The organism is Tautonia sp. JC769 (assembly GCF_040717455.1).
Classification (GTDB): Bacteria; Planctomycetota; Planctomycetia; order Isosphaerales; family Isosphaeraceae; genus Tautonia.
On the sequence record NZ_JBFEFH010000010.1, the window covers coordinates 57,374 to 115,044 of the forward strand.

At 68.2% G+C, this 57,671-nt stretch carries 47 protein-coding genes (2 of these 47 running past the window's edge); 23 read left to right on the forward strand and 24 right to left on the reverse strand.

The annotated features are described in order from the left end of the window. A protein-coding gene (locus AB1L88_RS12170; RefSeq protein WP_367096931.1) for a beta-ketoacyl-[acyl-carrier-protein] synthase family protein crosses the window boundary here: on the reverse strand, positions 1 to 111 show its 5' end (the start). It extends 1,170 nt beyond the left edge of the window; 111 of the gene's 1,281 nt are visible here — the first part of the coding sequence; it begins with the start codon at positions 109 to 111; its stop codon lies beyond the left edge, outside the window. Between the two features lie 400 nt (positions 112 to 511). On the opposite strand from AB1L88_RS12170, the gene AB1L88_RS12175 reads away from it, so the two are divergent. The 4 genes from AB1L88_RS12175 (at position 512) to AB1L88_RS12190 (ending at position 3,778) form a co-directional block, all read left to right on the forward strand. Next, positions 512 to 1,708 carry a pyridoxal phosphate-dependent aminotransferase gene (locus AB1L88_RS12175; RefSeq protein WP_367096932.1) on the forward strand — a complete coding sequence of 399 codons (1,197 nt, stop codon included), beginning with the start codon at positions 512 to 514 and terminating at the stop codon, positions 1,706 to 1,708. Between the two features lie 319 nt (positions 1,709 to 2,027). After that, positions 2,028 to 2,510, forward strand: coding sequence for a hypothetical protein (locus tag AB1L88_RS12180; protein WP_367096933.1), 483 nt, complete (start codon positions 2,028 to 2,030; stop codon positions 2,508 to 2,510). A 92-nt stretch (positions 2,511 to 2,602) separates the two neighbouring features. Beyond that, entirely contained in the window at positions 2,603 to 3,019 is a 417-nt protein-coding gene (locus AB1L88_RS12185) for a hypothetical protein (RefSeq protein WP_367096934.1), read from the forward strand. Positions 3,020 to 3,637: 618 nt separating this feature from the next. After that, complete coding sequence (locus AB1L88_RS12190; protein WP_367096935.1) at positions 3,638 to 3,778, forward strand: hypothetical protein; 141 nt, start codon at positions 3,638 to 3,640, stop codon at positions 3,776 to 3,778. A 355-nt stretch (positions 3,779 to 4,133) separates the two neighbouring features. Here AB1L88_RS12190 and AB1L88_RS12195 read toward each other — a convergent pair whose 3' ends face one another. Continuing rightward, positions 4,134 to 4,838, reverse strand: coding sequence for an RraA family protein (locus AB1L88_RS12195; protein ID WP_367096936.1), 705 nt, complete (start codon positions 4,836 to 4,838; stop codon positions 4,134 to 4,136). A 280-nt stretch (positions 4,839 to 5,118) separates the two neighbouring features. Beyond that, positions 5,119 to 5,442, reverse strand: coding sequence for a hypothetical protein (locus AB1L88_RS12200; protein ID WP_367096937.1), 324 nt, complete (start codon positions 5,440 to 5,442; stop codon positions 5,119 to 5,121). A gap of 180 nt (positions 5,443 to 5,622) precedes the next feature. On the opposite strand from AB1L88_RS12200, the gene AB1L88_RS12205 reads away from it, so the two are divergent. Next, positions 5,623 to 5,826, forward strand: a complete 204-nt coding sequence (locus tag AB1L88_RS12205) for a hypothetical protein (RefSeq protein WP_367096938.1) — start codon at positions 5,623 to 5,625, stop codon at positions 5,824 to 5,826. A gap of 44 nt (positions 5,827 to 5,870) precedes the next feature. Here the strand turns inward: AB1L88_RS12205 and mutS are convergent, their stop codons facing one another. From mutS to AB1L88_RS12220, 3 genes are all read right to left on the reverse strand, one after another. Then, positions 5,871 to 8,534: a DNA mismatch repair protein MutS gene (gene mutS, locus AB1L88_RS12210; RefSeq protein WP_367096939.1), complete on the reverse strand. Its 2,664-nt coding sequence runs from the start codon at positions 8,532 to 8,534 to the stop codon at positions 5,871 to 5,873. Positions 8,535 to 8,633: 99 nt separating this feature from the next. Next, a complete protein-coding gene (locus tag AB1L88_RS12215; protein WP_367096940.1) occupies positions 8,634 to 9,143 on the reverse strand; it encodes a hypothetical protein in 510 nt (169 codons plus the stop codon). A 110-nt stretch (positions 9,144 to 9,253) separates the two neighbouring features. After that, entirely contained in the window at positions 9,254 to 9,613 is a 360-nt protein-coding gene (locus AB1L88_RS12220) for an STAS domain-containing protein (protein ID WP_367096941.1), read from the reverse strand. 312 nt (positions 9,614 to 9,925) lie between these two features. Between AB1L88_RS12220 and sppA the strand changes: the two genes are divergently transcribed. Beyond that, the gene (sppA, locus tag AB1L88_RS12225) at positions 9,926 to 11,746 is read left to right on the forward strand and encodes a signal peptide peptidase SppA (RefSeq protein ID WP_367096942.1); all 1,821 of its coding nucleotides are present in this window, start codon (positions 9,926 to 9,928) and stop codon (positions 11,744 to 11,746) included. Here sppA and AB1L88_RS12230 read toward each other — a convergent pair. The 3 genes from AB1L88_RS12230 to acs form a co-directional block, all read right to left on the reverse strand. After that, a complete protein-coding gene (locus tag AB1L88_RS12230; protein WP_367096943.1) occupies positions 11,743 to 13,260 on the reverse strand; it encodes a hypothetical protein in 1,518 nt (505 codons plus the stop codon). The two genes, sppA and AB1L88_RS12230, sit on opposite strands and share 4 nt — an antisense overlap. A 249-nt stretch (positions 13,261 to 13,509) precedes the next feature. Continuing rightward, entirely contained in the window at positions 13,510 to 15,819 is a 2,310-nt protein-coding gene (locus tag AB1L88_RS12235; RefSeq protein WP_367096944.1) for a sodium:solute symporter family protein, read from the reverse strand. Positions 15,820 to 16,205: 386 nt separating this feature from the next. Continuing rightward, on the reverse strand, positions 16,206 to 18,173 hold the full coding sequence (acs, locus tag AB1L88_RS12240; protein ID WP_367096945.1) for an acetate--CoA ligase: 1,968 nt from the start codon (positions 18,171 to 18,173) through the stop codon (positions 16,206 to 16,208). Positions 18,174 to 18,540: 367 nt separating this feature from the next. Between acs and AB1L88_RS12245 the strand changes: the two genes are divergently transcribed. The 4 genes from AB1L88_RS12245 to AB1L88_RS12260 all read left to right on the forward strand — a co-directional run bounded on the left by AB1L88_RS12245 (position 18,541) and on the right by AB1L88_RS12260 (position 21,583). Beyond that, positions 18,541 to 19,572: a DUF697 domain-containing protein gene (locus tag AB1L88_RS12245; RefSeq protein ID WP_367096946.1), complete on the forward strand. Its 1,032-nt coding sequence runs from the start codon at positions 18,541 to 18,543 to the stop codon at positions 19,570 to 19,572. A gap of 61 nt (positions 19,573 to 19,633) precedes the next feature. Beyond that, entirely contained in the window at positions 19,634 to 20,377 is a 744-nt protein-coding gene (locus tag AB1L88_RS12250) for a suppressor of fused domain protein (protein WP_367096947.1), read from the forward strand. 52 nt (positions 20,378 to 20,429) lie between these two features. Then, entirely contained in the window at positions 20,430 to 20,783 is a 354-nt protein-coding gene (locus AB1L88_RS12255) for a hypothetical protein (protein ID WP_367096948.1), read from the forward strand. Between the two features lie 404 nt (positions 20,784 to 21,187). After that, positions 21,188 to 21,583 (forward strand): response regulator, encoded by a 396-nt coding sequence (locus AB1L88_RS12260; protein WP_367096949.1) that lies wholly within the window; start codon positions 21,188 to 21,190, stop codon positions 21,581 to 21,583. 236 nt (positions 21,584 to 21,819) lie between these two features. Here AB1L88_RS12260 and AB1L88_RS12265 read toward each other — a convergent pair whose 3' ends face one another. From AB1L88_RS12265 to AB1L88_RS12305, 9 genes are all read right to left on the reverse strand, one after another. After that, positions 21,820 to 22,242, reverse strand: coding sequence for a hypothetical protein (locus AB1L88_RS12265; protein WP_367096950.1), 423 nt, complete (start codon positions 22,240 to 22,242; stop codon positions 21,820 to 21,822). After that, a complete protein-coding gene (locus AB1L88_RS12270; protein ID WP_367096951.1) occupies positions 22,239 to 23,525 on the reverse strand; it encodes an ATP-binding protein in 1,287 nt (428 codons plus the stop codon). The genes AB1L88_RS12265 and AB1L88_RS12270 overlap by 4 nt, the downstream gene beginning before the upstream one ends. A 387-nt stretch (positions 23,526 to 23,912) precedes the next feature. Continuing rightward, on the reverse strand, positions 23,913 to 24,254 hold the full coding sequence (locus tag AB1L88_RS12275) for a DUF5713 family protein (RefSeq protein WP_367096952.1): 342 nt from the start codon (positions 24,252 to 24,254) through the stop codon (positions 23,913 to 23,915). 902 nt (positions 24,255 to 25,156) lie between these two features. After that, positions 25,157 to 26,653 (reverse strand): sulfatase, encoded by a 1,497-nt coding sequence (locus AB1L88_RS12280; RefSeq protein WP_367096953.1) that lies wholly within the window; start codon positions 26,651 to 26,653, stop codon positions 25,157 to 25,159. Between the two features lie 184 nt (positions 26,654 to 26,837). After that, complete coding sequence (locus AB1L88_RS12285; RefSeq protein WP_367096954.1) at positions 26,838 to 29,423, reverse strand: alkaline phosphatase D family protein; 2,586 nt, start codon at positions 29,421 to 29,423, stop codon at positions 26,838 to 26,840. Between the two features lie 170 nt (positions 29,424 to 29,593). Beyond that, on the reverse strand, positions 29,594 to 30,436 hold the full coding sequence (locus tag AB1L88_RS12290) for a hypothetical protein (RefSeq protein WP_367096955.1): 843 nt from the start codon (positions 30,434 to 30,436) through the stop codon (positions 29,594 to 29,596). 9 nt (positions 30,437 to 30,445) lie between these two features. Next, entirely contained in the window at positions 30,446 to 31,429 is a 984-nt protein-coding gene (locus AB1L88_RS12295) for an FAD-dependent oxidoreductase (protein ID WP_367096956.1), read from the reverse strand. A gap of 18 nt (positions 31,430 to 31,447) precedes the next feature. Then, positions 31,448 to 32,698 carry an FAD-binding domain-containing protein gene (locus tag AB1L88_RS12300; RefSeq protein ID WP_367096957.1) on the reverse strand — a complete coding sequence of 417 codons (1,251 nt, stop codon included), beginning with the start codon at positions 32,696 to 32,698 and terminating at the stop codon, positions 31,448 to 31,450. 115 nt (positions 32,699 to 32,813) lie between these two features. After that, positions 32,814 to 33,155 carry a winged helix-turn-helix domain-containing protein gene (locus AB1L88_RS12305; protein WP_367096958.1) on the reverse strand — a complete coding sequence of 114 codons (342 nt, stop codon included), beginning with the start codon at positions 33,153 to 33,155 and terminating at the stop codon, positions 32,814 to 32,816. Positions 33,156 to 33,343: 188 nt separating this feature from the next. Here AB1L88_RS12305 and AB1L88_RS12310 point away from each other — a divergent pair, with 188 nt between their 5' ends. From AB1L88_RS12310 to AB1L88_RS12360, 11 genes are all read left to right on the forward strand, one after another. After that, entirely contained in the window at positions 33,344 to 34,837 is a 1,494-nt protein-coding gene (locus tag AB1L88_RS12310; RefSeq protein WP_367096959.1) for a proton-conducting transporter membrane subunit, read from the forward strand. A 37-nt stretch (positions 34,838 to 34,874) separates the two neighbouring features. After that, a complete protein-coding gene (locus tag AB1L88_RS12315) occupies positions 34,875 to 37,277 on the forward strand; it encodes a DUF2309 domain-containing protein (protein WP_367096960.1) in 2,403 nt (800 codons plus the stop codon). Positions 37,278 to 37,602: 325 nt separating this feature from the next. Further along, entirely contained in the window at positions 37,603 to 41,178 is a 3,576-nt protein-coding gene (gene nifJ / locus AB1L88_RS12320; protein WP_367096961.1) for a pyruvate:ferredoxin (flavodoxin) oxidoreductase, read from the forward strand. Beyond that, positions 41,175 to 42,188 carry a dihydroorotate dehydrogenase-like protein gene (locus AB1L88_RS12325; RefSeq protein WP_367096962.1) on the forward strand — a complete coding sequence of 338 codons (1,014 nt, stop codon included), beginning with the start codon at positions 41,175 to 41,177 and terminating at the stop codon, positions 42,186 to 42,188. The genes nifJ and AB1L88_RS12325 overlap by 4 nt, the downstream gene beginning before the upstream one ends. An 83-nt stretch (positions 42,189 to 42,271) precedes the next feature. Further along, positions 42,272 to 42,802: a bidirectional hydrogenase complex protein HoxE gene (gene hoxE, locus AB1L88_RS12330; RefSeq protein WP_367096963.1), complete on the forward strand. Its 531-nt coding sequence runs from the start codon at positions 42,272 to 42,274 to the stop codon at positions 42,800 to 42,802. Further along, positions 42,792 to 44,453, forward strand: coding sequence for an NADH-quinone oxidoreductase subunit NuoF (nuoF, locus tag AB1L88_RS12335; protein ID WP_367096964.1), 1,662 nt, complete (start codon positions 42,792 to 42,794; stop codon positions 44,451 to 44,453). Before hoxE ends, nuoF begins: the two co-directional genes overlap by 11 nt. A gap of 4 nt (positions 44,454 to 44,457) precedes the next feature. Next, positions 44,458 to 45,168: a bidirectional hydrogenase complex protein HoxU gene (hoxU, locus tag AB1L88_RS12340; RefSeq protein WP_367096965.1), complete on the forward strand. Its 711-nt coding sequence runs from the start codon at positions 44,458 to 44,460 to the stop codon at positions 45,166 to 45,168. Then, positions 45,156 to 45,764, forward strand: a complete 609-nt coding sequence (locus AB1L88_RS12345; RefSeq protein WP_367096966.1) for an oxidoreductase — start codon at positions 45,156 to 45,158, stop codon at positions 45,762 to 45,764. Before hoxU ends, AB1L88_RS12345 begins: the two co-directional genes overlap by 13 nt. Positions 45,765 to 45,782: 18 nt before the next feature. Beyond that, entirely contained in the window at positions 45,783 to 47,207 is a 1,425-nt protein-coding gene (locus AB1L88_RS12350) for a Ni/Fe hydrogenase subunit alpha (protein WP_367096967.1), read from the forward strand. Further along, positions 47,207 to 47,788 carry a hydrogenase maturation protease gene (locus tag AB1L88_RS12355; RefSeq protein ID WP_367096968.1) on the forward strand — a complete coding sequence of 194 codons (582 nt, stop codon included), beginning with the start codon at positions 47,207 to 47,209 and terminating at the stop codon, positions 47,786 to 47,788. Before AB1L88_RS12350 ends, AB1L88_RS12355 begins: the two co-directional genes overlap by 1 nt. A gap of 59 nt (positions 47,789 to 47,847) precedes the next feature. Continuing rightward, on the forward strand, positions 47,848 to 48,816 hold the full coding sequence (locus AB1L88_RS12360; RefSeq protein WP_367096969.1) for a hypothetical protein: 969 nt from the start codon (positions 47,848 to 47,850) through the stop codon (positions 48,814 to 48,816). On the opposite strand, the gene AB1L88_RS12365 is transcribed toward AB1L88_RS12360, so the two are convergent. The 3 genes from AB1L88_RS12365 to AB1L88_RS12375 form a co-directional block, all read right to left on the reverse strand. After that, entirely contained in the window at positions 48,800 to 49,378 is a 579-nt protein-coding gene (locus tag AB1L88_RS12365) for an HAD family hydrolase (protein ID WP_367096970.1), read from the reverse strand. The two genes, AB1L88_RS12360 and AB1L88_RS12365, sit on opposite strands and share 17 nt — an antisense overlap. Positions 49,379 to 49,447: 69 nt before the next feature. Continuing rightward, entirely contained in the window at positions 49,448 to 50,527 is a 1,080-nt protein-coding gene (locus tag AB1L88_RS12370) for a dihydrodipicolinate synthase family protein (RefSeq protein ID WP_367096971.1), read from the reverse strand. 124 nt (positions 50,528 to 50,651) lie between these two features. Then, positions 50,652 to 51,701, reverse strand: a complete 1,050-nt coding sequence (locus tag AB1L88_RS12375) for an NAD(P)-dependent oxidoreductase (protein ID WP_367096972.1) — start codon at positions 51,699 to 51,701, stop codon at positions 50,652 to 50,654. 460 nt (positions 51,702 to 52,161) lie between these two features. On the opposite strand from AB1L88_RS12375, the gene AB1L88_RS12380 reads away from it, so the two are divergent. Beyond that, a complete protein-coding gene (locus AB1L88_RS12380; RefSeq protein ID WP_367096973.1) occupies positions 52,162 to 52,998 on the forward strand; it encodes a thymidylate synthase in 837 nt (278 codons plus the stop codon). Beyond that, a complete protein-coding gene (locus AB1L88_RS12385) occupies positions 52,995 to 53,507 on the forward strand; it encodes a dihydrofolate reductase (RefSeq protein WP_367096974.1) in 513 nt (170 codons plus the stop codon). Before AB1L88_RS12380 ends, AB1L88_RS12385 begins: the two co-directional genes overlap by 4 nt. 28 nt (positions 53,508 to 53,535) lie before the next feature. On the opposite strand, the gene AB1L88_RS12390 is transcribed toward AB1L88_RS12385, so the two are convergent. From AB1L88_RS12390 to AB1L88_RS12400, 3 genes are all read right to left on the reverse strand, one after another. Beyond that, the gene (locus AB1L88_RS12390) at positions 53,536 to 55,161 is read right to left on the reverse strand and encodes a hypothetical protein (protein WP_367096975.1); all 1,626 of its coding nucleotides are present in this window, start codon (positions 55,159 to 55,161) and stop codon (positions 53,536 to 53,538) included. Between the two features lie 246 nt (positions 55,162 to 55,407). Further along, on the reverse strand, positions 55,408 to 56,016 hold the full coding sequence (locus AB1L88_RS12395; protein ID WP_367096976.1) for a metallophosphoesterase family protein: 609 nt from the start codon (positions 56,014 to 56,016) through the stop codon (positions 55,408 to 55,410). Positions 56,017 to 56,055: 39 nt separating this feature from the next. Next, positions 56,056 to 57,671 carry the 3' portion of an ATP-dependent helicase gene (locus AB1L88_RS12400; protein ID WP_367096977.1) on the reverse strand. 412 nt of this gene lie beyond the right edge of the window, so only the last 1,616 of its 2,028 coding nucleotides appear in the window; the start codon falls outside the window, past its right edge — the gene reads right to left on this strand; the stop codon is at positions 56,056 to 56,058.

Below are 57,671 nucleotides of genomic sequence, written 5' to 3' on the forward strand. Positions count from 1 at the left end.
CTCGATCGGGCCGACGCCGGAACGCCCCTCGGCGATCGCCTCGGTGAAGGAGACGCGTCCCAGGCCGTTCGGAGCCACAATCCCGATTCCCGTGATCACCACCCGGCGCATCGACACCTCTCCCTTGCCTCGCTCTCGGCTCTCGTCAAGTGGTGTGCGTCTCGTCGAGGCCCTCAACCAACGATCACCTCAAGGTCAATCGTCGAACGGGCGATGCTCTCTTCCCTACTCTTTGGCATCATACAATGCGAAGTCGGCGGGAGCAAGTTAGTTTGGCTAGCCTGGGAGGTTTTGTTCGAGTCTTCCAGTTGGCGGGATTATGCGATCCGAAACCGATTCTCGCGACCAGCGAACCGGTGAAGTGACCGCAAGGCCCGAGGTTGCTAGAATGGGGGACGCTTCGAGCGGACTCGGACGGACGCGGTGCTCCTGGACAGAAGTCGAGCGATCGAGGCGTTGAAATTCCTGCGTGTTCATGTCGAACTTCAAACGATTCGGGGGAGAGCGATCGATGTCCCTCCGCTTGGCGGAACGTTCCCGGTGGGTGGCCCCTTCGGCGACCATGGCGATGGCGGCCGAGGCGGCCCGGCTGAAGGCCACGGGGGTCGAGGTCTTCGACTTCTCGCTGGGAGAGCCCGATTTTCCGACGCCCGAGCACATCTGTCGGGCCGCCGAGCGGGCGATCCGAGACGGGAAGACCCACTACACGCCGGCCGCCGGGATCCCCGAGCTGCGGGCCGCGGTCGCCCGGCATTACGCGAGCACGGTCGGCCTGCCGGTCGAGCCGCAGCACGTCATCGTCTCCAACGGCGCGAAGCACTCCATCCACAACGCCCTGATGGCCCTGTGTGGCCCGGGGGACGAGGTCATCATCCCCAGCCCCTACTGGGTCAGCTACGCCGAGCTGGTCCGCCTGACCGGGGCCGAGCCGGTGATCCTGGAGACGACCGAGGAGGAGGGGTTCATCCTCTCCCCCGAGCGGTTCCTGCAGGCCGTGACGCCGCGGTCGAAGCTCTTGATGATTAATAGTCCGTCGAACCCGACCGGGGTGGTTTATCCCCGGTCGGCGCTCGAGGCCCTGGCCGACGCGGTGCTCAAGACCGAGGTCGGCGTCATCTCCGACGAGATCTACGAGGAGCTGCTCTACGGCGACGCCGAGGCCCATTGCTTCGCGGGCCTGCGGCCGGGCCTGGTCGACCGGACCATCACCATCTCGGGCGTGAGCAAGACCTACGCCATGACCGGCTGGCGGATTGGGTGGGCGGTCGCCCCGCCGGCGGTCTCGAAATTCATGGGGGCCCTGCAAAGCCAGGAGACGAGCAACCCCTGCTCGGTCAGCCAGTGGGCCGCCCTGGAGGCGATCACCGGGCCGAAGGAGGCCATCCGCGGGATGCTGGCCGAATTCAGCAAGCGCCGCGACTACGTGATCGAGCGGATCGAGGGGCTGGAGGACGTCTCGTGCATCCCCCCCCAGGGGGCCTTCTACGCCTTCATGAACGTCGAGCGGCACTTCGGCCGGACGCTCGGGGGCGAACTCGTCACCGACTCGACGAGCTTCTGCCAGGCGGCGTTGCGATCGGTCAACGTGGCGATGGTGATGGGCTCGGCCTTCGGCGCCGAGGGGTTCGCCCGCGTCTCGTTCGCCACCAGCATGGAGACCCTCGAACGCGGCTTCGACGCCCTCGGGCGGTTCCTGGGAGGCGCGTAACCGACCCGGACCGGCCCACCCTCCCCGTCCGGTTCTCCATCGCTCGAGGACGATCCGAGGGTCGCCCGACATCCGTCGCCCTCGGATCGTGCGCGACTTGCGGAGCCAGGCCCCCCTGGCCTGCCCTCCGTCCGGGTCAGGTGCGTGGGCCATCGGCCCGGGATTCGCTGGGACGTTTTTTGGAGACGATCCGGAGGATTACGGGCTCCCGACGGAGGGATTTTGGGGGGATCGAACTGGCGTCTTGCCGCGCCATTGTCGGTTCTTCTAGAATGATCACCATCAACTCCGCCTGGCGACCCGCGGGAGAGGGGCGGCCATGACCAGGTACCTCGTCGCAGGGATGTTGCTGCCGCTTTCGATGCTGATCGCCTACCTGATCCTCCGCCGGCCGATCCGGGAGATCTGCGAGGAGATCGGCTTCGAGAAGGCCCGTCAGCGCTTCCGCGAACAACGCGAACGCCTCGAAGCCCGGTTCCTCACCGCCCTGGGCCGGATCGACCCCGAGGAGCAGGAACACTGGGAGCTGGCCGACTGGCGCGACGAGATCGCCTGGGCCCGCGACCGCTCGACCCGGACCCTCAACGCCCTGGTCGCCGTCCGGTTCGACCCCCCACCCTTCACCGACCTGCCCGCCCCCTACGCCACCGCCCTGTTCGAGTACCGCGACGGCAACTGGTCCACCGACGGCCTCTGGTTCGACGACCTTCGGCCCGAGGAAGCCGTCGCCCTCCACCGCCAGCTCGAGCCCGTCATCGTCTCCCGCTACCGCCCGTCCCAGACCGGCGACGCGATGCTCTGAGGGGTCCGGATCGCCCCTTGACGGGCGTCGCGTGATCACGTAGTTCCCTCACTGTCATGCCCGGAATCGGCCATCACAGAGGGAGAACCCCCATGCGCCACGGAAACGTGCGGATCATCGCCGCCGCACTGCTGGCGATCGTCCCGCTCGCCCATGCGAAGGCAGCCGCCGGGGATGAAGCGGTGATCACGATTATCGGCAGCCCCACGCTCATCCCCGAGGGCAGCCGCTGCGTGATCGCGCTGAAACCCGTCGCGAACCGCCAGAACACCGTCGCAACGACCTTCGAAGGGACGGTCGTCGAGGCATCGGCCCGGCAGATCGTCCTGTCGGTGACCGAGACGAGGCGAGTCGCCTCCGAGAACTCCCCCGGCGCGAAGATCCCCTTCGTGAATCGGCTCTTCCGGAACATCGGCATTGCTGCGACCACACCTGGCGAGGAGCGGATCGTCTCGATCGCGGCCGAGACGATCCAGTCGGTCCAATGCCTCAGCCTTCGCGAAGAATGATCCCGCGGGGTGGCCCGGACAACGGCACGTTGTCCGGGTCGCGAAGCGACACGAGGTGTTCCGCCCAAGCGTGGCTTGAATGACAGGCGGGGCATCCGCTTCGACCTCTTGCGGCTTCGCCGCCCGGACAACGTGCCGTTGTCCGGGCCACCCCGCGTATCATGCTGATTACGTCAGTTCGTCGACCTACTCCAGGTCAGGCGGCGGAGTCCATCAATGAATTCTCAGCCACCTGCGACTGTCCGAAACCGCAAGAGGTCCCTTGCTGGGCTCCTTGCCTGCATCGCAGCCATGGCCTTGGCCGCCGACTGGTTTCGCATCAGAGCGGCACAGGACCCCCTCAGCGCCTTCGCGATGCTGATCGGCTTCATCCTGGCGTCTGCGATCGTGTGCATGCGAAGCCCGTCCCTCATGATGGCCTCAGTTCGCCTGGCCGTAGGTTCGGCGCTCCTCTTGGCGTGGGCGTGGGCCGCCTCGATTCCCCGACTCCCGGTCCCCGGTTGGCGGTATGGCACCTTCTGCCTATGGCTCGCGTATTGGTGGGGCGCGACGGTCGCGCTGCCGCTCCTGTTGGTACGCTTCCTCGATCGAATGTCTGCCCGAAGCTGGAGTGCCGGGTTGATCCGCACCTTGAGGCAAATCCCGGCCGGCTTCCTGATCCTCATCCTGACGATCCTTCTCTGGCTCTTAATCGGGTTCATCGTCGATCAGGTGGTCCCCGTCTTCTTTCCCAGCCCTCCGCCCCCCCCCATCACCTAACCTCGCGCGGGGTGGCCCGGACAACGGCACGTTGTCCGGGTCGCGAAGCGACACGAGGTGTTCCGCTCAAGCATGGCTTGAATGACTGGCGCGGCATCAGCTGTAACCTCTTGCGGCTTCGCCGCCCGGACAACGTGCCGTTGTTGCCGTTGTCCGGGCCACCCCGCGGGCTAGAGCCTCGAACGCTACGCCTTGCGATCCGAACCCCGCCCCCTCTCCCCGCGAACGGGGCGAGGGAGCCGGAATTCAACCCTTGCCTCCGCAATGCGCTCATCCCTCGAATTGGGGCCGGCCACTTCTTCCGAGGAGGAGGGGACCGAGGTCATCGCTCAATCGACTGCAAGGGATCTGGCTCTCACTCCCGGATCTTGTTCTTCATTTCCGCGCGGAGCTGGATGTAGCGCTCCAGGTCGAAATCGGCGCTGCGGCAGTGTTCGAGCAGGGGGCGTTCCAGGGCTTCGACCTGGGCGCAGGCGTCGGCGAGGCGGTCGGCGACCTCGGCGGGGATGATGCAGACGCCGTGCTTGTCGGCGTGGATCAGGTCGCCGGGCTTGATCTCGACGCCGGCGATCGTCACCGGCTTGCCGAAATCGACCAGCCGAACGTACGCGTGGCTCACGCACGGATTGAGGCCGAAGAGCTGGAAGCCGAGCCCCTCGACCTCGTCCAGGTCGCGCGGGCAGCCGTCGGTGATGTGGCCGACGCAGCCGAGCTTCTGGTGGATCGTCGCGTTCACCTCGCCGAACTGGGCGCCGAGGCCCGGCTCGTCGTCCAGGTCCTGGCCGATCGCCACCTTCGGCCCCGGCTGGCTCGCGACGTAGCGCAGGTAATCGGCGTTCAGATCCGGGCTCGGGTTCGGGTCGTGCGAGGCCCTCGTCTGCGAGGTGACGGCATAGCCGACCATCACCCCCAGGTTCGGCGTCAGGCTCCGAATCCGGTGCGGCAGGTAGCCGACGTGCCTCGGGCGGACATTGAAGACCTCGATGGCGTTGGAGATCGTCGGCGTGTTGTAGGCCCTGAGCCGCTCGATGGCCTCAGGGTTCAGGCAGGTGTAGGACATCGGTGGGGCGTACTCCCTCGGGGCAGGATTTCGGCCGGGATTCGGGTCGATTGCGGCAGTCTAGCACCCCGGCCCGTCCAGAGCCAGCCGCACGGCTTCGGCCAGGCCCGCCAGGGGGTTTGACCTGGCATCTCAACGCCGTGAGGCAGCCTCACACGCGGCGCGAGGGAAACCGCGGCCTCCGTCCCCCTCCCTTTCCTCTCTTTATTTTGAATTTCTCTTCTCCGCGTTTCTGCGCGCGGTCCCCTCCCCCCATCGACCCGCCCTACCGTCGGTCGAATCAGGCCCCCTGGGAATCGAGCACGGCGGGCGGCTCCCCCTCGCCCCGCGTCCAGGGCTTCGCCGGCCCCGATCGCCAGGCGAAGCCCCCGAGCGGGAGATCGGCCAGTTCGATCAGGCTCGGGTCGAACTGCGCCATCTCTCCCAGCGAGACGACCCGGGCGTCCTCCTCGAAGACGTGCTCGCCGTCGAGGAACTGCCAGGCCCCGTCATCGTCGTCGTGCGTGACGAGCAGGACGGGGGCCTCGCCGTCGAGGATGCGGTCGATCGTAAAGACGGCCGTCTCGGGAGGATCGGCGAAGGGCCATTGCGTGTCGGCTGTCATGTCCGAAATCACCGGGACGAGGGGTGGGGAACGTCGCGCAGGCTCGGGCGCGATCAGCCAGTCTGTCCGGAAGAACCGGGAGCCCAACGATTCTCCCGAACAGTTTCGACTGGCCAAGGCTGGACCACAAGGCTACGATTCAAGAGGAAGTTCATTCGCTCTTCACACGGAATGAGTCTCGTGAACGCCGAAGCCATCAGTCCCGAGGAGCAGATTCGCCGCGTCGCGCGGGTCCTGCTCTCGATGTCGAACCCGCCCGCGGCGGGCGAATCTCCGGCGACTCGCCCCGACCTGCGAGGCCTGATCGAGATGATCGAGCGGCACCTCGAAGGGGATTTGCCCCCCCTGCCCGCTCAACCCGCCGGCCCGTCGGCCCACGACTGACCGCAGGCCGACCGCTCGGCACGGCTCGGCTCCCCCCGAATCCGTCACGAGGACGATTCGGCCAGTTCCTTGAGCCGTCGAATCAACGCCACGGCGGCCGACGGATCGATCGCCGCGGGGTCCACCTCGCGCAGCTCGTCGATCATCGGGTCGGGCAGCGCCGCGAACAGGCTCTCCTGCATCCCCCGTCCGGTCTTGACCTTGCGCGGATCCGGGCCATCCATCGCGCCGGGAGCGACCTCACTCGCGGTTGCACCCCCCTGGCCGTCGATCTGCTCGGTCCCGTGGTGCCGCTCCAGGTACGCCAGGATCGTCCGGGCCCGATCGAGGACCGACCCCGGCACCCCCGCCAATCGGGCGACATGAATCCCGTAGCTCTGGTCGGCCCCCCCGGGGACGATCCGGTGGAGGAAGACGACCTCGCCGTCGCGCTCCCGGACCGCGACGTTGCAATTCCGCAACCTCGGCCGCGACTGCTCCAGGTCGACCAGCTCGTGATAGTGCGTGGCGAACAGGGTCCGGCACCCGACCGCGTCGTGCAGGTGCTCGGCGATCGCCCAGGCGAGCGAGACGCCGTCGAACGTGCTCGTCCCCCGGCCGATCTCGTCGAGGATCACCAGCGACTGCCCGGTCGCGTTGTTCAGGATATTCGCCGTCTCGGTCATCTCGACCATGAACGTGCTCTGCCCCCGGCTCAGCTCGTCGGTCGCGCCCACTCGGGCAAAAACCCGATCGACCACGCCGAGCCTCGCCGCCTTCGCCGGCACGAAGCTGCCCATCTGGGCGAGAATGCCGATCAGGGCGACCTGGCGGATATAGGTGCTCTTGCCCGCCATGTTCGGGCCGGTCAGGATCACAACCATGCCGTCTTCCGGGCCGAGAGTCGCATCATTCGGCACGAACGCCCCCTGCGGCATCATCGCGTCGAGCACCGGATGGCGGCCGTCGGCGATCGTCAGGACCGGCTCCGACACCATCTCGGGGCGGCAGTACCCCTGCCGGGCCGCCAGCTCGGCCAGGCCGCAGAGGACATCGACCGTCGCCAGCACGACCCCCGCCTGGACCAGCCGCGGGGCCTCGGCCGCGACCCGGTCGCGGAGGGTCAGGAACAGCTCGTATTCGAGGTCTCGCGCCCGCTCCTCGGCCCTGAGGACGGTATCCTCGTACTCCTTCAGCTCGGGGGTGATGTAGCGCTCGCCGTTCTTGATCGTCTGCTTGCGGACGTACTCGCTGGGAAGCGCCTTGCCGGCGGCCTGCGAATGGGTGATCTCGATGTAGTAGCCGAAGACCTTGTTGAAGCCGACCTTCAGGCCGTTGATCCCGGTCTTCTGCACCTGCTCGGCCTGGTAGCGGGCGATCCACGACTTGCCCCCCCGGGCGATCTCCCGCAGCTCGTCGAGGGTCGGGTGGTAGCCCTCCCGGATCAGGCCCCCTTCCTTCAATGCGATCGGCGGCTCATCGACGAGCGCCTGTTCGATCCCCGATCGGATCTCGGGGCAGAGTTCGAGCGATTGCTCCAGGTCGTTCAGCAACGGGGCGCCGCGTTCGGAGAGACGGGCCTTGATGCGCGGCAAGAGGCCGAGCGTCTTCGCCAGGCAGGCCAGGTCTCGCGGCGAGGCCCGGAAAGTCGCGGCCCGGGCGGCCAGGCGTTCCAGGTCGTGCGCGCGGTCGAGGGCCGCGCGCAGGTCGGCACGCAAGGCCGTATCGGCCAGCAATTCGGCCACGGCGGCGTGGCGTCGGGTGATGCCGTCGAGGTCGGTCAACGGGGAGGTCATCCACTCCGCCAGCAATCGCGCCCCCATCGGCGTGCAGGTGCGGTCGATCACGGCCAGCAGCGACCCTTCGCGCTTGGCGTCCCGGAGGGTCCGGGTCAGCTCCAGGCTGCGGCGGGTCGTCTCGTCGAGCAGGAGCGTGCTGCCCCGGCGGTACGGGACGATCCGCGTCAGGTGCCCCAGGCTCGATTTCTGCGTGTCCTTCAGGTACGAGAGCAAGGCCCCGGCCGCCGACACCTCGATCGCCTCGTCGTCCAGGCCGAAGCCCGAGAGCGTCGTGACGCCGAAGTGCTCGAACAGGCGGCCCTTGGCCTCGCCCGGCTGGAAGTCCCACGACGGGCGGCAGGTGATCGGCACGTGCGGGCCTTGCTGGCGGACCAGGCGGACCCAGGGCGCGTCCATCGCGGTTTCGGACACGAGAATCTCGGCCGGGTCGAGCCGGGCCATCTCGTCGAGCAATTCCCGGCGCTGGACCTCGCAGAGCAGGAAACGCCCCGTGGACAGTTCGACCCAGGCCAGGCCGAGCCTCCCCTTCACCTCGACCACGGCGGCCAGGTAGTTCGCCGCCTTCGGGTCGAGCAGGGCGTCGTCGGTCAACGTGCCGGGGGTGACGACCCGGACGACCTCGCGCCTGACCAGCCCCTTGGCGAGCTTCGCGTCTTCGACCTGCTCGCAGACGGCCGCGCGGTGCCCGGCGGCGACGATCTTCGCCAGGTACGACTCCAGGGCCGGGTGGGGGAACCCGGCCATCGGGATGGCGTCGGTCCCCTTGTCCCGGCTCGTCAATGCGAGGCCGAGCAAGGCCGAGGCGCGTTCGGCGTCCTCGCCGAACAGCTCGTAGAAGTCCCCCATCCGGAACAGGAGCAAGGCGTCGGGGTCGCGGGCCTTCAGCTCGCGATACTGCTGCATCATGGGGGTCGAGGCGGGGCCGCTCACAGCGATCCTCTCCGATCCGAAATCCGTTTCATCGAGCACAGGGTCCGCAGGTCGCCCCGATTCCCTTCGGGCCGGTCGCGCGACGGGCGAGGCGTCGCGTCACGAAGGCGGGGGCGGGATTAACGGCGGCACCGCCGGGGGCGGGGGCGGCGGCGGGGACGACCGGCCCGGGCCGCCCGCCGATCGGTCCGCGGCCATCGCCGCGCGGACCGCCTCGATCGCGGCGGCCTCGCTCGGATACGGATCCCAGGAGAACCGAGCGATCAGGCGAAACGACTCGGCGACCCACGGGACCGCTTCACAGGTTTCCACCTCGCCCTGACGCTCGTCCCGCACCTGCCGGCGAAAGAGGATCAACGCCAGCAGGGCGCTCGAGGACAGGTGCTCGATCCCGGCCAGGTTCACCACCACCCCGGGCCCGGGCGGGAGCCGGGCCGCGAGGCCCTGCAGGCCGTCCTTGAAGGCCGCGATCACCCCCGATTCCACCAGGAACCGGGCGCGACAGCGAACCACGACGACCCCGCCTCCAGCATCGTGCTCGGTGAGCAAGGGCCCATCGAGCGGGAGCGCGGAGTCTCCGGGAGACGGAGACGAGGACGGGGGGCTCATGGAGGCCCTCCGGCGGCCAGGGTCCGGATCGGATCGAAGCGCGAATCGGGTCAACTCGGCTCGGTTCAGATCAGCTCAGCTCAGGTCGGGTCAGCCCGGGTCGGGTCAGCTCAGAAGGAGTCGAGCGCCGACTGCTCGTCCTTGAAGATCGGGAACACCTGGTCGAGCCGGGTGATCTTGAAGACCTCCAGCAAATCGGGGTGGATGCAGCAGAGCTTCAGCGTCCCCTTGGCGGCACCGACCTTCTTCTTCAACTGGATGAGTTTGCCCAGCGCGGCGCTGGACAGGTACATCACGTTGTTGAAATTCAGCAGGAGCCGCGAATGCCCCTGGTCGTCGACGAGGCTGTAGAGCTGGTCGCCGACTTCCTGGATCACCTCGTCCTGGACGATCTTGTTGTCGGTGAAGCTGACCACGACCACGTCATCGATTGTCTCAAGCTGGAGTCGCTGGCGGGTACCTTGCGACATGGGGCGAACTCCTGGAGGCCAGTGGGCGGGTAGGGTCTTCTCTCGAAATTCGAGGGCCGGCAGTCCGGGCTGCCGGCGACACCGCGTCGGTCAGTGAGTGCAGGATGGGCCGATCGATCGGATCATCATCACCAGCAACCAGGCGGCCCCGATCTCAAGTGCCCGACTCCTTGAATTTCCAATCTACCCGAACGAAGAACCTTATTACCATAGCATGGGATCGAATCAAATTCCCGGCCGTGGTGCCCCCAATTTCCTCGGACCGCCCATCGCGCCTCGGCCCTTCCCTCGTCCCGGAGCCTTTTTGTGCTGATGAACCCCGCGCGATTCGCCTGGATCCTCGCCGTCTCCCTGCCGATCTCCCTCGCCCCCGCCCGGGCCGACGAGGACACCCAGGACGCCAAGACAGACGCCGCCCAGCCCGCCGAGGCCCCGAAGCCGGCCAGGGTCGTCGATTTCACCCTCAAGGGGTCGCTCGACGAGGCCCCCTCCCCCCTCGGCCTCGACGGCTCCCCCCTCGAAACGAACCTCTCGACCCTGCTCGACCGCATGGCCAAGGCCGCGGCCGACGACGAGGTGAAAGGGCTCATCCTCCGCTTCCGCGACCTCGGCGTCGGCCCCGGCAAGGCCAACGAGCTGCGCCGGGCGATCGCCGAATTCCGGGAGTCGGGCAAGCCGATCGTCGCCTTCCTCGAATCGGCCGGCAACGCCGATTACTGGGTCGCCTCGGCCGCCGACCGCGTCGTCATGCCCGAGAGCGGCTCCTTGATGATCTCCGGCCTCTCGGCCGAGGTCACCTTCTTCAAGGGGCTCTTCGACAAGCTCGGCGTCGAGCCGGATTACCTCCAGGTCGGCGAGTACAAGGGGGCCGCCGAGCCCTACACCCGGACCGAGATGAGCCCCGAGTTCCGCGAGGAGCTGACCGAGGTCCTCTCCGACGAGTTCGACCTGCTCATCCAGGCCATCGCCGACGGCCGCAAACTCGAACCCGACGCCGTCCGCGAACTCATCAACGACGGCCCCTACACCGCCGCCAAGGCCCGCGAGGTCGGCCTCATCGACGACCTCGCCTATCCCGACCAGGTCGAGGCGAACCTGGCCGAGGAACTCGGCGTCGAGGAGCTCGACCTGCTGACCAAGTACGGCCAGCCCGAGCCGGAGGATTATTCCGGCCTCAGCGGCTTCATGAAGCTCATGCAGGAGCTCTCGGGCGAGGGGAAGAAAAAGGCAAAGACCTCCGACCCGAAGATCGCCGTCATCTACGCCACCGGCGTCATCCAGTCGGGCAAATCCTCCCCCGGCTCGCTCCTGGGAGAGGCCGTGATGGGCTCCGACACCATCATCGAGCAGATCGAGAAGGCCGAGGAGGACGACTCGGTCAAGGCCATCGTCCTCCGCGTCGACTCCCCCGGCGGCAGCGCCCTGGCCAGCGACCTGATGTGGCGGGCGATCGTCGAGGCGAAGAAGCCGGTCGTCGCCAGCATGTCCGACACCGCCGCCTCGGGCGGCTACTACATCAGCATGGGCTGCGACGCGATCTTCGCCGAGCCGGGCACCCTGACCGGGTCGATCGGCGTCGTCGGCGGCAAGTTCGCCCTCGGCGGCCTTTTGGAGAAAGTCGGCGTCTCGACCGACACCGTCACCGTCGGCGAGAACGGCGGCCTCTTCTCCCCCTTCTCCCGCTTCAGCCCCGAGCAGGAGAAGGCCGTCCGGGCGATGATGGAGGACACCTATCGCCAGTTCGTCTCGAAGGCCGCCGACGGCCGCGACACCGAGTACGAGGCCCTCGACAAGCTCGCCGGCGGCCGCATCTACTCCGGTCGACGCGCCAAGGACCTCGGCCTCGTCGACGAGCTGGGCACCCTCGACGACGCCATCGCCCACGCCAAGCAACTGGCCGAGCTCGACCCCGATCAGAAGGTCGAACGCCTCGCCCTGCCCGAGCCGAAGTCGATCCTCGAGTCCCTCTCCGAGAGCCTCGACGGCCTGGGCATCCAGTCCCCCCGGATCGGCCTCGAATCCGCCCTCCCCGAGCCGATCCGCGGCATGGCCCTCCGCGCCGAGCAGTTCCGCCGCCTCGTCGAACGCGAGCCGGCCGTCCTGATCCTGCCGTTCGAGGTCCGCATCCGTTAACCGGGGAAGGCGTGAGCCGGCGGGATCGGAAAGGCCGGCGGGATCGGAGAGGCCGGCGAGAGGACCGGCCCGGCCGGCCGGGCCGGGGTCGCCGGGAGTTCCGGAATCCCCGCCCCCGGCCGATGGCTGGTGGCGGGGGGGACGGGGGTCCCCGGGATTCCGGGGAGGCTGACAGGCACCCCGCCGCCGGTGAATTCGTGCGGCACGTCGAGATACCGCCGGCCGTCCCAGAGCATCGAATAGCCGTCGCTGATCCGGTACGGGGTCCAACCCTCCAGGACCGGGATCGCCCGGCCCTCCGCATCCGCGATCGGCTCGCCGAGTCGGGTCAAGGTCGAGGCGCCATCGGCCGACTCGACATAAAAGGATTCTTCCGCCCGGAGTTTGCCCGGAACCGTCGGCACGAACGAGCGGGCCTGCCCGAAGCGGACGAGGCCTTCGGGCAAGTCCCCGTCGGCGCGACGGGCATCGCCGAGGTCCAGGGCCGACCATTGGATCCGCCGGAACAGGGTGGGGTCGGGCCAGTCGGGCGGGCCCGTCACCGACCCGGCGTTGACGACCGTCACGTCCCGGTCGTCCGGCCGGAAGGCGACCCGATCGGGGGCCGAATAGATGGCCCGGTGCTCCACGGGATCAAGGCCGATCAGACCGTCGACCCTGACCTTCGACCCGGCGGCCAGCAGGCTGTTGGAATCGCCGTAGCACCGGACCATCCTGCCCGCGAAGACGACGCAATCGGTCGCAAAGCCGCCGACCTCGACCGCCCCCGTGGCCACGATCAGGCAAGACCTGGGGTACGACACCACGATGTCGCCATCGGCGATCAGGATCGACTCCCTCGCCTCCTGCACCCGCAACACCGCCGGGCCTCCCGGAATCTCGGGGGCCACCGCGACCTGGAGGGCTCGGGAGAGGACGCCGGCCGAGTCTTCCGAGGCCGCGGCGTCCGCGGGCATCGGCGTCACCTCGTCGAACCGGACCGGGAGCCGCAGCCCGGCCTCGCCGGTCGCCTCGCGGAATCGATCGACCAGGTCTTCGACGGCCGTCATGAGCAGCGGGTCGGGCCGGCCGGTCGCGATCCAGCCGCTCGATGCGGCGGTCCGCCGCGCCCCTTCCATCAACTCGGCCAGCCCGACGACCTCGCGAGGGGCCCGGGGGGCCTCGGCCTCGACGATCGGCAACCCGACCACGGCCGGGGCCGTCACCGTCTCCGTCTCCGTCTCCATCTCCGTCTCCGCGATCGCGGACGCCTTGCCCCGCTCCAGGAGCATGACGAGCCAGGCCGGCGAGGACAGCAGCAGGCCGAGCAGCAGGCCAAGGCCGATCATCTGGGAGAGGGTCACCCCCTCGATCCACCCGATGCCCGGGCGATCCCCGGCCTGCTCCATGCGCGGTTTCGGCCCGCCGGCCGGGCCTTTTCCCGACTTCGCGTCGGTCTCTCGCCTGACCCGGACGTCCGCCGCGCCGAGATGAGGCGGGCCATCGAGGTCATGATCGAACAGGGGACTGTCCATGGGGCCATCCTCCCTGGGCCACCGCGTCGGCGCCGGCCCGAGTGGCCGGCGTCGCTCGCGACGCCCGCGTCCTGGTTCGTACCCCCCTGGCTCCCTCCCATGGTATCGCCGGTCCGGCGGGACAGACAGCGAGAAAAAAACCGAATCCTCGGGGCCACTCCTGACCGCACGATGCCCAAACGGAAGCGGCCTGGAGCCGAGGAACCACCGCGCGCCCGGGGGGCGATCGCCCCCCGGGCCGGACGAGGCTCAACCGGACATACCGGACGAGTCGGGATGGCCGGAACCCCGCGGCGACTTCGCCTCTGGGAGATCGTCGCGGGGGTCGGGGTCCGTCTCGCTGTAGTCACCGCGGCGTTCTCCTTCGTCCTCGTCGGGCTTCGCGCCAACCTGCTGCTCGGCAGCCTCGCTGCGGTCGGGGTCCTCGGGGGGCGGCGATTTCGGCTCGGCAGAGGCCTCGGAGAACCCGAGCCAGTACCAGACGGGCATCAGGCCGAACCCCAAGAGCAGGCAGAAGCCGAGCCAGGTCGGCCGGTGGGGCCACCAGGTCGGCGGCGGGCTGCCGCAGATCAACGAGCCGATCCCCACGAGCATCGAGAAGATCGACAGGGCCGCGGCGACCACCGCGCCGATCCCCCGGTACAGCCGGTGCCGATCGTCCCGCGCACTGCCGCCGTTCTCCTCGGCGATCGGCCCCCAGAAGCCCGGCGGCCGGGTGCGGCGGTAGAATTCGCCGAGGCTCTCCTTCGACTCAGGCCCGACATACAGCGCCACGCCGACCCCGACGCCCGAGGCCGCGACCGCCATGATGAGCATCCGCACGGCCTCGATCCAGACGTCCAGATCCGGGTCGTCCGTGCGGACCAAGAGCAGCAGCGGCGCGGTCAGGGCGAGCGAGGCGACCGTGGCGGCGATCTCCCCCCAGGCGTTGACCCGCCACCAGACCCACCGAAGCAGGAGCAACGGCCCGATCCCCGCCCCGAGCAGGAGGCTGGCCTGCCAGGCGTCGCGGATCGAAGGCATCTGGGTCATGATCACCAGCGCGATGAGCAGGATCGCCACGTTCGAGCCCCGGGCCACCCAGACCAGCTCCCTCGGCTCCGGGTCGCGCCGGAAGAGGCGACGGCTGAGGAACCGCTTGTACAAATCGTTCGTCCAGTACGACGACCCCCAGTTCAAGTGCGTGTCCACCGTCGAGGCCAAAGCGGCCAGCATCCCGGTGAGCATCAGGCCGAGCAGCCCGACGGGGAGCATCTGCTTGAACCCTTCCACATAGGCGAATTCGCGATCCTCCTTGATCCGTTCCCGGGCGTAATCCTCACCGTCCAACTGCCGGGCGGCGGCCTCCTTCGGCTCGGGGACGGGGCCGAGCTCGGGCTCGTCGCGACCGGCCTCGGCATCGTGCTGCGGATTCACGGCCTCGGCCCGATCATCGACCACCGCCTCGACGCCCCCGGGCTGAAGCGCCCCGGCCCCCCCCCCTTGCTCCAGGTCGGTCGGCAGGATCAGCATCAGGCCGAGGCCGATCGGCAGCCAGAGCAGGCTGCGCACGAAGATCTGGACCGTCGTCAAGGTCAGGGCGGCGACGCGGGCGTCCCTCGGCGACCGGCAGGCCATGGTCCGCTGGGCGAGGTAGCCGGTGCCGTCAGCATTGATCTGGAAGAACCACTGCGTCGCATACACGACCAGCAGGGCCATGCTCGCCTCGCGCGCCCTGGAGGGGGTGAACGCCAGGATCTCGCCGGCCGAGATCCCCCCCGGCCCCAGCCCCCCGCCGAACTTCTCCTGGATGCCCGACTGGAGCGCCCCCAGCCCGCCGACCTCGCGGATCACCATGAACGCGAACGCCGCCGTGGCCACCAGCGCCAGGCCGAGCTGTACGGCGTCGGTCGCCACCACGCTCCGCAGGCCCCCCGTGGCCGAGTAGCCGAGCGTCACCAGCAAAATCGCCAGTATCGACAGCAGATTATTCGCCGATCGGATGTAGAGCTCCGGATCCCCCGGGTGGAGCGTGCTCAAATCCAGTTGCAGCCACTCCATGAGCCACACGACCGGGTCGAACAGCAGCGCCGGCAGCCACTCATTCCAGGTCAGGAACGGCTCGGCGATCCGGGTCGAGGCCAGCAGGACCATCGCCAGCACGGTGCAGTTGAAAATCGTGCCGAAGTAGATCGCCTTGAACCCCCGCAACGCGGCGGCCGGTTTCTTCCCGTACCGCAGCTCGGTCAGCTCGGCGTCGGTGATCACCCCCGCCCGCTGCCAGCTCCCAGCCAAAATAAACCCGAGGACCAGGAACGCGACCCCGTAGATCCACAGCCTCCAGAGCGAGAAGATCCCCGAGACCGCGATCATCCCCGCCACCAGCAGCGGCGTGTCGGCCGCGAACTGCGTGGCCGCCATGCTCAACCCCGCCTTCCAGCCGGGCAGGGTCCGGCCGGCCAGGAAGTACTCCTCCACATTCTTCGACGCGACCGACTTCGACTGGATGCCGTTGCGTATCGCGTACACGATAAAAAGAATGATGATCGAATAATCGACCCAGTGTACCGTTCCCTGCATGATGATCGGCTCCGGCGTGGCTCGAAGGGCCACCGTACGGCGGCGCGCGCGACCTGGACTCCGATCGGCTCGGGCCGACGGGATCGCGGGCAAATCCAGGCACGTCTTCAACCCTTCCTCCACGCCAACCGCAGAGCGCCGGGAGACGAAACACCTGGCTTCTGATGACAGACCGCATCAGGCGTCGAGCTTACAGCACCCCCTTTTGAAGAAGCCCGCGCACGCAAGCTCGACCGATCCCTCGTTGAGCAAACATCATACCGCTTCTTCGGGTCATCATCACAGGAACGCAAACGAGCCACTCGCATGGTGATGCGAGTGGCTCGTCATGTCCACCGTTGCCCAGGGTCAACGGCTCAGGCCCGATGCCCGGCCGTTGCCGCCGCTCACTCGTCCGACTGCCGCAACTGCGCCATCACGGTGAAGTCTTCCAGCGTCGTCGTGTCGCCAGTCGACTCGACCCCGGCGGCGACGTCGCGGAGCAACCGCCGCATGATCTTGCCCGACCGGGTCTTGGGCAGGGCCTCGGCGAATCGGATCACGTCGGGCCGGGCCAGTGCGCCGATCTCCTTCACGACGTGAGAGGCCAACTCCTTCTTCAGCTCCTCGCTCGGCTCCTGGCCCGATTCGAGGGTCACGAAGGCGGCGACCGACTGCCCCTTCAGGTCGTCCGGCTTGCCGACGACGGCGGCCTCGGCCACCTTCGGGTGGCTGACCAGGGCGCTCTCGATCTCCATCGTCGAGAGCCGGTGGCCGGAGACGTTCAACACGTCATCGACGCGGCCCATGATCCAGAAGTTGCCGTCCTGGTCCTTGCGGGCGCCGTCCCCGGTGAAGTAGCGGCCGGGGAACATCGACCAGTAGGTCTGCTGATAGCGGTCGTCGTCCCCCCAGAGGGTCCGGAGCATCGACGGCCAGGGCTTCGTGATCGCCAGCAGGCCGCCGTGGCCGTCGGGCACGGGGTTGCCGTCGTGGTCGAGGATCTCCGGGACGATCCCCGGCAACGGCCGCGTGGCCGACCCGGGAGTGGTCGGCGTCGCGCCGGGCAAGGGGGAAATCATGATCGCCCCCGTCTCCGTCTGCCACCAGGTGTCGACGATCGGGCACTTCCCGCCGCCGATCACCTCGTGATACCACATCCACGCCTCGGGGTTGATCGGCTCGCCCACCGACCCGAGCAGGCGGAGGCTCGACAGGTCGTGCCGCTGCGGGAACTGCTTGCCCCACTTCATGAAGGCCCGGATCGCCGTCGGCGCCGTGTAGAGGACCGTGACCTTGTGGTCCTCGACGATCTTCCAGAAGCGCGCCTCGTCCGGGAAGTTGGGCGCCCCCTCGTACATCACCACCGTCGCCCCCAGCGCGAGCGGGCCGTAGACGATGTAGCTGTGCCCCGTCACCCAGCCGACGTCGGCCGTGCACCAGTAAATATCATCGTCCTTCAGGTCGAAGACGATCTGCGTCGAATACGTCGTGCCCAGCAGGTAGCCGGCCGTCGTGTGCAGGATCCCCTTCGGCTTGCCGGTCGACCCGGACGTATACAGGATGTACAGCGGGTGCTCGCTGTCCATCGGCTCGGCCGGGCAGTCGGTCGAGGCCTTTTCGGCCAGCTCATGCCACCAGACGTCACGCCCTTCGGCCATCGGCACGTCGTCGTCGGTGCGCTTGAGCACCACCACCTTCTCGATCGTCGGGCAGTGGTCGACCGCGCCGTCGGCGTTGGCCTTCAGCGGCACGACCTTGCCGCGCCGGTAGCCGCCGTCGGAGGTGACGAGCACCTTGGCCGAGCAGTCCTGGATCCGGCCGGCCAGGGCCTCGGAGCTGAACCCGCCGAAGACCACCGTGTGCGGCGCCCCGATCCGGGCGCAGGCGAGCATCGCGATCGCCGCCTCGGGCACCATCGGCAGGTAGATGGCGACCACGTCCCCTTTCTTGACGCCCAGCCCCTTCAGGACGTTGGCGAACCGAGACACCTCGTCGCGCAACTCCCTGTAGGTCAACGTCTTCTCGTCGCCCGGCTCGCCGATCCAGACCAGGGCCGGCTTGTCGGCATTCGGCCCCTCGGCATGGCGATCGACGCAGTTCTCGGCCACGTTCAACTGGCCGCCGACGAACCACTTGGCGTGCGGCGCCTGCCAGTCGAGCACCGTCTCGAACGGCTTCGACCAGCTCAGCAGCTCCTTCGCCCGGTCGGCCCAGAAGGCCTCGGGGTCCTGCTTCGCCTCGTTCCAGAGGGATTCGTACTGCTGGAGGCTTGAGATCCGGGCGTCCTTGGCGAATGACTCAGGGGGAGGGAAGACGCGCTTCTCGTTCAGGACACTGTGAATCGATCCGCTGCCGCCGGGTTGAGATGCCATGGTCGTCTTGCCTCCGCGGGCCCAAGGGGCCTCGGGTATCTTCGGGAACCCGACACCAATCCCGAAAAGGTTCGGGAGCGCGGGTCAGGTGGAGAGCGCCCATGTTGACCGCGACGACGGTCCGATTCGGTTCGCCTGGGGTGGGTCTCACCCGTCGTCCGGCGGTCGGGGCAGAGAAGCGATCTTATGGGGGCGGATCGGCACCCGTCAACCGCCCGCCGCCGCCGCCCGAACCGCCGAATGGTCTTGCAAAGCATCGCGTTGCGTTGGATGATATCCGACGGTCCAGGATGGGCCGACCTTCCCGCCTTCGGGCCGATTCACGACGCCCGATCACCGGCCGAGGAGCCTCGACGCAGGTCCCCGCATGAACCGCACCATCAAGAGCATGGCCGTCCTCGTCAGCGGGTTCATCCTGCTGTCCTTCGGCGTCGTCGTCGTCAATCAGACCGCCGGCGTCGTCACGCTGGCGGGCGAGGTCCACCCGATGCTGGGCAAGGGGACGCTCGTCGTCCTGCTCGGCTCGTACGGGGCCCTGATCGGCGTGCCGGTCGTCCTCTTCTTCCGCCTGCCGAAGTCGCTCGACCCGCCCCGGAGCGAGGACGACCCCGACTTCGACGGCCACCTCGACCGCCTCCGCACCCGCCTCGCCGCCAACCCCGCCGTCACCGAGCCCGAGCTGAACACCCGAGACGGCCTGCACCGCGCCATCGGCCAGCTCGACCAGCGGGCCGACGACCTCGTCAAGAGCACCGCCTCGGTCGTCTTCCTCTCGACCGCCGTCTCTCAGAACGGCCAGTTCGACGCCCTGATCGTCCTGGCCGCGCAGTCCCGGATGGTCTGGCAGATCGCCCACCTCTACCACCAGCGGCCGACCGTCCGCGACATGACCCGGCTCTACGCCAACGTCGCCGTCACCGCCTTCGCCGCCGGGGCCATCGACGAGATCGACCTGAACCAGCAGGTCCAGCCGATCCTCGGCTCGACCCTCGGCTCGGCCGCCGGGGTGATCCCCGGCATGCAGGTCGCCGCCACCGTCCTGGTCAACTCCGTCATGTCCGGCACCGCCAACGCCTATCTCACGCTCCGCGTCGGCCTGATCGCCAAGCGCTACTGCGGCGCGATCGTCGTCCAGCCGAAGCCCGCCCTCCGCCGCGCCGCCTCGGCCGAGGCGGCCAAAATGCTCGGCGCGATCGTCTCCGGCGGCACCAGGACCATCTCCGCCGCCGTCTTCGGCGCCGTCCGCGACAAGGGGGCCCAGACCCTCGACGGCCTCAAGCAGAAGGCCACCACCACCGCCACCGCCGTCGGCTCCTCCGCCCGAGGTGCCGGCACCCGCTTCGCCGGCCTCTTCCGCCGCGCCGACGACGCCCCCCAGCCCGAAGGCGCCGGCGGCTGATCGGCGCCCGCCCCCTCCCATCCCTTCGCACCGATCCGCCCCCCCCGAGCGAGGTGCCTCCATGCCCGCCGAGCACGACCCCGATGACCCGGAATCCGGGCTCGAACGATCGGCCTCCGGGAGTCCGATCTACCGCCACCAACCCCCCGACCGCGACTGGTCGCCCCCCGAGTCGCCGGCCCTCTTCCTGGAGGAGATCGAGGCCCACCTGGAACGCCACATCGGCGGGGTCGAACACGTCTTCCACGAAGTCGTCTCCGACCTGGTCCACCTCGACGTCCTGCTGATCCCACCGGCCGACGACCGGCCGTTCAAGGTCCTCGTGACGAGCGGGGTGAGCGAGCGCCCGATGGCGGTCCCCGAGGGCCTCGAGGAATTCCGCAGGGCCGAGCTGATGATCGCCCTGCCCCCCGACTGGCCGCTCTCCGAGGAAGCCCTCCGCGACGAGGCCAATTACTGGCCCATCCGGTGGCTCAAGACCGTCGGCCGACTCCCCCACGAGTATCAGACCTGGATCGGCTGGGGCCACTCGATCCCCAACGGAGATCCCGCCGAGCCGATCGGGGGGACCGGCTTCGTCGGCGTCGTCCTGCTCCCCCCCTACGGCTTCGACCCCGAGATCTTCCGGCTCGACACGGCCTCGGGAGAGCCGATCACCTTCTACTGGCTCGTCCCCCTCTACCCCGAGGAGATGGCGATGAAGCTCGACCAGGGCATCGACGCCATCGAGGACCGATTCGACGACATCGGCTTCGTGCTCGACCCCGATCGCCCGAACGTCGCCCTCGACAACCAGGCACCCTGAAGCCGGGCCGGTCCGGGCCGGGCCGGGCCGTCCCTCCCCCTCCGGGCCTCCCATGAAGTTCCCCGTCACCCCCGATGGCCGCTACTTCGTCGTCAGGGGCCGCCTCTGGCGGATGGCGAACCCGGCGCTCGACCCCGCCGAACGCTCCCGCCTCCAGCGCGAGTTGATGGGCGCCCGGTCGGCCCTCGGCCACGCCCGACGCTCCGGCGGCGACGACGCCCGACGCCTCGCCCGCGCCCGGATCGACGCCGCCAAGGTCGCCCTCGGCGAACGCGGCCCCCCCTGGTGGGCCGACGGCGCCCCCGACTACAATCGCCGGATGGCCGTCAATACCCCCTATCGCCCCTGGTTCGAGCAGCTCCCGCCCGAACCCGATTCCGACCCCGACCCGGGCGACCGCCCCTGACGGCCCGAAGTCTCCACAACCGACGACAGCAGCCCTCGCCCCCCTTCACTTGGTTCGTCCGGCAATCTCCTGGCGATCGAAGCGTTCCCCTCTCCCCCGCCCACGGGGGAGAGGATGGCCGTCGGGCCGGGTGAGGGGGCCGATGACTCGGACGCTACGCCGTGCAATCCGAACTCAGACCCCTCACCCCGCCCCTGACGGTCGGCAAGAGGATGGCAGGCATGTCCCGCAACCCTCGCCCCGCCACTCGCGGAGAGAGCGGACCGGAACCGATTCTGTCGGCGTCTCTGCCAGCAGATGCCCCACACACTGCCTGGCATCCCGTTTGCCTTGTTCCCCGAGAGATTGACGCGAACCTCCGCCCTTACCCCCTCCCTGAAACCCGAACCCGACGGACGACCACCATGTCTCGCCCCCGCGTCCTGAACGTCGGCCAGTGCGGCTATGATCACTCCTCGATCTCCCGATTCCTGCAGCAATCCTGCAACGCCGAGGTCGACGCCGCCGACTCCGGCGCCGAGGCCCTCGACGCCCTCCGCTCCGAGCCGAAGCGCTACGACCTCGTCCTGGTCAACCGCGTCTTCGACCGCGGCGGCGAGTCCGGCCTCGACCTGATCCAGACCCTCCGCGCCGACGCCACCCTCGCCGAGATCCCCGTCATGCTCGTCAGCAACTACGCCGACGCCCAGCAACAGGCCGTCGACCTCGGCGCCCTCCCCGGCTTCGGCAAGTCCGACCTCGGCGACTCCACCACCGCCGAACGCCTCCGCGACGCCCTCTCCTCCGACGGCGGCTTCTGACCTCGCCCCCGCCCCGCGTCTCCTCCTCCCCTGCGCGGGCGTTCTCTGCTCCCGGTGGGTGCCTGGTGGCAACCTGACCCCAGTTCGCTTCCGATCTGATCAGGAGAACTGGGGTCGACACGACTCCAGCAACCCCGCCGACGAGCCTCGTGTTTATTCTAATTCATACAGGACCGCCTCACTGAGTCATTAGCAGTTCTCAACCAATCCCACCAGACCAAAAGCTCTAACGCATATTAAATATTATGTTCAACCGGTGTATTTTGCACTCGCAGTGTAACGTTAGCTTGCTTCTTTATGCGAACCTTTAACACTTGTATAGCTGTGCTTGCCAGAGGGCATTTTGTTGAACTCACAATCCATGTTATATTATTCTTGATTATACACGCAAGCCTTTTATTGGTTGCATCCAACTGCTTTATTGCCTTTTCAACATCCCCGCCTTTAAGTTCGATTAAAATGGAAGCGTCGATCGAATCAACGTTTACCAAATAATCACACCTCATGCCCTCCTCTATAGCGCAACCGTCCACTTTTATCTGGTCAATCTTGTGCTCGTTCTGGTTAGTAAAGCAGACAGAACTCCGTTTTTCACGGACAACAAAGCGTCTTTTATTGTGGCTAGTAGTGCAGCCAGTTTCAATTTGCTCGGCACTCATAATTCTGGATCAATCTCCATTAATTCCTCGAATTCACGAGCAATGTCGCCTGACACGCGGTCTAAAACCCTAGCGTCGATGAGACCCGCTTCCGAATCCATTATTGATCGGATCGAACTATCTGAAAACAAATAAGCTCGAACTTGAGTTGGATCAATCAAAATTCCGTGATTTAGCACCTTTGCAACAGCCTTTGCCTTCTTGGGATATCTGCTCACAATATTAGAACCATACATGAGGTTATTTATAGCCGACAATATATATGGACTATGTGTAGTAAGTATGTACTGGGTGCAAGACTCGACAGAAGTAAGATCTGTGGCGGCAGCAAACAAGTGCACGATCTCACGCTGAGCACTCGGGTAAAGGTGAGCCTCTGGCTCTTCAACTATAAACGTGGTATGCTCGGCATCTGGTGTTACAGGAATACCTGCCAGCGTAATTGCAAGCGGAAGAGCCTCTTGCTGCCCAGAAGAGCTTGCATTCAGAGGCACTATCCTTCCATCATTCGTATGAATAAAATCTTCTCCTTTAATAATTTCATAGCTACCACAAATAATTTTGTTAACCCTGGCTGTCAACTCTTTAGAGACTACTCGAGGAGTCGATCCTTTTCTGGCGCCAATATAGTAATTCCTATGAGCATAAATGTGCCTATATCTCTCCCAAAGACGGCCAAACTCCGCAAGAAACGGATCGATTCGGAGATTGTTTGCCAGAAAACTGAACACATTACTCTGAATAGTAGAGAAAAAACTTCTTCCTGCAGGAATGAAAAAGTTACTGTTTGCTAATATCTGATTTATGTCTGCAGCCGCCTTCTTTCTCACGGACGACAGAACTCCATACTGCCCAAAGAAGTCTTCGTCGTGGCGGCCTTTCTTCAGAAATCGCCTGGCCGCTTGAATAAGCGCATGATATTGATCAGAATAACTTATGTCGATCTTATCTTTCGATGGCTCTCTGCGAGAAACTTCGATAAAAAAGGATCCACACTCATATTTAATATAAAAAGCATTTTCACCCCAGCTTTTAGGTGGAAAATAGCTTAGAAAGAGCTCACGATCTTCTTTGCATAATTGCGGCTTGGTCTGTTCCTCTGCTACTCCAAGAGAAAGCCGCTTAATTGACTCTTTAAAGAAGAACAGTAGCTTTGCGCACACGCTCTTACCCGAAGCCTGCGGCCCAATAAACACATTAAATCTGCTTAAATGAATTTCTGCGTCATTAATACCCGCAAAATCCTTAACTCTCAGAATTTCTACATACATAAAATCACTCACCTGGACTGTTTGGTGCGATTCCGACAAAAAATTATCCTTTTGTGGAAGATTGTGGCGCCTTAAAGATCGCTGAGGATCAATTGATTCGGTATAGAGTTTAGGTTAGGTCACAGCTTCCATCAAGGAGAAACTAGGAAGAGAACAGAAAGAGGGAATGTAAAGGGAGGGGGGAAGGAAAACAAAGGGTTAGGAGTTGACTCCAGCCTGCGGGGTGGCTGGCGTCATCATGACCCCAGTGCCCGGGCGGCGAAGCCGCAAGAGGCTGATGGGGTTGCATGGGTCATCCTGACCACATTCCGCCCCTGCCCTGATGAGGGGGCTGAGATCGACACGGAGCCGGTCACCCCTCCCTCGCGCCGGTGCGGACTCGCCACCGCCAGCACGCCACTACCACTCGCGCGGCGCGATCACCTCCTCAATGTCGACCTCCTCGAATCCATACGCTCGCACGATGAAGTCGAACTCGGCCCCCATGGCTTCCCGGGCCCCGGTCTCGAGCTCGCTGTCGTGCTCGTGGAACTCCTCCTCGAGGGCGTTGATCCGCTCGGTCGCCGCGTGCGTCAGCGTCAGCAGCGACGGCTCGTCCTTCGGCTGCTCGCGCTCGATCTGCTCGCAGAGGTCGAGCAGGATGGCCTTGATCTTGTCCACGAGGAAGTCCGGGAAGTAGTCGTCCTCGTACATCTCGGCGAGCAGCGCGCGGCCCTTGATCTTCTCATTCGTGATCGGCATGGTCGTCCTCGTCATACGCACCGCGGCGACGGCCCAGGCCCTGCTGAGCAGCCCGCCGGGCACCGTCAAACGATCGCTCGCAACGCCCCATTGTGCAAGAGGCCGACTCCCGCATCGTCCCCCCCTGCACCCCCGCCCGGCCGACGGGACCAGGTCCCGCGTGCCTGGCCCGCCCGGCCGACGGGCCTCGGGCCCGGGCCCGGCGCGATCCTCTCCCTCGCATCGAATCTTCCGGACCTCCCGGGCGGATTTTGTGACTGCCCCTGCCCATTTCTTCGATCCTATCAGCGTGGGGCAATCACCCCGCCCGCCGGACGTGCCCCCCTCGCCTCCTCGCTCGGCCCGGCCCGCCGCGTCGCCGAGGCTCTTTGACAATCCGCACCACGCCCATTGCGATCACGCAATCATCGCATCGCGAATCGTCCCCAACGCCCCGGTGCTTGCCCAAGTACCCCGGGCCCCCGGGCCGCCCGCCGCGGCACCCCGTCCCGCGCGAAACGAACCCATTTGCACTCGATCCCCCCGCGCGAAACGAACCCATCGCACCGCTCGTCGATTCCCGAAACGGACCCATCGCCCCCCTGCCCACGGCGACGAAACGGACCCGCGCGCCCGGACGGCACCCCGTACGAAACGAACCCATCGCCCCGGGCGGCCCGTGACGAAACGACCCCCTCCAATCCCCCCAAATTTCACCCCTGGAACGACTTGCACCACGCTCCCGGGGCGCACCAGGCCCAGGACCGAGGCGCACCGAAGGGCGCACCCTGGCCGCGACCAGGGCGCACCGCCCCGGCTCGATCGCCTCGCCCGGAGGCGCACCGGGGGGCGCACCGAGAGGCGCACCCTGGCCATCGGCATCGGGTACGAGCCTCCAGGCGAGCCGGGCATCGAGGGCCGAATCAGGGATTGGTCAGGTTCGGCATCCAGAGGGTCCCCTGGACCTCCGGGACCTCGCCCGAGGGGGGGTAGGTCGACTGGACCGCCTCGCGGAGAAGTTTGGAAAGCTCGGTGATCGTCTCCACGTGATCCGGGCAGTCGGCCAGGTTGGTCTGCTCGCGGGGGTCGGACTCGTGGTCGTAGAGTTCGAGCCCGCGGTCCCCCTCGTCCCACTCGGTGTAGCGCCAGCGGGGGGTCCGGATCGAGTAGCCGAAGAACCTCCCCTGCCCGCCGCCGCCCCGGGTCACCTGGCTGAGCGACCAGCCGCGGCCGGGCTCGTCGGGGTCCTTCAGGATCGGCACGAGGCTCTGCCCCTGCAGGTTCTCCGGGGCCTCGACCCCGCAGAGTTCGGCCAGGGTCGGGTACAGGTCGATCAGGCCGACCGGGGCCGGGGCGACCGTCCCGCCCGTTGAAACGCCCGGCGCCGCGATGATCAATGGCACCCGGGCACTCTCCTCGAACAGGCTCATCTTCTGCCAGAGCCCGTGCTCTCCCAGGTGATAGCCGTGGTCGCTGGTCATGACGACGATCGTGTTCTCGGCCAGGCCGAGCCGATCGAGCGCATCGAGCACCCGGCCCACCTGGGCGTCCATGAAGCTGATGCTGGCGGAGTACGCCTGGATCGCCTCGCGCCGGAGATCGTCGGTGAGCTGGTCCTGCTCGCGCTTGTAGCTCATCAGGCCGGCGGGAGGGATGTCCTCCTGGTCCTCCTCCACCCCTTCCACCAGAGAAACCTGATCAAGTGGATACTCCTCGAAATACCCCTCCGGCGCGACATACGGCGTATGAGGCCGATAGAACCCGACCGCCAGGAAGAACGGCCGATCCGCCTGACGGGCACAGCGTTCCAGGACCCACTCGGCATCGCTCGCCATGATGCCGTCGGTGTGGTACTCGTCGCTCTTGGGGGAGGCGTACCAGCTCAAGGTGCCGCCGAACTGCCCGGGGGTCAGGGTGAAGATCTTCGGCTCCTCCTCCAGCCGATCGACCCCGGCCGGGTTCAGCTCCAGCTCCCACGAGCCCGGGTCGTCATGCCCGTTCGTGCCGATCGACCGGGGCACCCCGTAGTGATACAGCTTGCCGATCCTCGCCGCGAAGTAGCCGTCGAGCCGGAACGCCTGCGGCAGGCTGACATGAGACGGGATCGACTGGCGGAAGATCTGGGCATTCGCATGAATGCCCGTGCTGTTCGGATAGAGCCCCGTGAGCATCGAGTTCCGGCTCGGCCCGCAGAGCGGGAACTGGCAATAGGCCCGGTCGAACCGCACCCCCCGCGCCGCCAGGCGGTCGATGTTGGGGGTCTTCATCTGCGGATGACCATACGTGTTCAACGCAGTGTTCAGGTCATCCGAGATGAGGAACAAGACATTCGGCCGGTCGGCCCCCTCGGCCGAGGGCCCCCCCCCCAGGGCGAGCACCCCGACCAGCACGACGACCCGCGACGCGATCCCAGCAGTCATGACTCTTCCTTTCCGCGAGAGGTTTTTGGATACGACCGTCCCGAACCCAGCGACGGGGTAGCCGGGGCAAAACGCAGCGTGCCCCGGGGGTCAGGGCCCACTCGCCCGGGGCACGCTGCGCTCTGCCCCGGCCACCCACGCTCAACCGTTCTCCAGAGGAACCCAGGGCCAAACCCGAACCCGATCAGAGCGTGATCTCGATCGTCGCGTCGTTCCCCTTCCGGGCCTCCAGGCCGCGCCGTTCGGCCGATCGGCCCGACTCGGGATCGATCACCCGGATCGCGTACAACCCTTCGGCAAAGGTGAACGGCCGCCAGCGCGATCCGGCCAGGCGAAGACCATAGATCGGCACATCCGTCGATTCGTCGACCACCTGCACGACCGGCCGATCGACGCCGCGGACGACGACCTCGGGCAACTCGGCCCGGGCGGCCCGGACACCGCCGCTGTCGAGCTGCGAGACGGTCACCGGCCAGCCGGGGAACTGGGTGCCCGGCACGGTCGGGTCGGCCAGCAGGGGCCAGCACTCGACGGCGATCGTCCGGTCGGGCTTGTGGAACCGGACGACGCCGAAGCCGGCCGACTTGTCCGTCTCGGCGTCGAGCACGCCGGGGCGTCGCTCGACCTCCGGATTGGCACAGGCCAGGACGGTCATCGGGTGGCCGAAGCTGTCCCGGAAGTCACCCAGCTCCTCCGGAGCCCCTTGCGGCCGGTCCTCCCCCGGCGACTCGGGCCAGAACCACCGGGCGTACAGGTTGTTCACGGCCGGGCTGGCGAAGGCGACCCCGGCGTCTCGGTGCTCGTCGACCCCGTACTGGACGACGGCCGGCAGGTGCTGGTCGCCGGCCAGGTGGAAGGCGAAGGCCCGGCGCAAGGTCCGGACGGCCTCGTTGCGAGGTGTCTGCGGCCAGCCGTTCGTGTCGTAGTCGGCGATCAGGCGGTTGTCGGGCTGGCCGTGGTGGGTGGCCATCGCCGTGAAGATCGTCTGCGAGAGGACGGCCTTCATCTCGGCCCCCCGCCAGTCGTCGGCCCACTCCCGGAGGAACCGGAGCTGCGGGTCGCCCAGCAATTCCAGGCCCGGGCGGTCGGCGGTGGCCGGGTCGAAGTCGGGGTCGACCACGTGGTCGGCCCGGCCGCTGGTGGTGGGGGGCACCTTGCCGTCGGGGCCGCTCTTGTACTGGCGGTCGGCGAGGATGGCGAAGCCGATGCCGCCGTAGGTCAACGGGCCGTAGTAGCCGGTGATCCCCTGAAGGCCCGGCCCGGCCGGGGAGTCGGGATGATGCGAGGTCTCGATCGCATGGACACCGTTGACGAACTCGGCCATCTGCTTGTAGCCCCCCTTCGACTCGGCCTGCGAGGTGTTGCCGGGGGCCTTCTTGCCCCCCTCCCCCCAGAGGTTGCCGTGGTAGACGTCGTGGTCGTCGGGGATGGCGATGCTCGGCCGGTCCCGGGTCAGGTCGCGCCAGGTCCAGCCGTGCTGGTACCACTTGCGCAGGAGGTCGAGCAGGGCGATGTCCACGTCGTCCCGCTCGACCCCGAAGCCGCCGGTCGACTCGTAGAACTGGTCGCCGGTGAAGGCGATCAGGTCGGGGTCGAGCTTCGCCACGCCCGCCACGCAGGCCTCGTTCGGGAAGGCGTAGTGGGCGTTGCAGGAGATGTCGGCCACGGTCAGGACCTCGGCCCCGACCGGGTCGCGGCGGATCAGGCCGTCGAAGTGGTCCTCCCGGGTCGAGCCGTCGCCCAGCCGCTCGGTGTAGTGCACGCGATAGGGCGTGTCCGCCCGATCATCCCATCCCTCGACCCGGACGTTGGCGATGAAGAACCGGGGGTGGATCCGTCCCTCGGCGACCGGCTGCCACGCGCCGTCGCGCTCGACGAGCAGGCGGAGCGACTGCTCATCGGCCGCGCCGATCGGCGGCATCTGCACCGTCATCTTCAGGGTGCCGCCGTGCAGGGTGTACTGGTTGAACAGGATCGGGCCGGACCGGCGGTCGTCGTGGGCCTCGACCTTCGAGCCGGAGACGGACCATTCCCCGAACCACCAGCGCCCGGCGGGGGGGGCGTCCGGGTTGTTCGCCTGCTGCGCGGCCGGCCGAGGGGGGCCGAGGTTGCTCAGCAATGCCAGGTTGCCGACGAGGGCCCCGGCCGGCACGTCCTCACGCACGACCGCGCCGAGCGGTTCGGCCGTCTTCGCGTCCCAGGCGACGAGCGTCAGGCGGTAGGCGGGCCCGGCCGGCTCGGCCTCCAGCATCAGCCCGACCACCTCGGCGCCGCCGAGGTCGACCGGGGCCGAGACTGCCCCCGCCCCCTGCCCCAGGAACAGCCGGCCGTCGGCCCGGAGCCCCGCCGGGAAGCCGGAACCGTGCACGAGGTTGTTCCGGTAGTCGCCCAGCGGCCCCCGGACGCCGACCACGAACCCGGCCGACCCGGCCCCGTCGGCCACGGTCGGGCCGTCGAGCGAGCCGAGTTGCACACTCATACGGAGCGTCCCCGGTCGATCGGCCAGATCCCGCGTCAGCAGGTGCACCGTCCGGCCGGTGGCGGGCCGGATGCACTCCAGCCGACCGCCCCGGATGCGCCAGTCCTGGAGCGGGTTCGACCAGAACTCGGCCCCCGGCCAGACCCGATCGGGGACGAGATGCCATCGGCTGCGGAACTGAGGGGGCGGGGTGTCCTCAGCCCGTCCGGTTCGCGGCAAGGCCGACAGGGCCGCCGTCGCCGCGGCGGAATCGACGAGGAACGACCGGCGAGAGACGGGGGGCTTGCTCATGATGGGAGGGGCTCGGTGCGGATCGCGGTGGCCGGCCAGACGCGGTCGGGGACGTTCCCCCGAAGCCTCGCTCATGGTAATGCGTCCGAGCGGCCGGCGAAACCGCTCAGCGGGATCTCGATCGCATCCGAGTCCTCCCGCGCCTCGCCCCGCCCCGCCGCCCGTTCGGGTCAGCGCGAGGAGGCAAAGCGCATCGAGACGGCCCAGACCAGGAAGACCCGCGAATGCAGCCTCCAGCGCCAGGGGGACGCGGTCTGGAATCCGGCCAGGTGGGGGGCGATGGCGGGGTCGTGCCGCAGGGCGGCGAGGACTTGGTTCGGGTGCAGGCCGTGGTAGTGGGAGCCGGAGCGGAGGAGCCAGGGGAGCAGGTCGGCCAGGCGATCGTCCGGGGTCTCGGGCAGCGCGGGGAAGCACTTCGAGGAGGCGATGTCGGTGACGAGGGTCGCCCGGCCGATCGGCCCGGCCAGGCGGGCGAGGAGGCGGAGGTGGCCCCGGCGGATCGCCTCCATCACGGCGGTCCCTCGCGGGTGGTGGTCGCCGAGGGCGTGGGCGGTGGTGTCGGTCAACTGGCTGAGGAGGCACGTCGAGGCCACGTGGTCGAACGGACCGGGCAGGGCCAGGGGGACCCGAGTGGCGGGCCAGGTGCTCAGGGCGTCGAGGTCGGCCGGGCTGACCTCGACGCGGGGGGACCAGGAGGCGATCGCCTCGACCATCGCCGTCAGGTCGAGCCCGCCGTGCAGGTGCAACGCGGGGTGATCGGCCACCCCTTGCCGGGCCACCCCCTCGGCGAGGGCCGTCGGGTCGAGGTCGACGAGGTGGACCTCGCGGTAGCGTTCCAGGAGGCCCGGAAGTTCCAGGTCGTTCGTGTTGCCCGCCCCGAGGATGCAGAGCCGGCCGCCCGGGGCCGCAGCCAGCAGGGTCGAGACCTGGCGGCGGTGATCGGCGAAGACGTCCCACTGGCCGCGGGTCGAGGTGTTGAACCCGGCCTGTCGCCGGCGAGGGTCGTGGATCATGGACGTCCGTCAGGCAAAAGCTTCGATCAACGCCCGGGCACAGGCAGAACCGCTCTGAAACGCCCCCTCGATCGACCCGCCCCAGGCCCAATCGCCGCAGGCCGCCAGGCGGGCGTCGGCATCGATGAGGCACGGCCGGCCGAGCGGTTCGATCGACTGGGCGAAGAGCCATCGGTGGAGCGACTCGACGCGAGCCGGGCCGAGGCGGAGGGCAAACGCCTCCTCGACGGCCGATCGCAGGTGCCCGACGATCTCCGAGGGCTTGCGGTCGCGGTGGGCCCCGGACCAGGCGTGATCGGCCTGGACGACCAGGGCGGGCGAGGCCGCTCGGCCCAGCTTGCTCTGCTCGTTCGACGCCCAGCGCAGGACCGGATGATCGCATCGGATGCCGTCGAACGGCAAGACGGTCCCGCCCTCGGGGGCGATCATCCAGGAGAAGCAGACCGCCATCGGGACCGGTTCGAGCGTCGCGGCCATGCTCGAATGCCCGCGGAGCAAGGAGGCGGCCTGCGCGGGGGGGGCGGTCACGATCACCGCGTCGAAGGGGCCGAACGAGGCACCGTCCCGGTCGAGGACCGTCCAGGCGTCGGCCGATCGTTCCAGCCGATCGGCATGGACGCTCACGCGGACGTCGACCCCCTCGGCCAGTGCCCGGCCGATCGCACCCATGCCGGGGACGCCCACGAACCGGGGAATCTCGGGAGTCTCCGGGATCAATCGGCCCGATTCGAGGCGGGCGAAGCGGCCGTGCCAGGCGGCCAGGCAGGGGGACGCGACCGAGGCGTCGAGGAAGGAGCGGAAGGCCGGGTCGGTGATCGCGAACCAGGGGGGGCCGTGGTCGAACGAGACACCCTCGATCGCCCGGGTCGAGGCGCGGCCCCCGGGGCGTCGCCCCTTGTCGAGGACGAGGACGGCGTGCCCCCGATCGCGCAAGAGGCGGGCGGCGGTCAGCCCGGCGATGCCGGCCCCGATGATCCCGAATCGGCGAGCCATGAGCATCCTCTGTTCGGATCAGCGGAGCGCCAACAGGCCGAGGCGGTCGAGCGTCTCCGGGATCGCGTCCTTGAAGCGGAAGAAGCCGGCGGTGGCGAAGGGCCAGAAGGCGTCGTCCCACTCCTTGCGGAGGACGGCCAGGCCGATCCCGGCGTTTTGGAGCGGGTCGCGGAGGGCATCGACCCGTTCGCGGGCCGGCCCCTGGGGCGACTCGGGGGTGACGATCCGGTTGATCCCGAGCCGCCGCGCCCAGTCGAGGACGGGGGCCGGCCAGTCGCCGGAGCCGGTCGGGGCGAGGCGATCGGCCGGGGCGTCGAAGGCCCGGCCGGCGCGGTCGAGGGCATCAGCCAGTGCTCCGGTCGTGAAGGCGCGCGGCAAGGGGCCGACGGGCATCGGCGAGCGGTCGTCGGGGTTGCAAAGCCCGGCGACGGCGACCACCCGATCGGGGTCGAGGCCGAGGGTGGTCGGGTCGAGGTCGTCCTCGGTCAAAAGGAGGCCGACCGGCCCCGGCTCGGGACGATCGGCCGGGGGCAAGGCCCGGGGGCGAGGCGGCGGGGGCCCGGGGATCGGGTCGGCGGTCGTGGCCATCGGCTCGGTCGGGCGGAACCGCCCCGAGGTGAACCGGGCGATGTTCCCGGGGCTGGCCAGGTAGGTCTTCCCCCGGGTCTGGAGCCCCGCGACCCATCGCCACGAGAGGGTGTTCGAGGCGGGGTCGCCGTCGAGCAGGTGGCGGAAGAAGAAGTCGGCCCCGAGCTCCCAGGGGAGCCGCAGGGTGAAGATCCAGAGGCTCGCGAACCACATCCGGGCGTGGTTGTGCAGGTAGCCGGTCGCGATCAACTCGCCGGCCCAGTGGTCGAGGCAATCGATGCCGGAGCGGCCGGAGAGGGCCGATTCGAAGCGATCGCGGAGGCCGCGGTCGCGGTCCAGCTCGGCGACGCGGTCGGCGACGGCCGAGCGATACGAGCGCCAGACGGCCGGCCGGAGTTCGAGCCACCCTTTCCAGTAGGTCCGCCAGCAGACCTCCCGCACGAACGCCTCGGCCTGGGCGAGCGAGTGGCGCTCCAGGACCTCGCCGATCACCTCTTCCTCGCGGACGAGGCGATGCCGGAGGTAGGGGGAGAGGGTCGAGGCGTTGGCGTGCCGGCCCGGCCCGTGGTCGAAGTTGCGCGAGTCGGCATAGGCCCGGCCGGCCCGGGGGACGAAGGCATCGAGGCGGCGGAGCCCTTCGGCGCGGGTCGGGGGCCAGGGGGTATCGTTCGCGTCGGCCATCGACGGTGCTCGGCAAGCGGGAGGCGGAGTCCGAGGAATCGGGTTCGTCTCGGATACCGTAGGCAGCCCGAAGCACTCGTCCAGCCGACGGCCGGGCTTCGATCGCCTCGCCCCGTTACCCGTCGGATGCCGGCGGCCTGGCGTCCTCGGCGGGGCCGAGGATCAGGTCCAGGAGCACCCGGACCTCGCGATGGGCCTCGACCGGGTGCCGGAGCGGCAGCTCCGCATGCACCTCGTACCGGTTGCGGCGGCCTTCCCGGACCCGGGACAGATACCCCCCCTGCTCCAAATCCCCCACAATCCGCTGCACCGCGCGTTCCGTAATTCCCACCCGATCGGCCACCTCGCGCAGGAGGATTTCCGGCTCTCGGGCGATGCAAATCAAGACGTGGCCGTGGTTACTGAGGAACGTCCACTCGCCCCCTCCCGGATTTTTCGGATTCGGTTCATCTCCCATCGCTTGACTCCCGATGGAATACGCGATAGATAATACACGAAATCTGTTTCGCGTATCCCAGAGCGCATATTAAGCCTCGATCGAAGGGTGGCCCCAGTGTAACCGGTGGGACGGGCCTTTGCCGATGAGGCGACGCCGAAGGCGGGGGACGCGAAGGGGCATTTTTTTCCGAACGAAGGGGGGCCGATGTGATCGACCGAAGGTCCGAGCGATGGGAGTTCGTGCTGCTGGGGGGGATTGGGGGCCTGGCGGCCCTCTCGGCGGTGCTGGTGGTCGCCCAAGGGCTCTCGCCGACGCCGATGCGGGGGCTGGGGCTGGTGATCGACCGCCTGAGTGCCTCGTTGAGCCTGCTCGTGGCGTCGGTCGGGGCGATCACCTTCCGGTTCTCGCAGCGATATCTCGACGGCGACCCGGGGCGCAGGGTGTTTTTGGTCCGCCTGGCGGCGACGGTCGGGGCGGCGTATGCCCTGATGCTGGCGGATCACCTGGTCGTGCTGGCGGCGGCCTGGACGTTGACGAGCCTCGGCCTGCATGCCCTGCTGACGCACGAGCGGGGCCGGGCCGAGGCGTTGCGGCCGGCCCGGAAGAAGTTCCTGATCAGCCGGCTGGGGGACGTGGCCCTCGTCGGGGCGATGGCGGTGATCGGCCTGGTCTGGGGGACCCTGGAGCTTTCGACCTTCCTGGAGCGGGCGGCGGGGGGCGGGAATGACGTGGCGGTCGGAGTGGTGGCGGTCCTGGTGGCGGTCGCGGCCCTGACCAAATCGGCGCAGTTCCCGTTCCATAGCTGGCTGCCCGAGACGATGGAGGCCCCGACGCCCGTCTCGGCCTTGATGCACGCGGGGATCATCAACGCGGGGGGGGCCTTGCTCCTGCGGTTCGCCCCGGTCGTCATCCAGGCGCCGGCCGCCCTGGTGATGCTGACGGGGGTGGGCACGGTGACGGTCGTGCTGGGCCTGCTGGCGATGTGGGCGCAGGTGAAGGTGAAGCGGACGCTCGCCTGGTCGACCGTCGCGCAGATGGGATTCATGATGGTCCAGTGCGGCCTGGCCGCGTTCCCGGCCGCCTGGCTGCACATCATCGGCCACGGGTTGTACAAGGCGTGGAGCTTCCTGCGGTCGGGCGAGCTGCCCGCGCCGACCCGGCCGGTGCCGCCGGCGGCCCCGGGGCGTGTGCTGGCGCTGGCCGTCGTGGGGACGCTCGCGGCGGTCCCCGCCCTGATGCTGGCGAACGCGGTGACGACCTTCGACCCGATGCACTCGCCCGGGGAGCTGGCCCTGGCGGCAATTGTGGCGCTGGCGATCGGGCAACTGTGGGTCGCATTGCTGAAGGGTCCCGGGATCTCGGCCGGCCGCCTGATGGGGGCGGTCTGCGGGTCGATCGCGGCGGCGATCCTGTCGTTCGAGCTGTACCACCTGGCCGGCCTGTTCCTGGCCCCGGTGCTGGGGCCGATGGTGATGCCGACCGGGCCGATCGCCTGGGTGGCGGCGGCGCTGCCGGTGGCGGCGATGGTGGCCCTGATCGTTTCGCAGAGCCTCTTGCCGGTGCTCGGGAGCCGACCGATCGGCCGAGCCTTGTACGTCCATGCCTTGAACGGTTTCTATTTCGGGGCGATTGCCGACGGTCTGGTCGACCGGGTCTGGAGCCGCCTCGCCCGACCGCGGAGGGGGGTTGAAGGTGCCTGATTCCTTGACGACGACGGGAGCGATCGAGGGCCAATCGATGGCGGCGGTCCGAAGCATGGTGGATCGGGTCTGCAGGCGCATCCCCCCGCTCTGGGATCTGGAAAATTATGTCGCGGTGAACCCGTTCCTCGGGTTCCTCGATCGGCCGATCGACGACGCCGCCCGATCGGTCCGCGACGCGCTCGGCGCCCGGGTCCTGCCGGAGGTTGCCGCCTACCGCGAACGGTTCGCGGCCGGGGCCTTCAGCCTGGCCGACCTGGAGGAGGCCGCCCGCCAGTCGGGAGAGGCCGTCGAGCCGCTCGCCGAGATCTTGCTCGGGGACGCCGAGATCCCGACCCGATCCGCCCGCTCGACCCGGACGTTCACCGAGCGGCTCGACCGGGAGCGGGGGACGACCTGGGACGACGCCGTGATCCGGCAGGTCACCCGATGGTGCGCCGTGCATGCCTCGGGGGGGGGGACCTACTGGCGATTGCCGGAGAACCCGCTCGGCCTGTTCGCCTCGTGGCGCGAGGCGGCCCAGGCCGACCGGAGCCTGGAAGTGCTCGGCCTGAAGGGCTGGCGGGCTCGGATCGCCTCGCTTCCCGAAGATGCGATGGGGGCGATTGCCGAGGCGATGGCCCGGCTCGGGGTCGCGGCCGAAGACCAGGAGGCGTATCTCGGGCGGTTGCTCGGGGGCGTCTTCGGCTGGGCCGGCTTCTTCCGCCGGGAGAGCTGGGAGCGGGGGGACGCGTTCCCGGAGGTCGTGGCCGATTTGCTGGCGATCCGGTGTGCCGCCGATTGGGCCGTGGCGTCGATTCTGGAGGGGGCGCATCCGATCGAATCCCGTCGGTCGCAGGCTGAGGTTCCGGCCCCGGCCCCGGAGGACGAGTCGATCCGGGCCGTCTTCCAGGACGCCTGGGAGAACGGCTACGCCCGTCGGTTGTTCTCCCGGTTTCAGCCTCCGTCCGAGGCGAGCAGCAGCGGCGATCGGCCGGCCGTGCAGGGGGTCTTCTGCATCGACGTGCGGTCGGAGGTGTTGCGAAGGCACCTGGAGGCGCAGTCGGAAGCGATCGAGACGAAGGGGTTCGCCGGGTTCTTCGGCGTGCCTCTTTCCTGGGACGGGGGCGGATCGGGGGCGAGTGCCCGGTGCCCGGTCCTGCTCAAGCCGGCGGTGACGGTCGCCGGCGAGGCCGCGCCGAAGTCGGCGGCGGTCAAGGGGACGGCCAAGCACCTGCTCGGCGCCCCGGCCTCGGCGTTCGAGTTCGTCGAGATCCTGGGGCCGGCGTACAGCCTGGGCCTGGCGGCCGACGCGATGGCCCTGCGGTCGCCGAAGCACTCGGCCGAGGGGAAGGCGCCGTTCGCCCTTGATCGGAACGACCAGGGGGCGGGGATCGCCCCGCAGGCCCGGGTCGAGCTGGCCGCGGGGATCCTCAAGAACATGGGCCTGCGCGACCGCTTCGCCCGGCTCATCCTGCTCTGCGGGCACGAGAGTCACAGCAGCAACAACCCGCACGCCGCCGGGCTCGATTGCGGCGCCTGCGGGGGTCACGGCGGTGCGATCAATGCCCGGGTGGCCGCGGCCGTCTTGAATGATCCGGCCGTCCGGGAATCGCTCCGGGGGCTCGGCTGGGAGGTGCCGGGCGACACGCACTTCCTGCCCGGTGTCCACGACACGTCGGTCGACGAGGTGACCCTGCTCGACCTCGACCGCGTGCCGGCCTCGCATCAATCGGACGTGGCGCAGCTTCGATCGTGGCTCGACGAGGCCGGGGCTTTGACCCGGGCTGAGAGGGCCGGGGCGCTCGGCGTGCCGGGACGCCCGGCCGGATTGCTGGCGAAATGGCTCCGACGGCGGTCGCGCGACTGGTCCGAGGTCCGGCCCGAGTGGGGCCTGGCCCGCAATGCCGCCTTCATCGCCGCGCGTCGGGCCCGGACCCGGGGGGCGGACCTGGAAGGCCGGACCTTCCTGCACGATTACGACCCGGAGGGCGACGAGGACGGATCGATCCTCACGTTGATCCTGTCGGCGCCGATGGTCGTGGCCTCGTGGATCAACCTGCAATACTTCGCCTCGACGGTCGACAACGACGTCTTCGGCTGCGGGACGAAGACCCTGCACAACCGGGTCGGGTCGCTCGGGGTGGTCCTGGGCAACGGCGGCGATCTGCGGACCGGCCTGGCGATCCAGTCGGTGCACGACCCGAACGGCCACTGGTTCCACGAGCCCTTGCGGCTCCAGGTCGTGGTCGAGGCGCCGATTGATCGGATCGATGCGGTGCTGGAGCAGCAAGGGACCGTCCGGGCGCTGGTCGAGCACGGCTGGGTCCGGCTGTTCGCGCTCGACCCGGACGGAACCGAGATCCGCCAGCGGCTCGACGGGGGGCGCTGGGACGCCGTGCAGGGCCTTGAGGACGCGGCCGGTGCCCCCTCGGATGAGGGGGTGCTCATCGGCGTTTGAGGAACCTTGCCGGGGGCCTGATGTCTCGATCTGCTTGAAATCCCCACGGCTTCCCACGGAGGAGGCAAGGCTTCGCTTGCCTCGACCCGCAAGAGCAGATACACTACGAGATGTCTCGAATGCCGCTTGCGAGAGGCGGCTCGAATTCGGCTAAGAAAGCCCCGACAGGCGCCCTTTTGCGCCTGATCGGGGCTTTTTTGTTGCCATCAGGTTCCGCCACCCGCACCATCGACGGTGAAGGGGGGGCCGGCGGCAACGTCGCCGCCGCGTGCATTGGGCGCAGGGCAACGCCGAGTTCGTGCCGCTCGCATGGAGGAGGCCCGACGTGGACAGAAGATCGGTGACGGTCGACGGGAACGAGGCTGCCGCGTATGTCGCCCACCTCACGAACGAGGTGGTGGCGATCTACCCCATCACGCCCGCGTCTCCCATGGGAGAACTGGCCGACGCCTGGTCGGCGGCGGGCCGGGAGAACCTCTTCGGCGTGGTGCCCGACGTCATCGAGATGCAGAGCGAGGCCGGCGCCGCCGGGGCCGTGCACGGCGCCCTGCAGGCCGGGGCCCTGACGACGACCTTCACGGCGTCGCAGGGCTTGCTCCTGATGATCCCGAACATGTTCAAGATCGCCGGCGAGCTGATCCCGACGGTCTTCCACATCGCCGCCCGGTCGCTCGCGACGCATGCCCTGTCGATCTTCGGCGATCACAGCGACGTGATGGCCTGCCGATCGACCGGGTGGGCGATGCTCGCCTCCAGCTCGGTCCAGCAGGCGCAGGACATGGCGATGATCGGCCAGATGGCCACGCTGGAAAGCCGCATCCCCGTCTTGCACTTCTTCGATGGGTTCCGGACCTCGCACGAGGTCAACAAGATCGAACAACTCTCGCCCGACGACATCCGATCCTTGATCGACCCGAGGCTCGTCCAGGCTCACCGGGACCGTGCGCTTTCGCCCGATCGGCCGGTCCTGCGCGGGTCGGCCCAGAACCCCGACGTGTTCTTCCAGGCGAGGGAGGCGTGCAACCGGTTCTACGACGCCAAGCCGGGGATCGTCCAGGGGGCCATGGACCGGTTCGCGGCCCTGACCGGACGGTCGTACCGATTGTTCGATTACTCAGGGGCCCCGGACGCCGAGCGGGTCATCGTCGTGATGGGATCGGGGGCCGCCACGGTGGCCGAGACGGTCGCGACGCTGAACGCCCGGGGCGAGAAGGTCGGGATGCTCGAAGTGCATCTCTTCCGCCCGTTTGCGGTGGATGCGTTCCTCCGGGCACTGCCCGAGAGCACGCGGGCGCTCGCCGTGCTCGACCGGACGAAGGAGCCGGGAGCGATCGGCGAGCCGCTGTATCAGGACGTGCTCACGGCGTTGATCGAGTCGGGCGGGATCGACGGCGCAATGCCCCGCGTGATCGGGGGACGCTACGGGCTGTCGTCGAAGGAATTCACGCCGGGCATGGTGAAGGCGATCTTCGACGAGCTGGACGCCGAGCAGCCGAAGCGGAGGTTCACCGTCGGCATCGTCGACGACGTGACCCACCTGAGCCTGAAGTACGACCCCGACTTCTCGACCGAGCCCGACGACGTGACCCGGGCCGTCTTCTACGGCCTCGGCAGCGACGGGACCGTGGGAGCGAACAAGAACTCGGTCAAGATCATCGGCGAGAACACGCCGCTGCACGCCCAGGGGTATTTCGTCTACGACTCGAAGAAGTCGGGGGCGATCACCGTCTCTCACCTGCGGTTCGGCCCTCGCCCGATCAACTCGCCGTACTTGATCACCCGGGCGAACTTCGTTGCGTGCCACCAGTACAACTTCCTCGACCGGATGGACGTGCTGGAGCTGGCCGAGCCCGGCGCCACCTTCCTGCTCAACTGCCCTCACGGCCCGGACGAGGTCTGGGAGAGGCTGCCGGTCGAGATCCAGCAGACGATCCTCGACAAGCAGATTCAATTGTATGTCGTCGATGCCTTCCGGGTCGCCGCCGACGCCGGACTGGGCCAGCGCATCAATACGGTGATGCAGACCTGCTTCTTCGCCCTGGCCGACATCCTGCCCCGCGACGAGGCGATCGGCCACATCAAGGACGCGATCGAGAAGACCTACGGCAAGCGCGGCCAGGTCGTCCTCGATCGCAACAACGCGGCGGTGGATGGCTCGCTGGTGGCCCTGCACAGGGTCGAGGTCCCGCACGCGGTTGCGGGAGATCGCCGACGATTGCCGGTCGTTTCCGGTACGGTGCCCGACTTCGTCGGACGGGTGACGGCCCTGATGATGACCGGCAAGGGGGACCTCCTTCCGGTCAGTGCCCTGCCGGTGGACGGGACGTTCCCGACCGATACCGCCCGCTATGAGAAGCGGAGCATCGCCCAGGAAATCCCGATCTGGGACCCGGATCTTTGCATCCAGTGCGGGCTCTGCTCGTACGTCTGCCCGCACGCGACGATCCGGATGAAGGTCTTCGACCCGGCGGGTTTGAATGGTGGTGCGGAGGTCCTGCCGACCCGCCCCTGGAAGGGGAAGGAGTTCCCGGGCCAGCACATGGCCATCCAGGTGTATCCCGACGACTGCACGGGGTGCGGCGTCTGCGTGGACGTCTGCCCGGCCGTGAGCAAGGAGGTGTCCAGGCACAAGGCCATCAACATGGAGGCGAAGACCGACGAGGTCCTCCTCCGGGAACGGGCCCGGCTCGACGTCTTCGAACACCTGCCCGACCCCGATCGATCGACCATCAAGACCGAGACGGTCAAGGGCTCTCAGGTCCTGCTGCCGCTCTTCGAATTCTCGGGGGCCTGCGCCGGCTGCGGCGAGACGCCGTATCTCAGGCTGATGAGCCAACTCTTCGGCGATCGTGCCCTGATCGCCAACGCCACCGGCTGCTCGTCGATCTATGGGGGCAACCTGCCGACGACCCCCTGGTCGACGAATGCCGACGGCCGGGGCCCCGCCTGGGCCAACTCGCTCTTCGAGGACAATGCCGAGTTCGGCCTGGGGTTCCGCCTCGCGGTGGATCAGCTCGAAGCGTATGCCAGGGCACTTTTGAAGGGGCTGGCCGGGTCGCTGGGAGATGAACTCGTCCACGCCATCCTCGATGCCGACCAGCGGACCGAGGACGCGATCCGGGAGCAGCGTTCCCGCGTCTCGACGTTGATGCGGCGGCTGGACGCCCTCGATTCGCCGGATGCGATCGCGCTTCGGAACGTCGCCGAGGTCCTGGTGCGCCGGAGCGTCTGGATCGTGGGGGGGGACGGCTGGGCCTACGACATCGGCTTCGGCGGGCTCGATCACGTCATGGCATCCGGTCGGGATGTGAACATCCTGGTGCTTGACACGGAGGTCTATTCCAACACGGGGGGCCAGGCGTCGAAATCGACGCCGCGCGGGGCGGTCGCCAAGTTCGCGGCGCAGGGCAAGGGGATCGCGAAGAAGGACCTCGGCATGATCGCCGTGGACTACGGCAATGTCTACGTCGCCCAGGTGGCCATCGGGGCCAACCCCCTGCAGACGCTCAAGGCGTTTCACGAAGCGGAGTCGTACCCCGGCGTTTCGCTGATCCTGGCCTATAGCCACTGCATCGCCCACGGCATCCAGATGTCGACGTCGATGTCGCATCAGAAGGAGGCGACCGCGAGCGGCTACTGGCCCCTCTTCCGCCACGACCCGAGGCTGGCGGGGGCGGGCGCGACCCCCTTCCACCTCGACAGCCGCAAGCCGACGCTCCCCTTCCGGGAGTTCGCCATGAAGGAGGCCCGCTATGCCATGCTCGCGCGGACCCAGCCGGCCCGGGCCTCGGAATTGATGCAACTGGCCCAGCGAGACATCGACGAACGCTGGCATTTCTACGAACAGATGGCTGGGGTCGAACGCTCCGTGCCGGATCGGGTGAAAGGGGTGGTGTCATGAGCGTCGACCTGCGGACCTCGTATCTCGGCATGGAACTGGCCCATCCGGTCGTCGTCTCGGCCTGCTCGCTGGCGTTCGACCCGGCGAACCTGAAGCGGATGGAAGACGCCGGGGCCTCGGCGATCGTCCTGCCCTCGCTGTTCGAGGAGCAGATCGTCCACGACCAGATGGCCGTGCATGAGTTCTACGAGTTCACCTCGGAGAAGTTCCCCGAGGCGCTCAGCGTCTTCCCCGAGATGGAGGACTACAACACCGGGCCCGAGGCGTACCTCCGGCTCGTCGAGCAGGCCAAGCGGTCCCTGTCGGTCCCGGTCATCGGCAGCCTCAACGGCACCTCCGCCGGCGGCTGGACCCGGTATGCCCACCTGATCCAGGATGCCGGGGCCGATGCCCTGGAGTTGAACATCTATCACCTTGTGACCGACCCTCTGATCGACGCCCGGGCGGCCGAGGCCCGTTACCTGGAGCTGGTGGCCGAGGTGCGCAAGGCCGTCTCGATCCCGCTGGCGGTCAAGCTCGGGCCGTTCTTCAGCGCCCTGCCGCACATGGCGACCCGGCTGGTCGACGCCGGGGCCGATGGGTTGGTCCTCTTCAATCGGTTCTATCAGCCGGACATCGATTTGCAAACGCTGCGAGTGGTGTCTCGGCTGGTGCTCAGCACGAGTGACGAGGTCCGCTTGCCGATGCGCTGGATCGCGATCCTCTCCGGCAGGGTCAAGGCGTCGCTGGCCGCCACGACCGGGGTGCATACGCCTGAGGATGTGCTGAAGCTCCTGCTCGCCGGGGCGGACGTGACGATGGTCGCATCGGCCCTCTACTCGCACGGGATCGATCATCTGCGCGTCTTGGTCGAAGGGGTCCGAGCGTGGCTGGAGGAGCACGAATACACCTCGGTCGCGCAGATGAAGGGGAGCGTCAGCCAGGCCAATGCTCCCGACCCGGAGGCGTTTGAACGGGCCAACTACATCCGGACACTCGTCGACTTTACCGGCTCCGAATCGACACGCTGAGTCGTGCCCGATTCCGCGTCCCGGCTCGAGGACGGGGGCCGTCCTCGACGCCCTCAGGGATCAACGCCCAGGAGCGTAACACCATGGGCAGCCCGGTCGAAGACCCCCTCATCGATGGGATGACCACCGAACGAGCCCCGGGCGGCGATGATCGCTTCCGGGAGCTCGATGCCGCCATGAAACGGCATCGCTTCCGCCCCGACGCCTTGATTGAGGTCTTGCATACCGCCCAGGAACTGTTCGGCTGCCTCGGGCCGGACCTGCTGCGGCACGTGGCGAGGGGGTTCCGACTCCCCCCCAGCCATGTCTACGGAGTCGCCACGTTCTATCATCTCTTCACGTTCATCCCCAAAGGGGGGCATACCTGCACGGTCTGCACGGGGACGGCGTGCTACGTCAAGGGGTCGGATGCGCTGCTCGATGCGGCCGGACGACTCACGGCATCGCAGTCGGGGTCGACGCCACCGGGGGCGCGCATTTCCCTGGATACGGCCCGATGCCTGGGGGCCTGCGGATTGGCGCCGATCGTGGTCTTCGATGGCCAGGTTGTCGGCCAGATCAGCCCCGAGGAACTCACGGATCGCGTGAAGGGATGGATTGATCATGGATCTTAAGGAACTGGATGCCCTGGCCGTGGCCGAGCAACGGGACCGCGCCGCATTCGAGGTCCGGGTCTGCACGGCCGCGGGCTGCCTGTCTTGCGGGTCGAAGTCTTTGATCGCCGCCCTGGAGACGACCCTGGCGGGCCGCGGCCTGGCCGATCGCGTCCGGGTGCGCGGGGTCGGGTGCATGCGCCTGTGTTGCGAGGGCCCCCTGGTCTCGATCGACGCATCTGCAGGTGAATCGACCCGAGGGTCGAGGCTCTTCGGCAAGGTCGACGCCGCCCAGGCTCCGGAAATCGTCGGGGCCATCGAGCAGGGGCCGGGATCGAGCAATGGGTTGCAGGTGATCGACCCGGACGGCCCGTTCTTCGCTCACCAGCAGTCCGTCGTCCTCGAGCATTGCGGCCTCATCGAGCCCGAGCGGATCGAATCGGCCATCGCGATGGGCGGCTATCGATCGCTGCATCGGGCCTTGCACGACCTGAATCCCGGGGAGGTGGTCGAGCAGGTGACCCGCAGCGGCCTCCGGGGCCGGGGAGGGGCCGGGTACCCGACGGGGTTGAAGTGGGCCACGGTGGCCAAGATGCCCCCCGGCCGGAAATACGTGGTCTGCAACGCCGATGAAGGCGACCCGGGCGCGTTCATGGATCGGAGCATCCTGGAGAGCGACCCGCATCGAGTCCTGGAGGGGATGGCCATCGCGGCATACGCGGTCGGGGCCGACCAGGGGTTCCTCTACGTGCGGGGCGAGTATCCGCTCGCCATCGCCCGGCTCGACACGGCCATCAGGCAGGCCAATCGGGTCGGTTTGCTCGGCAGCGCGATCTTCGACTCCACGTTGAACTTCCGGGTCGACCTTCGGATCGGGGCCGGGGCCTTCGTGTGCGGGGAGGAGACCGCCCTGATCCACTCGATCGAGGGGCTACGCGGCACGCCGCGCCCCCGCCCCCCGTATCCGGCCGAATCGGGGCTTTGGGGGCATCCGACCCTGATCAACAATGTCGAGACCTTTGCCAATATCCCGGTGATCCTCCGCGAGGGGGCCGATTGGTTCGCCCGGATCGGGACCGAGCGGAGCAAGGGGACGAAGGTGTTCGCCCTGGCCGGGAACGTTCGTCGCTCCGGGATTGTCGAGGTCCCCATGGGGGTCTCCCTGCGCGAGATCGTCGACGAGATCGGCGGAGGCCCCCCGGGGGGTACGACCGTCAAGGCGGTCCAGACGGGGGGCCCGTCCGGGGGCTGTATCCCCGCCGAACTGCTCGACACCCCGGTCGATTACGAGTCGCTGAAGGCCCTGGGCTCGATCATGGGTTCCGGAGGCATGGTCGTCATGGGCCAGCACGTCGACATGGTCGGCGTTGCTCGCTATTTCATGAAATTCTGCATGGACGAGTCGTGCGGCAAGTGCGTCCCGTGCCGCGCGGGGACGGCCCAGCTCTATCGGCTCCTCGACCGGATCGAGCGGGGCGAGGCGTCGAGGGACGACCTGGGGACCCTGGAAGAACTCTGCGATCTCGTCCGGCATACGAGCCTGTGCGGGCTCGGGCAGTCGGCCCCGAATCCCGTCCTCAGCACCTTGCGCTTCTTCCGACATGAATACGAGTCGCGCGTGACGGACCCCGGCGAATCGCCCTCGTCCGCCGTGCCTGCCGAATCGAGGTGAGCCGATGGCGGTCAAGACCTTCGTCCTCGACGGCCAGTTCATCAGCGCCCGGGAGGGTCAGACCCTGCTGGAGGTCGCTCGGGAATCGGGGGTCCGGGTGCCGACCCTCTGTCATCTCGACGGCCTGGGGGAGGTCGGTGCGTGCCGGCTCTGCCTGGTGGAGGTGAATGGCCGCCTGATGCCCGCGTGCCTGACCCGGGTCGCCGAGGAGATGGACGTCCGGACCCAATCGGATCGGCTCCGGCGCTACCGGAAGCAGATCGTCGAGCTCCTCTTCGCCGAGCGGAACCATGTCTGCTCGGTCTGCGTCGCCAACGGGGATTGCGAGCTTCAGGACCTGGCGATGCAGCTCGGGGTCGATCACGTGAGGTATCCTCCCCAGGAACCCGAGTGCGCGGTCGATTTGTCGCACGATCGCTACGGGATCGATCACAACCGCTGCGTGCTCTGCACCCGATGCGTCCGGGTCTGCGACGAGATTGAGGGGGCCCACACCTGGGACGTGGCCGGGCGAGGGACGAATGCCCGGGTCATCACCGACCTGAATCAGCCCTGGGGAGACGCCTCGACCTGCACGTCGTGCGGGAAATGCGTGATGGCCTGCCCCACGGGGGCGCTCTTCCATCGCGGCTCATCGGTCTCGGAGAGCGCCCACGATCGCGAGACGCTGCATGCCTTGATCGTTGCCCGGGAGGAGAAGCGATGGCTCGTCTGAGACTGGCGACCGTATGGCTCGGCGGCTGCTCGGGCTGTCACATGTCGTTCCTGGACATGGACGAGTTCTTGATCGAGCTCGCGGACATCGCCGAGATCGTCTTCTCACCCCTGGTCGACGCCAAGGCGTACCCCGCGGGGGTCGACGTCGTCCTGGTCGAAGGGGCCGTGTGCAACGTCGATCACCTGGAAATGATCCGTCGCGTGCGGCGCGATTCCCGGACCCTGATCTCGTTCGGCGATTGCGCCGTGACCGGGAACGTCTCGGCGATCCGCAACGTGCTCGGTGGGGCCTTGCCGGTCCTCGAACGCTCGTATGTCGAGCGATCGGATCCCCCCGGGGCGATCCCGGCCCCCGACGACATCCTCCCCGGGCTCCTCGACCGCGTGGTGCCGGTGCATGCGGTGGTCGACGTCGACCTGTTCCTGCCGGGCTGTCCGCCGTCGGGGCCGATGATCAGGGCGGCCCTGGAGACGGTGCTCGCCGGCGGGCGGATCGACCTGATGGAGCATCACCTCTCATTCGGCCGCCCGGGCCGTCCCTGTCGGGCGGGACACGCGGTGCCCGCCCCGGGCTCCGCGCCGTCGCATTCCTGAACGAAGGAGCCTGGGATCATGGGCCAGCGCATTGTGATCGATCCGGTGACCCGGATCGAAGGGCATGCCAAGATCACGATTCAATTGAACGACGACCATTCGGTCGCCGATGCCCGCTTCCACGTCACCGAGTTTCGCGGCTTCGAGCGCTTCTGTGAGGGCCGCCCGTTCTGGGAGATGCCCGGCCTGACGGCCCGGATCTGCGGCATCTGCCCGGTGAGCCATCTGCTCGCCTCGGCCAAGGCCGGCGACGCCATCCTCAGCGTTCGCATCCCCCCGGCGGCCGAGAAGCTGCGTCGGCTGATGAATCTCGGGCAGATCGTCCAGTCGCACGCGCTCAGTTTCTTCCACCTCAGTGCGCCTGACCTGCTGCTGGGGTTCGACAGCGACCCCGCCTCGCGGAATCTGTTCGGATTGATCCGGGCCGATCCCGAGACGGCCCGACGCGGGATCCGCCTGCGGCAGTTCGGCCAGGAGGTCATCGAGCTGCTCGGCGGGAAGAAGATCCACCCGGACTGGTGCGTTCCGGGGGGGGTGAGGGCCTCGCTGGCGGATCAAGCGCGCGACCGTCTCAGACAGCGCCTCCCCGAGGCGATCGAGACCGCCCGATCCGCGCTCGATCTCATGAAAGGATTCCTCGACCGTTATCCCGACGAGGTCTCCAGCTTCGGCAATTTCCCGACGCTTTACCTCGGCCTGATCGGCGCGGATGGGTCGTGGGAGCACACCGACGGCCGGCTCCGGGTCATCGACGCCGCGGGCACGGTCCTCGCGGAAACCGCGAACCCCGGAGCGTATCGGGACATCCTCGCCGAGTCCGTCCAGCCCGATTCCTACCTCAAGTCGCCCTATTTCCGGCCCCTGGGCCGAACCGGCGGCATGTATCGCGTCGGCCCCCTGGCACGCTTGAACCTTTGCAAGCGCATGGGCACTCCCCTTGCCGATGCAGAGCTGGCCGAGTATCGCCAGAGGGGAGGGCGGATCGTTTCCGCTTCCTTCTGGTATCATTATGCGAGGCTCGTGGAGATCCTCGGCTGCGTTGAGCAAATTGACGCCATCCTGGAGGATCCGGAGCTGGGCTCGGATCACCTCCGGGCGCGGGCCGACGTGAACGCCCGGGAAGGTGTCGGAGTCAGTGAGGCGCCGAGGGGGACGCTCTTTCACCATTACACCGTTGACGAAACCGGCCTGATCCGATCGGTCAACCTGATCATCGCCACCGGCCAGAACAACCTGGCCATGAACGCGACCGTGCTGCAAATCGCGCGGCACTGGATTCGCGGCCCTCACATCCCCGAGGGTGTCCTGAACCGACTGGAGGCCGGCATCCGGGCCTTCGACCCCTGCCTCAGCTGCTCGACCCATGCCCTTGGCCACATGCCGATGCGGGTGCAGTTAATCGCCTCGGATGGCTCGATGCTCGATGAAGTCAGGCGAACGTGATGGATGGCCCCTCCCCCGCCTTCGACGATGATCGGCCGGTGCTCGTCATCGGTTTCGGGAATCTCCTCCGAGGCGACGACGGTGTCGGTCCCCGGGTCGCCGAGGCGGTCGCCGGGTGGAACCTCTCCGGGGTGGTTGCCCTTGCGGTCCACCAGTTGCTCCCGGAACTGGCCGAATCCCTGTCCCATGCTCGGTTCGTCATCTTCGCGGATGCCGACGTCGGGCCTCCGGGCGGCTCGGTCATCGTGTCGCCGCTCGCGCCTCGATGGTCCTTGCATGCGATCGCACACGTCAGCGATCCCCCCGTCCTACTCGCCCTGGCCCAGGCCCTCTATGGTCGTTGTCCCCCGGCAATCCTGCTCCGGATCCCGGTGCGAGACGTGAACGTCGGCTGCTCCCTCTCCCCGCTCGCCGAGACGGGGGCGAGGCAGGCACTGCACCGGATTGCCCTGCACCTTGCCGAGCAGGGCGTTGTCGTTCGGCCGGACATGTTGTCGCCGGCACGGTCGCGGACGGGCCCCCATGCGGGGCGTCCGCCCGAGTTGCCCGAAGGGTTGCGTGAGCAGGACGTTCTTCAATGATGCGATTCAGAGCCGGGTCACCTTCCGCGGCAGTCCCATCCGACGAGTCGTTTCGCTCGTTGATCCAGGCGCTTTCCGAGCCTCAATCCGGCCCGCACGCGGACAACCTGATCACCAACGAGGATTCCTTCCCGCGAGTCATCGGAGAGCTGGGGCGGGTGGCGACGCCCGACGGCGTGTACCTGGGCGTCGGCCCCGATCAGAATTTCTCGTACATCGCTCGATGCGCCCCGGTGCGATCGTTCGTCCTCGACTATCGCCGGCGGAACCTCCGCCTGCATCTCCTCCACAAGGCCTTGTTCATGCTTTCGGAAACCCGGGTCGACTACCTGACTCGGCTGACGGCCCGGCGCCCGGGGCATCTGCCGGAGCGTCCGGGGGCGGCCGAACTGGTCGAAGCCTATGCGAACGCCCCCTTCGACGAAGACCTGTTGGAGCGAACGCGTGTCGAGGTCTTCGGCCTGATCCGGGCGTACGGCGTCCTGGACGAGGCCGAATGGGACGACCTCGCTCGGATTCAGGCGCGGCTCGCCGGGCCGGGAATGCTCGCCAAGTTCCTCGCAATGCCCATCTATCCCACCTTCGGCGAGTTCATCCAGCAACCCGATCGCGACGGCTCCCCGGCCCACATGCTCGCTCAGGACGCTTCGTATCAACGCGTCCGGGACGCCCAGCGGAACGACCGGGTCATCCCCCTGGTGGCCGACCTGGCCGGCTCCGGTGCCCTGCCTCGCCTGGCGGCCTGGCTGGGGCTCCAGGGGCTGAAGGTCTCGGTCGTGTACGTCTCCGATGTCGAGTTCTTCCTGCTCCGGGCGGGGACGCTCGACGCCTACATCACGAACCTCGACCGCCTCCCGAAGCATGAGAACGCCCTGATTATTCGCACCAGCACCCGAGAGATCGACCACCCCGAGCGGGTCGCCGGCGACAGCGCAACCACCGTCATCCGGTCGCTCCCCGCGTTCATCGAGGCGGCCAGGGGCGGGCGCGTTCGCACCCCGGAAGACCTGTTCACGCCCGATGCCTAGCGGCGGCCTCGGCATCGAGGGCCAGGATCCGCCGGGCCGCCTCCGCCAGGTCGGCGGCGACTCCGTCAGGCCCGGGCGTCGGTCCTCCCGACCCATCTCGGCCGATCAGGACCGTCCGGCACCCCGCGCGTCGCCCGGCCTCGACATCGTCGAGACGATCGCCGACCATCCACGACCGCCCGAGGTCGATCTCCAGGAGCCTCGCGGCCTCTCGCAGCATCCCCGGGGCGGGCTTCCGGCACTCGCACGCCGTCGCGTAGCCCGCCTCGCTGCCGTCGGGGTGGTGGGGGCAGTAGAAGAAGCCGTCGAGGCCCAGACCCTGCTCGGCCAGGAGATCCCGCAACCGCTCCTCGACGGGTCCGATCGCCGACTCGGGGAAATAGCCTCGCGCCACGCCAGACTGGTTCGACACCACCACGAGCCGATAGCCGGCCCCGGCCAGCGCCCGAAGCCCCTCGACCGCGCCGTCGCAGAGCCGGATCAACGAGGGATCGACATTGTACGGGACGTTCTCGATGACGGTCCCGTCCTTGTCGAGGAAGATGGCGCGGCGGGTACTCATGCGGAATCGGCCCTCCGGTCCCCGGGTCGATTGAGTCGGATCGACTCGCTCGGGCATTGACATCTCCCATCATCCGCCGAGCCACGCGTCGCGGTGTTCGGCGACGAAGGCGTCGTCGTTCAACTCGGGGTAGCTCCGATGAACGCGGTCGATCTCGTCGAGCTGGCCGGGGCTGAGCCCCTCGTCGGGGTCGAGGCACCAGATCCCCTCCAGCAACCCCTGGCGGCGGAGGATCTCATGCAGCCCGGCAATGCAGCCGGCGAAGCCATTGGCCGCGTCGAAGAAGGCGGCGTTCGCGTCGGTCACCTGGGCGGCCCGGCCGAGGAGCGAGGCAGCGACCTCGGCCGACGGCCGATCGCCCGAGGTCGCGGCGTGACAGGCGTCGAGCAGCTCGACGGCCTTCCTCGTCCAGACGGCCCAGTGGCCGAGCAAGCCCCCGACGAACCGGCGCTCGACCCATCCGGAGCCGACCGGGAACCGGTAGGGCGAGATCAGGTCATGCACGATCGCGTCGTCATTGCCCGTATACAGGGCGATGTCGTCGCGGCCCGACTCGGCCACCGCACGCACCACGTCGAGGGTCCGGTAGCGGTCGAACGGGGCGACCTTGATCGCCGCCACGTTGTCGATCTCGGCGAACGATCGCCAGAACTCATACGAGAGGTCCGGCCCCCCCACCGCCCGCTGCAGGTAGAACCCGACGAGCGGCAGCACCTCGGCCACGGCCCGGCAGTGGCCCAGTCTCGCCTCGTCGTTTTCTCCGGCCACGGCGGAAAGGCTGAGCAGGCCGGCGTGGTAGCCCAGGTCGCGGAGGGTCGTCGCCTCGGCGACGGCCTGATCCGTCCGGCCGCAGATGCCGCCGACCCGGATCAAGGGGCGGCCGCCGCGGGCGTCGGCGCGGTCGAATTCCTCGGCCGCCAGGGCGAGCACCGGCTGGAACAACCCGCACCCGGGATCGCGGATGGCGAACTGGGTCGTATGGACCCCGACCGCCAGGCCGCCGGCCCCGGCCGCGGCGTAGTAGCGGCAGAGGGCCCGCTGCCGGCGCTCGTCGAGGCGTCGATCCGCCGTCAAGGCCAGGGGCATGGCCGGAATCACCGCCCCGAATCGCAGGCGATCGTGAACCTCGGGAGGAAGCGCGGCGGGCATGACGACACTCCGAACGATCAGCGATGAGCCGAGCCGGGCCGGGCCGACCCTCGGCTCGCCTCGCCAGGGACACGAAGGACCTCGTGAGCGGATGAACTCCCGCCGGACGCCGATTGCCCGACGCTCAGAACTTCCCGTCGCGGACCTCGAATCGGGTCGGCTTGTCGTATAACAGATTGCCTCGCTTCAGCCAATCGGCAATCAGGGCGATCAGGCGGTCGGTGGCGATCCGAGGCGGGCCGAAGAGCGACGCGGACAGGTCCGCGTTGCTCAACAGGGCATCGGCGGCCTCGGTCCCCGTGATGGTCGCCGAGGTACCGAAGTGCCCGGCGAACTGCTCGGCCACGTCGCGCACGCGGAGCGTCTCCTGCCCGGTCACGTTCAAGACGAACGGCGGGCTGGCGACCCGGTCGAACGCGGCGAGGGTCAGGGCGTTGGCGTCGCCCTGCCAGATGGTGTTGAAGTGGCCCATCGACACATCGATCGGTTCTCCGGCGAGGACCTTGCGGCCGATGTCCACCAGGACCCCGTAGCGCGGCTCGACGGCGTAGTTCAGGCGGATCAGGGCCATGGGGATGTCATGCGCCCGGCTGAAATACTCCATGACCCGCTCGCGGCCGACGCAGCTCATGCCGTAGTCGCCCACCGGGCGGAGGGGGTCCGACTCGAGCGACCCGCCGCTCTCGACCGGCACGAGCGGGTAGACGTTGCCGGTCGAGAAGGCCACGATCCGGCTATCCCGGTAGTTCCGGCAGACCAGGCCGGGCACGAAGCAGTTCACCGCCCAGGCGGTCGCCTGGTCGCCGCTCGCCCCGAACTTGAAGGCGGGCATGTGCACCACGTTCGGCACGTCGGGCAGGCGTTCGAGCTGGTCGGGGTCGAGCAGGTCGCAGCGAATCGTCTCGATCCCCCGGTCCTTCAGCCACGCCTCGCGCGACGGGTCGGAGAACCGGGCCACGCCGATCACCCGACGCCTGACCCCCGCCTCGTCCGAGGCCCGGCGCGCCATCCAGGTCAGGGTCGGCCCCATCTTGCCCGAGGCCCCCAGCACGATCAGGTCCCCCTCCAACCGCCTCATGGCCTCGACCACCGCCGGGGTCGGCTCCGAGAGCAATTCATCAAGATGATCGACGTCCCGGATCGCGTCGAGCTGGTGAAGGTCGGAGTGCGCCACGATGGATCGTCCCGCGTCTGAGGATTGATGGAAAGGGGCCGGGGGTCATCAATGGGGCCATCTTCCCGAAACGTGATCCGCCGGAGAGAAAATTGTTCGGAGTGGCTGGAGTCGTGTCGAGCCCAGTCGCCGGAGCGACCGTCTCGCGTCCCTCCCGCTCGGGTCAGGATGGACCTCAGCCCCCCACCTCGCAAGATACTCCACGGTCGAACACTAGGCTGATTTCCTTGTGCTGATCCGTCAAGAGAGGGCTGCCGGCCATCGCAACCGAGATTGGCAAAGTCGTCGGAATCTGCAAGGCTAGAACCGATCGCGCCGGTCGCACCGATTTCATCGCCCGAAAAGGCCGATCCCTCTCATCCCGGCCTCGCCCATCCCACCGATCGGACCGATCGAAGACCGTGGGTCCGTGCCCGATCGACGCGGTTGGCCAAGGTCCCGGAGCCCCTCGGAGTCGGCGATGGAAGCGGCGTACCTGGAACTGCTCCGAGACGTCCGGCGGCACGGCGTCCGGAAACCGACCCGGGCGGTCTTGCCCTCGACCGGGAAGAAGATCGACGCCCTGAGCGTCTTCGGCTGCCAGGCCCGGTACGACCTCCGCGCAGGCTTCCCCGCCGTCACGACCAAGCGGCTCGCCTTCGGCCCGGTCGTGCACGAGCTGATCTGGTTCCTCAAGGGGTCGTCGAACATCGCCTACTTGAAGGAACACGGCGTCACCATCTGGGACGAATGGGCCGACGCCGACGGGGAACTCGGCCCGGTCTACGGCCGCCAGTGGCGCTCGTGGCAAGGCCCGGACGGCCGGACGATCGACCAGATCGCCGGCCTCGTCCGAGGGATCGAGCGCCTCAAACTCGACCCGACCGACTCGGTCGGCCGCCGCCTGATCGTCTCCGCCTGGAACCCGAGCGACATCGACGACATGGCCCTGCCCCCGTGCCACACCCTCTTCCAGTTCTGGCTGACCGAGGGCACGCTCTCGTGCCAGCTCTACCAGCGGTCGGCCGACCTGTTCCTCGGCGTCCCGTTCAACATCGCCAGTTATGCGCTCCTGACACTGCTGGTCGCGCACGTCACGAGGGTCGAGCCGGGCGAGTTCGTCCACACGATCGGCGATGCTCACATTTACACGAACCATCTGGAACAGGTCGACGAGCAGCTCTCTCGGGCACCCTTCCCGCCCCCTCGGGTCCGGATCGACCCCTCGGTGACGAGCCTCGATGACCTCCGGCGCGACCAGGTCGAACTGGTCGACTACCGCCACCACCCGACGCTCCGGGGAGAGGTGGCCGTATGAGGTGCGCCCTGGTCGTCGCCTCCAGCCCCGAGGGGGTCATCGGCCGCGACGGGGCCATCCCCTGGCACCTGCCGACGGACCTGAAGCGGTTCCGGGCGATCACCTGGGGCCATCCGATCCTGATGGGTCGGCGCACGTATGAATCGATCGGCCGCCCCTTGCCGGGCCGCCTGAATCTCGTCATCTCGGAGACGCTCAGGCCCCTGGCCAACGGCTGCGTCGTGGCCCGATCGCCGGGCGAGGCGCTGGCGATCGCCCGGGCCTCCGGGGCCGACGAGGCCATGATCGTCGGCGGCGAGGCGCTCTATCGCCGGTTCCTGCCCGAGTGCGACGTGCTGCATCTGACCGTCGTCGAAGGCTCGTTCGACGGCGACGCCCGGTTCCCGATCGAGGCCGTCCGCCCCGACGACTGGATCGTCGAACACCGCGAATCGTGGCCGAGCGACGATCGGCACGCCTTCGCGCATCGCTACGAGCGCCTTCGACGCATTCGACGACCACGCGATTAAACCGAGGGCAGCGGCCCCGTTCCCCGGCTCACGACCGATCCAGCCGGGCCCGGGCCACCGCCGGGCGTGGGTCGACCCCGCGCCGAAGCCCTTCCTGGGCGGCGGCGAGGCTCCGCGAGGTCAAGGCCGCGGTGAACGGGTGGGCGGGCACCACGTGTTGCGGGTCGGAGAGCTGCTCGGCCAGGGCCAGGGCCGACCGGGCCAGCTCGGCCGCCCCGGCGGCCCGCCAGAACCAACCCATCCAGACCAGCATGCGCCGATACAGTTCGAGCTGATCGCGTAAGCCGTGCTCGAAGAGGTAGCGGTAGGCCCCGGCGTCTCGATCGGGGTCGGGCGGCGCCCCTCCCCAGCGGAGCAAAAGCTCCTCGGCCAGTTCGAAGGTCAGCGGAGAGGCGTCGATCCAGCCCGGGCACGCCTCGAACACCTCGGCCACGCGGCCGGGCATCTCCTCGAACGGCGGGGCCTGAAGGACCGCATCATCCTCGGCGACCGGCAGGCCGGCGAAGGGCCTCGGGCGCAGGTTGGGGCCGATCGTCCGCTCCAGCCAGTAGCGCAGCGCCGGGGTCGTCTCGGGGCCGCAGAGCAGCAAGGCCCCGGCGAGCAGGCCGACGGCCAGCTCGTGATGCCCCTCCACCACGTCGCAATCGGGCCGGGCGCGCAGCTCGGCCAGCAACGACTCGGCCGGTTCCTGATCGCCGAGGGCCGCGATCCGGCCGACGGCCTCGCGAACCCCTCCGATCACGTCGCAGGCGAAGGCCACGGCCACCCGACGCCCCCGGTCCGGCTCCTCGGCCACCAGGGCAATCTGCCCCTGGCCCCGCCCGTTCAGCCCCGTCACCAGGCTGGCCGCGATCGTCGGCCGCGACCGAACGGCGGGGACGCCTCGCGTCGGCCCGCTCTGGCCCCCGAGCCATCCCTCGGCCCGCGCGGCAACCCCCGGGTCGGGATGATGGGCGGCCAGATCCCGCCAGACCCACGCATGAGGAACCCCCTCCTCGTCCGACTCCCCGCTGAGCTGCGCGGCCGACTCCAGCGCCTCGATCGCCGATCGCCGGAGGCTCGGTTCGTGAGCGTAGGAAAGCAGGCGGAGCACCTCGGCCGTCCCCGGCCCGATCGCGCCGCCGCTGCCCAGCTCGGCCACGATCTCGGCCCGGACCTCCGGCTCGATCTCGGCCAAGCCCTGCAAGGCGAACCAGACGTCCTCCGGCTCCTCCTCGATCTGATCGATCAGGCCCTCCAGGCTCGCATCGTCGTCGTCGAAGGCTTCGATCAGTTCTTCCCGCAGGGCGAACAGGTCGGGTCGGGCCTCGATCCGGCCGGTCCCCTCCAGCACCTCGATCGCCCGGAACAGGTGATCGACCGCCAGATCCGGCTGATCGAGCAGGGCATCGGCCAGGGCATCATACAGGTCGGGGTCGCCCATCGCCTCGACAAGTCGCAGGGCCACCGCCCCCCGTCGGCCGGCCAGATCCGCCACCGCCCGGCGGACCGCGCCGACCAGTTCCTCGTCCGAGACCGCGTCGAGCGCCGGGTGGTCGAGCAGCTCCGCCGGACTCTCGCCATCGGCCATGCCGGCCAGCGTGTCGAGCGCCCGATCGGCGTCTGACGACGATCCGGGACCGACGGATTCGGGGCCGATCGGCGGCGGGGTCATCGGATTGGTCCTCATCCGTCATCGAGGGAATGGAAGCATGTGCCGGGTGGGGGAATGGCATCGAGGCTATCTTACGATCCCCGCCCGCATCTTTCCATCACACCCAATCTCCCCTCAAGCCCCCCCGCCTCGCTGCCCAGAAACAACACGGGAAGTCTCAGGCAGAGGAGCTGAGCAATCGGCGAAGCCAAAGCGACGGGTACCTCCCCGGCCTCGAACCTCCTGAATAGGCCCGATCGCCCGGAGTCAATCGAGCCGGATGGGGGTGAGTACGTCCTCACCTGCATCGTAGAGCCCGCACCAGCCATCGGCGACCGCGTGAACGACCACCACGCATCGTCGATCGGCCGGCAGGGCGAGCGGCCCGAGCCCCTCCCACGGCAACGGCCCTTCGGGGGTCATCGCCCTCCAGCAATGCCGATGCCCCGCGAATGCCCGGCGCTGGGGAAAGGCCGCGAAGTCGGCCGCCAGCTGTTCCGAGGTCGGCGGCCACACGCCAGGCAGCCAGAGGTCGAGTAACTCCTCCGGATTCCCACGCGGTTCGACGTGCTGCACGAGCACCTCGCCCTCGACCCACCGGGGAGTCAGGGTCGCCATGTACGCGATGACCTCGGGACCATAGCGGGCTCTCATCTCCTCGTCGGGGTCGACGCAAAGCCCGTAATCGTGATTGCCCCAGACCCCGGGCACCCTCGCCCCCCGGAGCAAGGCCACGGTTTCCGGGAGCCGATGCCCCATCTCGAAGACATCGCCCAGCATCACCAGCCGATCGGCCCCGGCCTCCCGGAGCCGATCGAGGGCCTGCCGCAATCGATCCACGTCCTCGTGGATGTCCGCAATCAGCCCCAGCTTCATGGCATGTTCCCATCCTGATCCGTCCCGGACGCCCCCGCCCTACAGCCGGGGCCCCTCGGTCCAGGCCAGGTCATTCTCGCTCTCGATGTCGGCCACCTCGTAGAGATCGGGGTCGACCTCGGTGATGAACCGGCTCGGGGTGGTGAGGATGCTCCCCTGCCCCGGCCTCGACACCATCAACGGGTAGACGAGCCAGAGTTCGTCCATGGCCCGGGTGACGGCGACGTAGAAAACCCGGCGCTCCTCGTCCTCGCCCCCCGGCTCGGCCAGGCTCCGGTCGCCGGGGAAGCCGTGCTCGACCAGCCGGGGGACGATCACCCGAGACCACTCCAGCCCCTTCGCCTGGTGGATCGTGCTCAGGACCAGTTGCTCTCCCGGGTCGTCGTGGTCCTCGCCGAGCGAATCCATCCCGTAGACGTCCCCGGCCAGCAGCATATCCGCGATGAACTTGTCCAGGTGGTCGTACCGGGCCGCCAGCACCGAGAGCTGCTCGACGTCGGCCAGGCGCTGATCGTGATTCTCGTAACGCCCCTTCGCCACCGCCGGATAGCCCCCCTGGAGCACCGCGAGGATCGCCGCCGAGGGGTTCGCCTCGGGCTCGGCCTTGCGGATCGCCCGCAGGTCGGCCACGAAGGCGGCGAATTCGCCCCGCGTCTTGGCCGGCACCAGGGCCATCGTCTCGGGGGTCTCCAGGGTCGCCAGCGGATTCTCGGACGCCATCAGGCGAGCCCGGATCGCCGCCGACTTCGCCGGGCCGATCCCCGGCAAGAGCGGCAGCAACCGCGCCCAGGCCGGCTCATCCTTCGGGTTCGACTGCACCCGGAGGTACGCCAGCACGTCCTTGATGTGCGCCTGCTCGAAGAACCGGACCCCGCTCCGCACCGTGTACGGGATGCCCCGCTGCGACAGCTCCCCCTGCACCAGGATCGAGTCGTGATGGTTCCGGTACAGGATCGCGATCCGAGACAGCTCGATCCCCTGGTCTCGCCATTCGAGCACCTGCTGACAGATCAGCTCGGCTTCCTCGTAGGCATCGGCCGTGCCCACGACCAGCGGTTTCGGCCCCCCCGGCCGGTGCGACACGAGCGTCTTCGGGAAGCCCGAGCGGTTCTGCGCGATCGAGGCATTGGTGAAGGCGACGATCTCGGGCGTCGATCGGTAGTTCGTCTCCAGGCGGAAGACGCGGGCCTCGGGGTTCCGCTCGGGGAACTTGAGGATGTTGTCGTAATGGGCGCCGCGGAACTTGTAGATCGACTGCGCGTCGTCCCCCACGGCGGTCAGGTTGCCGGCCCCGGCCCGGGCGATCGCCTCGACCAGCTCCACCTGCACGAGGTTCGTGTCCTGCATCTCATCCACGAGTACGTGGCGGAACGACCGGCCCAGGGCGGCGCGCTGCTCCTCGTGATCGTTCAGCAAACTCCACCAGAGGCCGAGCAGGTCGTCGTAATCCATGCAATTCGTCGACCGCTTCCGACGCGCATACGCCTGCGCGGCGGCCTCGACCTGCTCGGTGAGCTGGAACCAGTCGGGGAAGCGCTCGGCCACCAGCTCGGCCAGCGGGCGGCGGGTGTTGAAGGCGAAGCTGATCAGGTGCTGCACGGCGGCCGGTTTGGGCGCGAAGCGACCCGAGCCGACCAGGCCGGCATCCTCCATCG

Coding starts and splice junctions, on each gene's coding strand:
- AB1L88_RS12175 (WP_367096932.1), top strand. CDS start 512: ATGTCCCTCCGCTTGGCGGAACGTTCCCGGTGGGTGGCCCCTTCGGCG.
- AB1L88_RS12180 (WP_367096933.1), top strand. CDS start 2,028: ATGACCAGGTACCTCGTCGCAGGGATGTTGCTGCCGCTTTCGATGCTG.
- AB1L88_RS12185 (WP_367096934.1), top strand. CDS start 2,603: ATGCGCCACGGAAACGTGCGGATCATCGCCGCCGCACTGCTGGCGATC.
- AB1L88_RS12195 (WP_367096936.1), bottom strand. CDS start 4,838: ATGTCCTACACCTGCCTGAACCCTGAGGCCATCGAGCGGCTCAGGGCC.
- AB1L88_RS12200 (WP_367096937.1), bottom strand. CDS start 5,442: ATGACAGCCGACACGCAATGGCCCTTCGCCGATCCTCCCGAGACGGCC.
- AB1L88_RS12215 (WP_367096940.1), bottom strand. CDS start 9,143: ATGAGCCCCCCGTCCTCGTCTCCGTCTCCCGGAGACTCCGCGCTCCCG.
- AB1L88_RS12220 (WP_367096941.1), bottom strand. CDS start 9,613: ATGTCGCAAGGTACCCGCCAGCGACTCCAGCTTGAGACAATCGATGAC.
- sppA (WP_367096942.1), top strand. CDS start 9,926: ATGAACCCCGCGCGATTCGCCTGGATCCTCGCCGTCTCCCTGCCGATC.
- AB1L88_RS12230 (WP_367096943.1), bottom strand. CDS start 13,260: ATGGACAGTCCCCTGTTCGATCATGACCTCGATGGCCCGCCTCATCTC.
- AB1L88_RS12235 (WP_367096944.1), bottom strand. CDS start 15,819: ATGCAGGGAACGGTACACTGGGTCGATTATTCGATCATCATTCTTTTT.
- acs (WP_367096945.1), bottom strand. CDS start 18,173: ATGGCATCTCAACCCGGCGGCAGCGGATCGATTCACAGTGTCCTGAAC.
- AB1L88_RS12245 (WP_367096946.1), top strand. CDS start 18,541: ATGAACCGCACCATCAAGAGCATGGCCGTCCTCGTCAGCGGGTTCATC.
- AB1L88_RS12250 (WP_367096947.1), top strand. CDS start 19,634: ATGCCCGCCGAGCACGACCCCGATGACCCGGAATCCGGGCTCGAACGA.
- AB1L88_RS12255 (WP_367096948.1), top strand. CDS start 20,430: ATGAAGTTCCCCGTCACCCCCGATGGCCGCTACTTCGTCGTCAGGGGC.
- AB1L88_RS12260 (WP_367096949.1), top strand. CDS start 21,188: ATGTCTCGCCCCCGCGTCCTGAACGTCGGCCAGTGCGGCTATGATCAC.
- AB1L88_RS12265 (WP_367096950.1), bottom strand. CDS start 22,242: ATGAGTGCCGAGCAAATTGAAACTGGCTGCACTACTAGCCACAATAAA.
- AB1L88_RS12275 (WP_367096952.1), bottom strand. CDS start 24,254: ATGCCGATCACGAATGAGAAGATCAAGGGCCGCGCGCTGCTCGCCGAG.
- AB1L88_RS12280 (WP_367096953.1), bottom strand. CDS start 26,653: ATGACTGCTGGGATCGCGTCGCGGGTCGTCGTGCTGGTCGGGGTGCTC.
- AB1L88_RS12285 (WP_367096954.1), bottom strand. CDS start 29,423: ATGAGCAAGCCCCCCGTCTCTCGCCGGTCGTTCCTCGTCGATTCCGCC.
- AB1L88_RS12290 (WP_367096955.1), bottom strand. CDS start 30,436: ATGATCCACGACCCTCGCCGGCGACAGGCCGGGTTCAACACCTCGACC.
- AB1L88_RS12295 (WP_367096956.1), bottom strand. CDS start 31,429: ATGGCTCGCCGATTCGGGATCATCGGGGCCGGCATCGCCGGGCTGACC.
- AB1L88_RS12300 (WP_367096957.1), bottom strand. CDS start 32,698: ATGGCCGACGCGAACGATACCCCCTGGCCCCCGACCCGCGCCGAAGGG.
- AB1L88_RS12305 (WP_367096958.1), bottom strand. CDS start 33,155: ATGGGAGATGAACCGAATCCGAAAAATCCGGGAGGGGGCGAGTGGACG.
- AB1L88_RS12315 (WP_367096960.1), top strand. CDS start 34,875: ATGGCGGCGGTCCGAAGCATGGTGGATCGGGTCTGCAGGCGCATCCCC.
- AB1L88_RS12325 (WP_367096962.1), top strand. CDS start 41,175: ATGAGCGTCGACCTGCGGACCTCGTATCTCGGCATGGAACTGGCCCAT.
- hoxE (WP_367096963.1), top strand. CDS start 42,272: ATGGGCAGCCCGGTCGAAGACCCCCTCATCGATGGGATGACCACCGAA.
- nuoF (WP_367096964.1), top strand. CDS start 42,792: ATGGATCTTAAGGAACTGGATGCCCTGGCCGTGGCCGAGCAACGGGAC.
- hoxU (WP_367096965.1), top strand. CDS start 44,458: ATGGCGGTCAAGACCTTCGTCCTCGACGGCCAGTTCATCAGCGCCCGG.
- AB1L88_RS12345 (WP_367096966.1), top strand. CDS start 45,156: ATGGCTCGTCTGAGACTGGCGACCGTATGGCTCGGCGGCTGCTCGGGC.
- AB1L88_RS12350 (WP_367096967.1), top strand. CDS start 45,783: ATGGGCCAGCGCATTGTGATCGATCCGGTGACCCGGATCGAAGGGCAT.
- AB1L88_RS12355 (WP_367096968.1), top strand. CDS start 47,207: ATGGATGGCCCCTCCCCCGCCTTCGACGATGATCGGCCGGTGCTCGTC.
- AB1L88_RS12365 (WP_367096970.1), bottom strand. CDS start 49,378: ATGAGTACCCGCCGCGCCATCTTCCTCGACAAGGACGGGACCGTCATC.
- AB1L88_RS12370 (WP_367096971.1), bottom strand. CDS start 50,527: ATGCCCGCCGCGCTTCCTCCCGAGGTTCACGATCGCCTGCGATTCGGG.
- AB1L88_RS12380 (WP_367096973.1), top strand. CDS start 52,162: ATGGAAGCGGCGTACCTGGAACTGCTCCGAGACGTCCGGCGGCACGGC.
- AB1L88_RS12385 (WP_367096974.1), top strand. CDS start 52,995: ATGAGGTGCGCCCTGGTCGTCGCCTCCAGCCCCGAGGGGGTCATCGGC.
- AB1L88_RS12390 (WP_367096975.1), bottom strand. CDS start 55,161: ATGACCCCGCCGCCGATCGGCCCCGAATCCGTCGGTCCCGGATCGTCG.
- AB1L88_RS12395 (WP_367096976.1), bottom strand. CDS start 56,016: ATGAAGCTGGGGCTGATTGCGGACATCCACGAGGACGTGGATCGATTG.